Genomic DNA, 57,671 nt, shown 5'->3' with positions numbered 1-57,671 from the left:
ATCAGTTTATCATGTCGCTCAACCGTTCGGCGGAAGATGCGGCCAAAAAGGCGAAACCCATTTTTCTGAATGCGCTGACGTCGATGAGCATTCAGGATGCCGTCGGTATTTTACGGGGGCAGGACAATGCGGCCACGCAATACCTGAAGCGTACCACGTCGGACCAGTTGATGGCGGCTTTTACGCCGGTGATCGACAGCACGTTGAAAAAAAACAACGCCACCCGCTATTACGGGGATCTGGTTCGTACGTATAACAAATTGCCCATCGCAACCACGAAAGTCAATCCGGATCTGACCAATTATGCCGCCACGAAAGCCGTTGACGGTATTTTTACGCTGGTTGCCCAGGAAGAGAAACAAATCCGCGAAAATCCGGCGGCTCGCGTCACCGATTTGTTGAAGAAGGTGTTTGGTCAGCAGTAAACCTAAATTTAGAGGTTTTTTGGTTTTGAATCGTCGGGGTAGGATTGCAAATCCGTCCCACAAATGGTTACCTTTGAAGTCTTAAAACTCCGCTGGGGGCGGGATCGTTGTTTGACGACTCCGCCTGGGTTGGCGGAGTTTTTTACTGTACTGAAAAGCAAACGATGAAAAAATCAGAAATCAATTTTGCGGTTGAATTAGACGACCACAATATCCCCGAAAAAATTTTCTGGAACGCGACCGATAATCCCAATGAAGGACTGAGTGATACCAAGGCGGTGGTGGTGTCGGTATGGGATCATTACAACCAGGGAACGCTGCGGCTGAATCTGTGGACCAAAGACATGGCCGTGACCGACATGAAGCGGTTTTGCGTGGAAGTGCTCGGCAGCCTCGCCGACACCATCGTGACGGCCACGGGCGACCAGTCGATGGCCGACCAGATCGACAACCTCTGCCGGGCCTTGAGCAAAAAAGTAGAGGAAGAATACCGCGAGCAGCAGAAGCAGTCGTAGCAATTTCGAGTTTATGTTTAGGATTTATCATGGGCTAGTGAACACATCAGAATGCGTTAGCCAACGATAAATCCTAAACCATAAGCCATACATTAATGCCTTGGTTATGAGAATTTTAAGTGCCTTTTTAATAGTTGTTTGGCTGACGATCGGTTTGGCCGTTGGGCAGGGGGTGCAGTTTCGGAAGGAGCCATTGACGGCGGTTTTGAGTGCGGCCCGAAAAGCCAAAAAGCCGGTTTTTGTGGAAGTGTATTCGGAAACCTGCCACGTTTGCCAGAGTTTTATTCCCACGTTTGCGAACAAAACCGTAGGGAAATTCTACAACACTCGCTTCGTTAGTACCAAAATCGATATTTCTGACAAGAGTACCATCGCTTTTCTGGATAAAAACCGCCTGTTTGTTCCCTCCCTGCCGCTGTTTTTGTATTTTAATTCGCAGGGAGACCTCATTCACATGGCGATGAGTAACAACTCGACGGATGAGGTGATTCGACACGGAACCACCGCACTCAATCCGGAAATCCGGTCGTCGGCCATGCGGAAACGGTTTGAAGATGGGGAGCGCTCCCCAAATTTCCTGATCGATTACGGGATGTATGCGCGGGTGACGCGTGACACGGTGACGAACATCCGGGTGATGAACGAGTATGCCACCCGGCAAGCCGCCAATACGTATGCGAACCCAACGAACTGGCTCGTGTTGCAGAAGCTGATTCTGGACGTCGACAACCCGCTTTTTCAGTACATGATCGGCCACCTCGATCAATTTATCAAACCCAACGGCGCGGAGCAGGTCAAAACGGTGGCGGAGAATATTCTCATGTCTTCGTTATACAGCAGCCGGGGAAATCAGTATCCGGCCGCTAAAATCATCACCATTCGTAACCAGCTTCAGCAAGTGGGTATCGACGGACGCGTCGCCAGCAACCGCACGCTGCTGCCCGAAATCAACGCGTATTTTCGGGCGGGTCAGGCCACCAAAGCCGCTTCCCGAATGGACGATCACATTGCCCAGAACCAGTTCTCAACGCCGGAATACCTGTATGTGATTCGGTTATTCAACCGGAAAAGCCCGGATGCCAGCGATGCGCCGACGGTAGCCCGTTGGGCCAACAGAGCCATTCCGCAGGCAAAAAGCCCCGCCGAGCAGGCTGATTTGTATTTTGAACTGGCTGAGGTCTATCGCCGGGGTGGGAAAACCGCCGAGGGGTTGAAAGCTGCGCAAAAGTCACTGGAGATGGCGAAAGCCGCCAAAATCGATACGAAGCGGAATACGGAGCAGATTAGCCGATTAAAATAACCGTCAGGAATAAATGACGTTCGAGAACGGCGGTTGTTTCAGCAGATACGCCGAATTTTCGTCACCCAGCTCGATGGCCCGGATCAGGTCTTTCTGGGCCGGACCATACTGGTCGAGCTGCATCCGGGCCAATGCCCGCCAGCGAATGGCGTCGGGTTGCTGCCCCCGGAAATACCAGACCGCTTTGTCAAACTCCTTGAAAGCTTCACCAAACTGATTCAGTTGGTACAGAGCGATACCTTTGTCCAGATACGAATCGGGAATGGTATTGTCCAGGCTGAGGGCAATCGTCAGATCGAAAAGGGCCGAATACGCATTTTCATTCCGCAGGTGGCATTTGCCCCGGTAGGCAAACGCCAGGGACGATTTGGGGTGTTGTTTAACGGCCTGATCGAAGTAGGCAAACGCTTCATCATAGCGGTGGAACTGGACGAGCGTGATGCCCTCGGCAAACCGAAGACGGTCTTTTTCCGCCTGCGTGTCATGGTCGATCACGAAATACCGAACAACCAGGTAGAAAATAAAGAAGAATCCTATCAGCGCAACTTCCATAACCTGAAGCTTTCAGAAAACTACTGTAAACTAGCTGAAAAACCGGGTTTTTGCAACCCGTTTCCTATTTTTCCAATTCCTGCCGAACCGATTTGGGTAGACTGGCAACAATCAGTTCGTAGGAATGATCGATCCATTTTTTCAGATCACTTTCCCGAACCGTTCCGTCGATGATAACGGTATTCCAGTGTACTTTATTCATGTGATAACCGGGCCGAACTGAATCGTATTGCTCGCGCAACTCGACGGCCAGTTCGGGGTTGCATTTCAGATTGACCGACAGCGGGCGGGCATCCAGCGACGTCAAGGCGAACACCTTGCCGCCAACCTTAAAAACCAGCGTATCTTCACCGAAGGGGAATGACTCGTTGGCGCCGGGTTTGCTCAGGCAGTAAGTGCGCAGCGTTTCAATGTTCATCGCATAATGGCTCTGACAATCATCACAATCAGACAGAACAGAAACATGATGATGGAAATCCGGTTGATCCCGTGCATCATGCGAATGTTGGTGTTCGTCGGGCGACTGGGGTCCGGTTTCTGAAAAACCCGGTAGAAATACCGGAAAACGTCACCCAACTTGAAATAATCTCCTATTTTGGACATAATATTTTTAGTGAAGAGTTATGAGTGAGGAATTAAGAATTGATGGTCAAGTGATTTGGTTAACTCTTCACTCTTAATTCTTAATTTATAACTCAGATTCCGGTTCATTCCAGCGGCCATCTTCCTTAATCAATTCAATCAGTTCATCGACGGCGCGTTCGGCGGTGACCGACTTTTTGATCACCTGCTGACCCCGGTACAACGAAATTTTATCTTTCCCGATTCCAACGTAACCATAGTCGGCGTCGGCCATCTCGCCGGGTCCGTTGACGATGCAGCCCATGATGCCGATTTTGATGCCTTTCAGGTGATCGGTGCGTTTACGGATCATTGCCGTGGTTTCCTGCAAATCGAACAACGTTCGTCCGCAGGAAGGGCAGGAGATGTATTCCGTCTTCGACATCCGGGTCCGTGCCGCCTGCAAAATGCCAAATGCCGTCGAATTGTACCGGTTTGCGGTCTCCAGGCGCTCTTCGGGTGAGAGATCGGGGAGTAAATCGGTCGCCAGCCAGGCACCATCGCCCAGGCCATCGACCAGCAAACCGCCGATGTCCGTGGCGGCATAGAGTTGCAAAGAATCGCCCTGACTTTCTGGGAAACTCCTCTGGTTAACGACCGGGCAGGCAATTCCGCGGTTGATCAACTCTACATACAATCGTCGGAGTTCGGCCATCGCGTGGGTATTTTCCGTTCGAACCACCAGCACCACGTGTTGATCTTCACTGAGCGCATTAGCCAGGTCATCCGAAAAGTCACCCAGTTGGGTCACAACAAAATTGAGAAGCGGGTGCAAACCGCCCGGTTTTTGCCGACTGCTCAGGTAGGTACTTGTGTCAAGCAAGGGAAATGTATGAACCTGATCAGTGGCGGAAAGCCAGACCGCATAATCCAGAATTTCTTTCAAGCCGTTGGGTAACATAAACGAAGCGGGCTGCGAACCGGTGTAGAGGTAATCGGCACCCAGGTCGTTCATCCGCCATTTGTCGGGAACGGGCAGGTAAAAGTGGCCGATGGGCCGGAGTTGCTCGTGGTGGGTGACCGGTATTTCGGAATAATCGGCAATCACGCGCGGTACGTTGACCCCACCGAAATTGGCCACTTCGCGGGTTTTCCGCCGGGTATACTGATACGGATGAATGGGATAGTGCCGGATTTCCGGAATCGGGCTGTGGCCCGCCCGTTTTGCATAGCGGTCGATGAGTGCCTGCGCCACCGGGGCTTCCAGTTCGGGATCTTCCGTCAGGGAAACCCGGACGGTATCGCCCAGGCCATCTTCCAGCAGTGTGCCAATGCCGACAGCCGATTTGATCCGGCCATCTTCCGCTTCCCCCGCTTCGGTAACGCCCAGATGCAGCGGATACGGTTTTAAGCCTTCCGCATCCAGCCGCTGAACCAACAGGCGGTAGGCTTCCACCATGACCTGCGGATTGCTGGATTTCATCGATAGGACGATGCTGTGGTAGTTTTCATCGTCGCAAATCCGCAGAAATTCTAAAGCTGATTCCACCATGCCGAGGGGCGTATCGCCGTAGCGACTCAGAATCCGGTCCGACAGCGAACCGTGGTTGGTGCCAATCCGCATGGCCGTGCCGTATTCCTTGCAAATCCGGATCAGGGGCAGGAATTTGGCCCGAATCCGTTCCAGTTCGGCGGCATAGGACGCGTCGGTGTACTCGATGACTTCAAACCGCTTCCGGTCGGCATAATTGCCGGGATTGATCCGGACTTTTTCGACGATGCGGGCGGCCAGTTCAGCGGCATTGGGTGTAAAATGAATATCAGCGACGAGGGGTGTTGTGTAGCCCCGGGCGCGTAGTTCCTTGCGGATGTTTTCGAGATTTTGGGCTTCCTTGACGCTGGGTGCCGTAATCCGGATGTATTCGCAGCCCGCTTCGATCATTTTGATCGACTGCTCGACCGAACCCAGGGTGTTCATGGTGTCGATGGTGGTCATCGACTGAACCCGGATGGGAAAATCAGAGCCCAGTGGGACGTTGCCGATGGGAACCGTGATGGTTTTGCGACGGGAATATCCGGTTAAGGAGTTGCAATAGAGTGCCGGTTTTTCGGCGGGTGGTATTAAAGACGGTGTTGCGAAGTCAAGCATGGCCTAAACAGCGAGTGCGGAAGAGGATACAAAGGTACAAAACCGGCGCGTTTTCCCCGCAAAAGCTAGTAATAGAACCCGCTTTTCTCCGAAATTGTTCATTTCGGAAAGTTAGAAAATTAGATCTATATACATTGATAATCAGTCGGTTATTCTATTCTTCGACCTTGGTGCCTTCGTCTACCCGAATAATAAAGGCCGCACCCCCCTGGCGTTCAATGGCTTCGGCGACGGCTCCGGCATGGCCGGGTGCGTAGGCAAACATACACCCACCGCCACCCGAACCGTTGATTTTGCCACCCAGCGCCCCGGCATTCAAAGCCGCTTCGAGCATCCGGTCGATTTTAGGCGTTGAAATGCGTTGGGCATCCCGCAGATTGGCGTGGTGGCGATTGAGTAAGTTGCCAAGCCGGATGTGATCCAGATCGGCTGATTCCAGCACCTGCCGGGCTTCGCGAAGGAGATCGCGGTTCGAAACCGTGCCTTCCAGCAGCGTATTTTCTCCGCCCGATAAAAAAGGGCGGTAGTCGTCAAGTTCCAGGACATCCGTGGTATGGAGCGAAAATTCCGGGTTGACGGCTTTGATTTTCTGAATAATTTCGTTGACGCCGGTCCGCAGCCGACCCAGAATATCCAGCGTATCTTTGGCTTCCAGCGAGTCGCCCAGCACGAAAGCACCGAGTTTGGGCCGTAACTCCTCAATTTCAATGTGCGGTTCCGACTCCAGGTAAATCACATCGCCGATGGCGGTGGAATAATGATCCATCATGCCGCCCGGTTCGCCAAATTCAAGCACTTCGGCCTCATTGGCCAGATTGCCAATTTCCTGCCGACTCAGCAACCGCGGACGGTCACTCAGGCGCATCAGAAAATGCAGCCAGGAAGCCACCAGGGCCGATGAACTCGACGTACCGGAATTGATCGGGATGTTTCCGTGAACTTCACATTCCACACCCTTTGAAAACCGGTAACCGTGTTTTAACAGAATATTGTAGCTGCTCCGAAAATAATCGCGCGGTTTGGTATACACCAGACTGGCGTCGGATAGCTCGAATTCTTCCCACTCATTAACATCCGGCAGGTTAATCACCACTTTCCGATCCGCCCGGTGCGAACCGGTAATCCGGATTCGCCGGTTGATGGCTGCGGCAATGACGGGTAGCCCCAGGTAATCCAGATGTTCGCCGAACAAACAGATTCTGCCGGGGGTGGAAACGCTTAATTGGCTCATTACCAGGTGTGTTTTTTGCTTCCTGCCAGCGCGTAATACAAGATGTAGCTTAGCAGGGGCAGAATCATGGCGTACGCTAATTTTGGACTAACGGCGTCGGTCAGATAACCGTGCAGCAGGGGCAGTAGCGCACCCCCGGAAATACCCATAATGAGCAAAGCTGAGCCTAATTTGGTGAATTTACCCAGCCGGTCGAGCGACAAAGGCCAGAGGGCCGGCCAGATCGGTGCGATGGCAAAACCCAGGAGCGCGATGCACAAAACGGACGTAAACCCGTCGGTCAGCAAAGCGCCTACGGTCAGAACCAAACCGAGACTCGTGCCAATGATGAGTGATTTCTGCTGCGAAAGGAAACGCGGAATGAGGATGATGCCCAGGATGTAACCGCCGAGCATACCGTTGAGTGTATAGGCCGTAAAGTATTTGGCTTCGTCATTGGTAAAGCCCAGCGCAACGCCGTAGTTGATGATGGTGTCGCCCGAAATGACTTCGACCCCTACGTAGCAAAAGATAGCCAGAACGCCCAGTACAAGGTTGGCATGTTGCCACACGCTATCTGTAGTTAATGGCTTGACTGTTATTGCTTTATCTTCTTCCTGCTCTTCGGATACTTCGGGTAAAGTAGAGAAGCGGATCAGCATGGCGAGCACCACCAAAACGCCCGTCAGAATCAAATACGGCGTAACTACTTTGTTCAGCGATTCTTCGGCCGAAATGACATTGGCACCCGTCAACAGCAAACCGCCAAAGATAAACTGGCTGATAATCCCGGCTAATTTGTTGGCGACACCCATAAAGCTGATCCGTTGTGCCGCACTTTCGCGGGGGCCAAGGATGGTCACGTAAGGATTGGAAGCCGTTTGCAGAACCGTTAAGCCGATTCCGATCAGGAACAAACCGACCAGGAATAGCGGATACGAAACCGCCTTGGCAGCCGGTATGAACGTGATGGTGCCGATGGCCATAATGATCAGACCCAGCGACATCCCGTTTTTGAATCCTGTTTTCTTAAGCAGCCAGGACGACGGAATCGCCATGAGCGTGTAGGAAATGAAAAACGCCGACACCACCAAGTTGGAGCCCACGGTGCTGAGCTGAAATGCCTGTTTGAAAAAGGTAATGAGCACCCCATTGACCCAGGTGACAAATCCGAAAATGAAAAATAACATGCCGACAATGAGCAGTGGCCCAAGGTAGCTATTGGTTGAATTCCGGGTTGCAGTCGGAGTCATTTTTTGAGAAGTTTGGAGAAATTGAGAACGAGCCTGCAATATAACACGCAGTCGTTCAATATATTTTAAATTTTTTTATTAATTAAGAATTTTATTCTGATTATCGGGCCGTTACCGAATTAATAATCATCCGTTAAGGCAAAAATGGGCTTATTCGTCTTCCATTTGCCGCGCGTAAAGTCCGGAATTTCAATCGGTTTGCTGCCTTTGGCGATGGATTCTTCCGAAAGCGGACTGATGGCGCTCCAAACCGCTGCGTCATACACGTCGATTGGGGGCGGCACTTTCCGTTTGACCGACTCGATGAAAGCCCGGATCACGAAAAAGTCGATTCCACCGTGGCCCGCATTTTCGGCGGTTTGGGCGTGACGCTTCCAGATCGGGTGATCATATTGGTCCTGGTAGGCTTTGAAAGGCTCCCACTGGTGCGGTTTGGCGCTTTTTCCTTCAATATAAATGGTTTTGCCATCGTCCATCCAGATGCCCTGGGTGCCCTGCGCCCGAAAACCCAGTGAATAGGGGCGGGGTGAGTTCGTATCGTGCATGATGACGATGTTCTCGCCATTCGCACAGTTGATGACGGTCGTAACAATATCACCCAGCTTGAAATTCACTTTGGCGTTCGGGTGATTGGCTCCGCCTTTGTCCACCACGAATTTGTGCAGACTCCGGGCTTTGGTGGCAGTAGACGTCAGGTAGGTAAACCGGTTGCCGCGATTGATGTCCAGCCAGTGAGCGACTGGCCCTAAACCGTGAGTCGGATACAGATCACCGTTGCGGTCAACGGAGTGTTGGGTCCGCCAGCGGGCTTCAGAATAGCCTTTGGCTCCGAATTCTACCCCTTCTTTGCCCATACCACCGTTAAATTTGACGGTTCGCAAATCGTGCTGGTATCCGCAGTGGGCATACAGCATTTCGCCAAACAGACCCTGACGAATCATGTTCAAAACCGCCATGACATCGCGCCGGTAGCAGACGTTTTCCAGAATCATGCAGGGCATTCCGCTTTTTTCCGACGCTTCAATCAGATCCCAGGATTCTTTCAGGGTAACCGTCGCCGATACCTCGACCCCCGCGTATTTACCGGCTTTCATCGTGGCCACCGACATCGGAACGTGCCATTCCCAGGGGGTAGCAATCACGACGCCGTCGATGTCATCACGTTTGAGCATGTTCAGAAAATCTTCGTCCGATTTGCCAAAAACCGCCGGCTCGGGTCGTCCGGCTTTGCTGATCATGGCCTTGGTGCGGTTGATCGCATCGGGATCAATGTCGCAAATGGCCGTGATGGCCACATCGTTCCGGTAAATGGCCTGATCGACGTGGCTACGGCCCCGGCCACCCACACCGATAAAAGCCAGCCGGACTTTTTGGTCCTGAGCGGGGGCACCGGTCAGAATGTTGGGAAATAAATGGGCGGAGGAAACGGTTGCGGCCGCAGAACGCAAAAAATGACGTCGATTCGTTTTCAATGGAATTGGGTCGTTAAGGAATAGTTTGGGACCAAGCCGTAAAAAAAAGCAAAATATCGGTAGAGCCAAAAAAATGACGGGATTACTTGCGTTTTTATCCAAGGAGATGCCCACAGTTGATTCCGGAAGGCTTAATAATTTCTTAAAATCGCCGGTATATACGTATGAACCAAATCAGAAACCGGGCTGTTATCCCTGCGAAACTGACTGAAATTGCTTCCTGAAGGCGGACAATCCCACCGCTTGACGGCTCAAATGTGTTGCAGACATCCTTTCTGACGACATTTTGGTCGAGAATTAGTATCAATCGAAAAATCCGGGCGACCGGTTCTGACAGAATGGACAAAAAACGGGTAGCGGTGTTCCGCAAAGAACACTTCAACGCGGCTCATCGTCTCCACAATCCGGAATGGTCGGATGAAGAGAACAAACGGGTTTTTGGCAAGTGCAATAATCCTCATTATCACGGCCACAATTATGAGCTGATTGTTCAGGTTATCGGCGAAGTTGACCCCGTCACGGGTTTCGTCATGGACATGAAATTGCTCAGTGATTTGATCAAAGACCGCGTTACGGACCGGTTTGATCACAAAAACCTCAATTTAGACACGGAAGAATTTAAAACCCTCAATCCCTCTGCCGAACATATTGCCATTGTTATTTACGATTCGCTGCGCAGCCAGCTAGATTCATCTCTGGATTTGAAAATCAGACTCTATGAAACCGAACGGAACTTCGTTGAATACCCGGTCTAACGGCCATCATCCTGCTTATGACCTGCTTCATGACATTACGGTCGATGAAATAGGTGATGACCACGTGGCGTCTTCCATCGAAACTCCGTTGCGTGATGATGCCTTTGACTTGAGTGATGAGGCAAAAATGGACCTGATCGAAGGCCATTTTCGGCACATTATGAACATTTTGGGGCTGGATTTAACCGATGACAGCCTGAAAGGAACACCCCGGCGCGTCGCTAAAATGTACGTGAAGGAAATTTTCAGCGGTCTCGACCCGGCGAAAAAACCGCAGGCGGCCCTGTTTGAAAACAAATACCAGTACAATGAAATGCTCGTTGAAAAGGGCATCACCGTTCATTCGCACTGCGAACACCATTTTGTCCCGATCATCGGCCGCGCCCACGTGGCCTATATTTCGAGTGGTAAAGTGATTGGCTTGTCCAAACTGAACCGCATTGTGCAGTATTTCGCCAAACGTCCCCAGGTGCAGGAGCGATTGACGGTGCAGATTGCCAATGAGTTGAAAACCGTGCTGGAGACCGAAGATGTGGCGGTGGTGATCGACGCCCGGCACCTGTGCGTTTCGATGCGCGGGGTTCAGGATGTCAACAGCTCGACGGTTACGGTGCATTACGGCGGCAAATTCAAGTCCGATGAAGCCACCCGGCAGGAATTCCTGCGCCACGTGAGCGAACCAACCGCTGCTTTGTAGTTAAAAGTTATGAGTTAAGAATTAAGAGTTTATGGCACACGTACGCATTTAACTCTTAATTCTTAACTCATAATCCTTACCTAAACTAGCGTCCCTACGCGCTCCAGGAGCGCTTTTGTTTTTTTGATGCCTTCGTATTCGCTCAGGGTTGAGCCTTCGTATTCGATTCCGGCGATGCCTTTGAAACCGCTGTCTTTCACGATTTTCATCATGCGCATGTAGTCGGTGTCCGTACAGTTGCCGCTGGCGTCGAAATCGTGCGTTTTGGCACTGACGCCCTTGGCGAACGGCATCATTTCACCCACGCCCTTGTAGCGGTCGTATTCTTCCACACACTTGCCGCCCCACTCGGAATTGTCGCTGCGTTTGATGCAGAAATTACCGAAATCGGGCAAAATTCCGACGTTTTTCATGTTGACCTGCTTCATGACGCCCGTCAGCCACTGGCCGTTGGACGAGTAACTGCCGTGGTTTTCGACAATCACGTTGATGTTCATGGTTTTGGCAAATTCGCCCAGTTTTCCCAGTCCTTCCACGGCGGCTTTGGCCACTTCTTCTGCCGTTCCTTTGCCAAAGGCATTGACCCGGATGGTTTTACAGCCCAGCGTTTTGGCGCATTCGACCCAGGGCTTGTGTTTTTCAACGGCTTCATTGCGTTTGGCTGCATCGGTTTCGCCCAGGTAGCCCTCGCCGTCGATCATAATCAGGTGATTCCGAACCCCGTTGTCCTTGCAGCGCATCATCAATTCTTTCAGATAGGTCGCATCCTGCGCCTTGTCCTTGAAAAACTGGTTGACGTATTCGACGATATCGATGCCAAATTCATTTTTAGCGAGGGCCGGGAAGTCCAGATTCGTAATTTTTTTCTCGTTGAACAACGCCTTGTGCAGGGACCATTCGGCCAGCGAAATCTCGAAGAACGGTTTTTTGGCAGCGGCTTCGGCCAGAGCGGGAAGAGCAGACGCCGTGGCGGTCAGAACGCTGAGTTGTTTTAAAAAGGAGCGACGCGAAGTCATAGGTTAATCGTTTTAAATGGGTTAATCACGAAACTGGTAAGAAAGTGAGGAAAGATACTAAAAAAGCTTGGTTTATCGGATTCCTGAACGATACCCTTACCACGCCTGACGGGCGGGATGGCCGTATGGTCTTGTGAACGAATCGGTTATATTTGTCACATACTAAACGCCTGTCCACGATGTCAATTCTTACCTATCCAAAAATTGAGGAATATCAGTTGCCTCACAAAAATATTCTGGTCATCAGTTGTATCGACCTGCGATTGACCGACAACCTGCTTCATTTCCTTCACCACGATAATCTGCACAATCGGTATGATCATTTTGCGCTGGCTGGTACGTCGCCCATGAACACCGGCATCGCTTCGATCCCAAAGCGTTGAAAAACTATGATCATTTCAAACCCTGGAAGACAACGCTTGACCACCACCTGGAAATAGCCGTCAAGTTGCACGATATCCAGGATGTGTACATAATAGAACACGAAGATTGTGGGGCATACAAGGAATTTCTGATTGATGGGACTGGGGTGTTCAGTTCCCGGGATGAGGAATTCCAGTGTCACAAAGAGTTTGCCTTGACGCTTGCCAGGGAGATTCATACTAAACCGTTTCCAAAGAAAATGATCAAGGGAAGGAAAATTGTGCTGCAGAATCACCCGCTCAACGTCCATTGTTTTTTTATTGATTTGCGGGGAAATGTCAGGCTGATGGACAGTTTAACCTAAAAAATGATCCCTCGAAGACTGCCAGTACCAAACCAGAACGTCTTGTAAAGGAAAAAGGCCCTCAGCAGCGTGTGCGGGGGCCTTTTTAACCGAGATATGAATACAACCTGAATTAAGTATCTCATTTGAGCACTAAATTCTCACCGAAAATTACAAAAAAGTTGATAACGGCCAACTTTTTTAATCGGATTTTGTAAAATTTTTTTGAAAAAGAACCGCATCAATTCGGCTCGGCTTCCGTGGCAAAGTGTTTTTGGTTGGTCGAAATATTGGCAATCGTCCATTCCACATCACCGGAGAACGCATGAGCCCGAACCGGACAGTCGGCAATGCGGCAATAGTGGCAACATTCCGGCAAACACGGATCGACGTGAATGAAAATTTCCACTTCCGTGTCGATTTCCCGCTTCAGCACCTCTTCAAACTCGTGAACTTCCTGGTGAACCTGCGCCAGCGTCCAGTAATAAGGCAACGTCAAATGGCAGTCGATGTGCAGATCGGCCCCATACCGCTGCACGCGGGTGTTGTGAATATCGATCCAGTTGCTGCGCTTGTGCTGATTCAGAATATCCAGAATGCGTTGCAAAAGGGCCAGGTCGGTTTCGTCCATCAGACCCGCCACCGAGTGCCGGATCAGGCCAAGACCGTTGAAAATGATTACCCCCGACAGAATGAGCGACAACAGGCCGTCGAACCACGTCAACCCGGTGAGCCAGATAAGACCAATGCCCACCACCACGATCAAACTACTCAGGCTATCGACCAGCAGGTGACGACCGTCGGCAATGAGTGTGATTGAACGGGTAACCCGTCCGTTTCGGATCAGCAGCCAGCCCACCAGTGCGTTGGCCACCGTGGTCAGGGCGATTAGCACAACGCCCCAGTCCAGGTTTGTGATAGGTTGTGGGTTCGAAAAGGATTGAATGGCCTGAAAAATGATGAAAAGCCCCGCTGAAAGAATTAATGCCCCTTCAAAACCGGAGGAGAAAAACTCAATTTTACCGTGGCCATACGGGTGATTTCGGTCGCGGGGCTGGCCGGATAGGTAAATGCTATAGAGGGCAAACCCGCTGGCAATCACGTTGATAATGGATTCGAGAGCATCCGTCAAAACCGCCGTGGACGACGTCAGCCACCAGGCCGTGAATTTGAGAATCATCAATGCCACACTCAGTCCCAATGAGATCGACATCCACTTGTATTTGATTCGCTGACTGGGTTGCATGGAGCCATTGGCTGGTTTGTAGCCTGCAAAGGTAGCAAACTGTAAAGGATTTCTCTTTACATTTGCTGGTATGGAGTTTACGGAAAATCCCTGGAAAACGCTTGCATCAACAGTTGTGTATGACAACAACTGGTTGAAAATCAGACACGAAGAGGTGGTTACGCCCGCCAACACCCCCGGCATTTACGGGGTGGTCAGTTTTAAGAATAAAGCCGTGGTCGTCGTACCCATCGATCAGGACGGCTATACTTACCTGGTAGGCCAGTACCGCTATCCACTCGAGGAGTATTCCTGGGAGGTGCCCGAAGGCGGTGCTCCCATTGGCACGGATTTGCTGGAATCGGCCCGGCGCGAACTGAAGGAAGAAACCGGTCTGGAAGCTGAAAAGTGGACGATGATCGGCCGCATTCACACCTCCAATTCGGCCACCGACGAAGAGGGCTTTCTGTACATCGCGGAGGAACTGACTCAGGGAGCGCACGAACCGGAAGAAACGGAACAATTGCAAATCCGGCGGGTTTCCTTAGCGGACGCCGTGGAGATGGTGATGAACAGTGAAATTACCGATGCCCTCAGCGTCTGCGCCCTGCTGAAAGTAGCGCGGTTGAAACAGATCTGATCGCATGATGATTGAAGCTATTTTCTACGGTTTTATTGCGGGTATTCTGCTTTGCCTGACGTTCGGAACCGTATTTTTTTCCCTGATGCAAAATAGTGTCGACAATGGCTACCGGTCGGGCATCAAGATCGCATTTGGCGTGGTGGTTTGCGATGCCATTTTTGTCGTCTGTGCCTTGTTCGGTACGGCTTTTTTGCCCAAAATAGACGGTTTCGAGTTCTATCTAACGCTGTTTGGTGTGATTCTTTTAATGGCGATGGGGGTTGCCAACCTCTTTAAAGGGACCCCCCGGCTGGCTTATCCGAAAACCCGTTTCGGCAATTTTCTCTATTACTTCACAACGGGGTTTGTCCTGAATGCCATCAATCCGATCAATTTTATAACCTGGGTTACGCTGGCAGCTTACCTGACCAATTCGCTGCACTACAGCCACCAGGAACGCTACGGTTTTATGATCGCCAGTCTGGTCAGTATCTTCCTGACCGAATCGGCACTGGCGGTTTTTGCCCACAAACTGAAGCGGTTTTTTACGCCCAAAGTCGTGCTGATCTTCAACCGGGTCACCGGAGTCGTCTTTATTTTTATCTCCCTGCAACTGGCCTGGACCCGGCTATACGATCCGCTGATTGCGATGTTGAAGCAATAACCAAATTTAACCCCGTCCGCGATTCTAACCGCTGTCAGGGTCTTCGACCGCTGATGGGGTTAGAATCGCGGACGGGGTTATGTCCGCGCTGCACTCACTTCGATGCCCTGCGTTTTCAGAAAACCTTCCCAGTCGGAGATCATATTTTTCTTCAAAACCCGCGGAAATTTGTTCTGACCGCCCATTTTCCCCTTGGCTTCCATCCACTTGTAAAAGGTCGTGGCGGGCAAAACGGTTACAAACACATCCTTGAGAGCATGTCGACGTTCTACGGCGTAATCATCGTTCAGTTCTTTCAATTTGGCGTCGATGAGGTTTTTCAACACCGTCTCATCGACCGGGTCGTTGGTGCCAATGTACCAGTGGTGGGCAAAAAGGGTATCGTGGGAAATACCGGCTACCGTAAACTCCCGCACATCGATGTTGAGTTCCTGCGAAGCCAGCTCGACGGCTTTGTTCATGTTATCCACCGACAGGTGTTCACCGCAAAGGCTCAGGAAGTGCTTGGTTCGTCCGGTGATGACGATCTCGCTGTGTTTTTTGGAAACGAACTTGATCGTATCACCGATCAGATACCGCCAGGCTCCCGAACAGGTCGAGATCAACAGGGCGTATTCCTTGCCTTCCTCCACTTCGTCGATCATGAGCGCCTGGGGTTTGTCGATGACCTCGCCGTCGGCATTGAAATTTTCGTCGTTGAAAGGGATAAATTCGAAGAAAATGCCGTTGTCGAGCACCAACTGCATGCCTTCCGCATTGGGGTGCGTCTGGTAGGCAATAAAGCCCTCCGACGCCAGATACGTTTCGATGTAGGTGATCGGACGGGCCAGCAGGTGCTCAAAACCGTGCCGATACGGTTCGAACGACACCCCGCCGTGGCAGAACACCATCAGATTCGGCCAGATGTCGTGAATGGTTTTGACCTTGTAATGGGCAATGATTTTCTCCATCAGCAACTGAATCCAGGCCGGAACGCCCACCACAAAACCGATGTCCCACTGGCTCGCCTGTTCCGTAATTTCGTCCAGTTTCAACGCCCAGTCGCGTTCCTGCGCAATTTCTTTACCCGGTTTATAAAACTGCTGGAACCAGAACGGAATCTGGCTGGCCGTAATCCCGCTCAAATCGCCTTCAAAATGGTTGTCGCGGTAATTCAGCGTTGTGCTGCCGCCCAGCATCAGAAAGCCTTTTTCGTAAAGTTGTGAGGGCAGGTGCTGGTAGCGACCCAGGCTCAGAATCTGCCGGATGCTGGTTTTCTGAATCGCCTTCGACATGGTTTTTGTAACGGGAATGTATTTGGAAGCTGCTTCCGAGGTGCCGGAACTCAGCGCAAAATACTTGACCCGACCCGGCCAGCAGACGTTTTTCTCGCCGTTGATCGACCGTTGCCACCAGTCTTTGTAAATCTTGTTGTAATCGTAAATGGGAACGATCTCCCGAAATTTTTTATAGAATGCCTTTTCGTCTTCAAAAAAGGCGGCATTCTCAATGTCTTCAAACTGAAAAGCCTGTCCAAATTGCGTGTAACGCGCTTTCCCGATCAGCTTGACAAAGGTTTTCTTCTGTAATTTGAGGGCATTCAATTTCTTTCGCCGAACCACGTTGGTCAGCGAAATCCCCCGTTTCAATAAGCTTCCTAATAAGGCCATAGGGCAAAATCGTTAGGATTGTTGTTTACCGGTTTCGATCAGTTCATTCGGTTCAACGGGCGCGGGCGCCGGGATGGCCGGATTCCGTTCGTTGATGTTCCAGGATTTCATGGTTTCAATGATCTTGTAATCCGTCAGGTCCAGCTGGCAGGGAACCACCGACGTGCAGTTTTGCGATAGCGCATATTCGTCGGTATCCTCCCCGGTATCGTCATTGACAAATTTCCCGGACATCCAGAAATAGCTCCGGCCGTAGGGGTCCTGGCGTTGGTCGAACTCTTCCTGCCAGCGCGCATCGGCCTGTCGACAGATCCGGATTTCCTGCAAAGGCTGGTCCGATTTGGCCGGGAAATTGACATTCAGCGTAACGCCTTTGGGAATACCGTGTTCAAGGGCATGTCCGGCAATTTTCAGAATATGGTCGTGCGTATGCGAAAAATCGGGTTCGTGGGCGTAATCACAGAGCGAAAAACCGATCGCGGGAATGCCCTCAATGGCGGCTTCGATGGCCGCCGACATGGTTCCCGAATACAGCACACTGATGGATGTATTGCTGCCGTGGTTGATGCCGCTGACGACCAGATCCGGGCTGCGGTCTTTCAATACAAAATGTTTCGCCAGCTTGACACAATCGGCGGGCGTTCCGGAGCATTCGTAGGCGGGTATTCCCGGATATAGATCGACTTCGTTTAAGCGCAGGGGGGAGGCAATCGTGATCGCATGACCCATGCCCGACTGTGGGCTGTTGGGTGCAACCACCACAACGTCACCCAGTTGTTTCATCAAACCCACCAGCGTTCGAATGCCGTGGGCGGTAATGCCATCATCGTTTGTGACTAGAATAAGCGGTTTTTGTTCCGACATGGTACTTCGTTTTGCGTGTTTACTGGAAGCCAAAGGTAAGGGTTTCGGCTCTTTTCCCGCTGGTCTCCCATCTTTTCCGTTAATTTTGTACGGCTAAACCGTAAACTACATGTCACTCGAGTTCAAAACTGCAACGCTTTCCGACATCGAATCCATCATTGCCCTGCAGGAACAAATCTGGGAGCCGACCTACCGCGCCATTCTCGACCAGGAACAGATTACCTATATGTTTCAGGCCATTTATTCACAGGAGGCCCTCCGGGAGCAAATGACCATCGAAAAACAGGAGTTTATTCTGGCCTTTTCCGATCAGAAGTTGACTGGTTTTGCCGCGTTCTCGCGCAATGAAGCCGACATAGAGCGGTTTAAGTTACACAAAATCTACGTATTGCCGACCGAACAGGGCAAGGGAACCGGACGACTTTTGCTGGAGGAAGTCATCCGCCGGTGCCTTTCGGCGGGCGGAAACCGCCTGTATCTGAACGTAAACCGATATAACAAAGCCCGGCAATTCTACGAACGGCTGGGCTTTGAAGTGGTCCGGGAAGAAAATATTCCGATTGGGCCGTACTGGATGAATGACTTTGTTCTCGAAAAACCGTTAGTGACTCAGGGTTGATTGCTGACTCCGGTAGCCCAGCAGGGGCGAGTACCCCCGGGTTTCTTTCGCGTAATAGCCGGTGCCGTCGTAGGGGCGCAGGGCCGGATCGTTTTTGCAGGCATCCGCGCAGGTTCCCTGGTGTTCGTCTCCACACGCTTCGCAGAGCGTCACGTGGTTGTTGCAGGCCGGGCTGGCGCAGTTGATCATCCGGTCGGTGTGCGTTCCGCAACGGTAGCAGGTTGAAATCACCACCGGGTTCACCTGGTTGACATCCACGGCAACGCGGTTATCGAACACGTAACACTTGCCGTCGAAGTCTTCACCGCCTTCTTCAATGCCGTATTTGATGATGCCACCGTGAAGTTGGTAGACGTTCTCGAATCCCTGATCGAGCAGGTAGGCACTGGCTTTTTCGCACTTGATGCCGCCCGTGCAATACGTAATGATTTTTTTGTTTTTCAGGTGTTTGATTTCGTCCAGGTGCTGCGGCAGTTCCCGCAGATTCTCCATGTCGAACGTAATCGCGCCTTTGAATTTGCCGACGGAATGTTCGTAATTGGACCGCATGTCGATCAGCACCACGTCTTCATCGTCCTTCATCTGCCGGAATTCATTCGGTTCGAGGTGAATGCCGGTTTTGACGCGCGGGTCCACGGGCAGGTCGGAATTGACGATCTCGTCTTTCAGCCGCACATTCAGTTTCTGAAACGCGTGGCTGGCGTAATCATCGACCTTAAATTCCAGGCTTTCAAACCGCGGATCGGATTTCACTATCCGCATGTATTCGTCACAATCGGCGGGCAGTCCCGACACCGTACCGTTCAGTCCCTCGGGTGCAATGATGATTCGGCCCAATAAATTGAGCCGGATGCACAGCCGGTGGTGTTCATCCCGAAACTGCTCCGGGTTTTCAATGGTTGTATAGCAGTAATATAATAAAACGCGATAGGGCTTCATAACACAAACAATTCCTGTCACTGGTTTACACACAAAGATACAAAAAGTATCCCTGACGTCCACGTTTGGGTAACTGATGAACGCTATGCACATCGCGATAACCGGAAATATCGGGGCCGGAAAAACGACACTGGCCCATTTATTGGGCAATCATTATGGCTGGGAAGTCCTGAAAGAAGCCGTCGAAGATAACCCGTATCTGGTGGATTTCTACGAGGATATGGGGCGCTGGTCGTTCAACCTCCAGATCTATTTTCTGAACAGCCGGTTTGAGCAGATGCTGACGATCAATACCGGAAACCGGTCGGTGGTGCAGGACCGGACGATTTACGAAGATGCCTCCATTTTTGCCCGCAACCTGCACGAGAGCGGTTTGATGAGTCCGCGCGATTATCAGACGTACCGCCGGGTGTTTGAGAACATGCTGGAACTGGTTCGTCCGCCGGATCTGATGATTTACCTGCGCGCGGGGATTCCCAAGCTGCGGGAGCAGATCCGCAAGCGGGGCCGGGACTATGAGCGGTCCATCAGCCCGGCGTATCTGGCGAATTTAAACCGGTATTACGAAGCGTTTACGGCCGACTACACCGCCGGAAAATTGCTGGTGATCGATGTAAACGAGCTGGATTATGTGAACCATCCGGATGATTTGCGGGCGATTATTGAGCGGATTGACCGGGTGTTGGGATTAAACTAAAGCCATCAGGCTAGCACCTTCGCTTCCATCAGCCCGTCGTCCAGTGGCTGCATCAGCTCCTTGATTTCGGCCTTGGTCAGCTCCGGGTCAAGCCAGCGCCGTTCTTCTACGCGGCTCAAAATGAGGGGCATGCGCTTTTTGGTATTGTGAATGTATTCCATGAGCGGGTTGGCCTTCGTGGTCACGATCGAGAACGTCGGCCGGTTTTTCCAGACCGAATAAATGCAGCCCAGGGCAAACGGTTTTTGATCCGTCAGGGTGATGTAATACGGAATTTTCTGTTTCCCTTCGTGGCGCCATTCGTAAAAACCGTCGATCAGCAGCAGGCAGCGTTTCGAGCCGATGCTATCCCGAAAAGACGGTTTTTCGAAGATCGAATCTTCCCTGGCATTGAGGGTCATGTTGGCCAGTTCGGCCGCTTGCTCTTCCCGGGCCCAGGCCGGTAATAATCCCCATTGAAAAAGCTGGATTTCCTGCGGATTTTCCTGCGTAATAACGGGCAACAGCGGATGAGTAAAACCGGAAATTTTTCCGACTGGAACGTACGAATCCGGATAATGAGAGATTTTATTCAATTTTGCCAATTCGACCAGTTCAGCCAGGGCATTGACGGAATAACACATGGAAAAATCAGTTGTTGAGCATTCGTAAGATACAACATTTCTCGGTGATAAGGAAGAGAATGCCGGGCCACAGGATGGAATAGTAGGTGGAGAAGATTAAAAACCATGCCGTAAAAGTAGCTAGTGGTCAATCCCGAAAATCAGGATCAATTTTTGTTACACATAGCAATTATCAGACAGCTATATAAAGTATCTAAGAATAAACCTATATTGCACTTTTAGAATCTCTGGGCCTTTTCATGAAAATCTTTATTCTCTCGCTGCTGGCCTTTCTCCTGGTTTCTTCCGCTTCCGTAGCCCAGACGGGGCCGGTACGGTTTAAGCACATTACCACTCATGACGGGCTTTCCCAAAGTAATGTCACCTGTATTATTCAGGATCAGCAGGGCTTTATGTGGTTTGGAACGCAGGATGGACTCAATCTCTACGACGGTTATTCGTTTACGGTTTATCGCAATGATCCACACCAGCACAACAGCCTGAGTGATAATTACATTCGCTCCCTCCATGAAGACCGGCAGGGTCGCCTGTGGGTCGGTACCGACGCCGGGGGGTTATGCCTGTTTGATAAAAAAACCGGGGGCTTTACATCCTACAAACGCATTGAGCGAGATTCTAAAAGTCTGAATAACAACCGGGTAACTGCCATTGCCGAAGACCGGAATGGCCATCTCTGGATCGGAACCGATCGCGGACTTTCCCGGTTTAATCCCGCCGATCAAACCTTTACCCCCTACAGCCACCAGCCCGGTATTCCCACCAGTTTGAGCAATGATCTGGTTCAGGACGTGGTGATCGACCGCGCGGGCCGGATCTGGGTATCGACCTTTGGCGGAGGCCTCAACCGGCTGGATACCGCGACGCACAGATTCCAGCACTATGAGAACCGCCCCGCCGATCCGTCGTCGCTGAGCCACAACAAACTTCGGCAACTGTTTGAGGATTCGAAGGGGCAACTCTGGATTGCTACGGAAGGGGGCGGGCTCAACCGGCTCAATCCCGATCAGGAAACCTTCACGCGGTATCAGCACAACCCGGCCGATCCGGGCACCATTAGTCACAATGACCTGAATTCGCTCGGAGAAGATCGCTACGGGAATTTATGGATCGGAACCGAAAACGGTGGAATCAGTGTGCTCAATAAAAACCGTACCACGTTTACCCGGTATCTGTACGACGAAAACCAGGAAGACGGCATCAACGATGCGTCGGTGTATGCCATTTGCCGGGATCGAAGCGGTAACATGTGGATTGGTACGTATAACCAGGGAATCAATTTTCTGGATCACCAACCGGCTAAATTTGTGCTCTACAGGCGGGATAAAAACAATCCGAATACGCTGAACAACACCAACATCATGTCGATGCTGGTGGACCCGCAGGGCAATTTGTGGATGGGAACGGATGGAGGAGGCTTGAACGTCCTGATGAAAGCCACGCAAAAATACCAGTATTACAAACACCATCCGACCGATCCGGGCAGTGTAGGCAGTAACTTTATCATGAGTGTCTATCAGGATTCCGACAACGACATTTGGGTGGGGAATTACAAGGGAGGGCTCAGTTTGTTTAATCAATCGACCGGCACGTTCACCAACTTCAGGCAAACCAACAATGCCAGAGGGCTTAGCCACGAAACGGTTTGCACCCTCGTTGAAGGTAAAAAGGGAGAAATATGGCTGGGAACGCTGGGGGCCGGCATCAGCCGGTATGACAAAAAAACCGGGCAGTTCACGCACTTTCGGCCTGACCCTTCCCGCCCCGGCAGCATCAGCGAGGGCTACATCAGTTCACTCTGCTACGACCACACCGGCACCTTGTGGGTAGGAACGGAAGGCGGTGGTTTAAACCGGTTCAATCCCGAAACCGGCACCTTTACGGTATACCGGCACAACCGGCAGGTGGCCGGCACGATCAGCCATAATTTGATCAATAGTCTGTATGAAGACCCCACCGGCAAGCTCTGGGTGGGCACCAACGGCGGTCTGAACCGTTTCGACCCGCGAAAACAGACTTTTGTGGCTTTCCGAAAGAAAAACGGGCTGACCAACGAAGTGATTCGGGCCATTACCAGCGATCGGCGCGGAAACATCTGGATCAGCACCAACAAAGGACTCGCCCGCTTCGATCAGAAAAACCAGACGTTTCGCAATTATGACGCCGGCGATGGCCTGCAGCGGGGCTTTTTCAACCGCATGTCGGTTTTCAAAACCAAGCAGGGTGAGCTGTACTTCGGGGGCATCGGGGGGATGAACGTGTTTTCACCCGACAGTCTGCGGGATAATCCCGACGTTCCGCCGGTTTACATCACAAGCCTGCACGTTTTCGACCAGCCCGTCTGGCTTCGGTCGAACAAAATCAGCCTTTCTGCCGAACAGTCGACGCTCACCTTCGAATTTGCCGCTTTAAATTACTCCCTGCCCGAAAAAAACCAGTATGCCTATAAACTGGAAGGGTTCGATCAGAACTGGAACTACAAAAATCACAAACGGGTGGTTACCTATACCAACCTTGACCCCGGTTTTTACACCTTTCGGGTCAAGGCTTCCAACAATGACGGCGTCTGGAATGAACGGGGAACCGCCTTCCGGGTTATCATCAAACCGCCGTTCTGGCAAACCTGGTGGTTCGGATCGCTGATGGCCCTGGCATTTCTGGCCAGCCCTAACCTGATTATCCGCTGGCGAACCCGGGCGCTGAAAGCCCAAAAAGAGAAACTGGAGGAAATCGTGACCGAGCGGACCGCCCAGGTGCTTTACCAAAAAGAAGAACTTCAATCCCAGTCGGAACATTTGCAGGCCCTGGTTGAAGAAATTCACGAGCAGCAGATTCAGGAAAAAAAGGCCCGGGAAGAAGCTGAGCAAGCCAACCAGGCCAAGAGCGTTTTTCTGGCCACAATGAGCCATGAAATCCGGACGCCGATGAACGGTGTGCTGGGCATGACGTATTTGTTGCAGGAAACGGAACTGTCGGAAGAACAGCACGAATACGTCGACACCATTCACCAGTGCGGAACGAACCTGTTGGGTGTGATCAATGACATTCTTGACTTTTCCAAGATCGAATCCGGGAGTCTGGAACTGGAAGAGGGCGACATCGACCTGCTTCACTGTCTGGAGGATGTGCTGGATCTGTTTGCCGGAAAAGCCGCCGAAAACGGGCTGGATCTGGTCTACCAGTTTGAACACACGGTTCCGCTCCATGTGATTGGCGATGGGTTGCGGCTGCGTCAGATTCTGATCAATCTGGTCGGGAATGCGGTTAAATTCACCCACAAAGGCGAGGTGTTTGTGCGGGCCGATGTTCGTCAGCGCATCAACGACAATGAGCTGGAACTGGCCTTTCAGGTGCGGGATACGGGCATCGGCATTCCTGAAGACAAACGTCAGCGGCTTTTCAAGGCGTTCTCCCAGGTCGATTCATCCATGACCCGGCGCTATGGCGGAACGGGTCTGGGGCTGGCCATCAGCGAGCGGCTGGTCAGATTGATGGGTGGTGAAATCGAGGTCGAAAGCGAGGAAGGCCGGGGCACTACTTTTACCTTTACCGTTCGTTGCCGGGTTAGCCAACAGGCCAAGCGGCATTATATTTTGTTCAATACCGCCGAAAATGAGGGCAAACGGGTGCTGGTGGTCGACGATAACCAGACTAACCTGACCATTCTGAAATCGCAGCTTGAGCAGTGGAAACTGGTACCGGTTACGGCATTGTCGGGCGCCCAGGCGCTGGCACTTCTGTCGGCCAATCCCTTGTTTCAACTGGTCGTTACCGACATGCAGATGCCGGGAATGAATGGGGTGGAACTGGCCCGGAACATCCGGTCGCAGTTTCCCCGGCTCCCGATCATTCTGCTGAGTTCGGTGGGTGAAGAGACCCGGAAATCGCACCCGGACCTTTTTTCGGCGATTCTGACCAAACCCATCCGCCAGCAGCAGCTTTTCGATCTGGTTCAACGGCAACTGAAACAGCCCGACGAAAGCCAGACGGCGGTATTCCGGCCCGTGCAGCACAGTTTATCCGAGGAGTTTGCCCGGCAAAACCCCCTCGATATTCTGGTTGCGGAGGATTACCTGGCGAATCAGAAGCTCATTCTGAATATTCTGAACAAACTGGGGTATCAACCAGACCTGGCCCAAAACGGAAGAGAAGTCCTGGCCATGTTGCAGGATAAACCGTATGATGCCATTTTGATGGATGTTCAGATGCCGGAAATGAACGGTCTGGAAGCCACCCGGCGCATTCGCCATCAGGCCGGCCCGCAGCCGATCATTATAGCGATGACGGCCAATGCCATGAAAGAAGATGAGCAGGAGTGTCTGGAAGCCGGCATGGACGATTACATTTCCAAGCCGCTGTTGCTCGACGTGCTGAAAACCGCTCTGGAAAAAGCGTCGGTTCGGCGGCAGCAGCAGGTGTAGGGTGTTTTAATTTAGAGGAATAATGGGAGCAAGAGTTTTATTTGAAGCCGTATTATATTTATTGATACATATCTTTATTTTGCTATATATCTGCAAGAAGTAGGAAACCACTTCATATCTTCCTAAGAAGTCTTTATTGAGTCAATGCCAACTATTAGATGATACCCATGCTTAACAGTTGTTCAAGTGCCAGCGGCACGTANCTAAGAAGTCTTTATTGAGTCAATGCCAACTATTAGATGATACCCATGCTTAACAGTTGTTCAAGTGCCAGCGGCACGTAATGTTAATAGCAAATCGGTATATTAAGAACTCCAGGCGTGCCGGAGGTACGCGATATAAGCTTAGTTGCGTACCTCCGGCACGCCTGGAGTTCTTAATATACCGATTTGCTATTAACATCGGACCCCTGCGGGGTCAATAATCTCACAATTTGCGTTGAGTTTATACATTTGAAGCTTCAATTCAATAAAGCAAACTATTAAGGAATCATGTTAATTAAAAAAGCGAATACTGCTTAGTAAAAGTTTCGGATGGAGGATCTGCTGGCTCGATTGTTTTTAATTGGTAAGATTTCTTTATTTCGCCAATCATCCGATTCTCACTAATTAGTTCGTAAACAGTTCCTTTGCAACTTTCGCCTACATGTAGGTTAAGTAATTGACTCATAGCACTGGTTGGAACAGAACCACTTATCAGTCCTCCCGACCACAGTTCTATCTCGAACCTGCCATTTCCTTTGATACTCTCAGTTACAATTGTACCGTAAAAAGGCTTTTCCTCTGGTTCTGCTTGTGCCATTCCTTCTAAAGTATTCTGAAGTTGGTAAAGGCGCTCTTTATTGCCTTCCCAAAATAATTGCTTGTCGTTAGGTGCAAACCAATTAATTTCTGCTTCTAAATCGGCATTTAAAAGGCTTTTTAGGAATCGATTCATATTTTTTACTCCACCTTTTCCGTAATGGGAGACCCGGTCGGTTATTTCATCCGAGCGTTCAATTTGCAACAAGTCAAAAGTTTTGTAAAGGCAATCTTCCGTGAGACTATGCCCGTACATGTCAGGATGTGATTCTATGGTGAAAAACAGACGTGTTGATCCAGACGATAATTGACTTAGTTTGATATTTAATTGCTGTCGTGTTTCTTTAATTGCTTTTTTGTTGTTATATCCATATCGGATGAACCGACCAGCTTGAACCAACATCTCTTCAAAGTATTCGGTAAGTTCACTAAAAATAGTAACAGGTAGACTTCCAAAGTGGGCTTTTTGCCCAATAAGTCGTAATTCAATGATCTCCTGTCCTCTTCGCTCTTTTTCTTGGATAAGCAAAGTTGTTATTTCCTCAACCCGATCTTTAGTTGATTTTACCAACGCCTTGTGAAAAAAGCTATCTGGCTGTTGCTTTAATCGAACTGTATGGTCAGACAGCATACTCCTGGCGTCCTCAAGAAGATCTTCTAGCCTGGAAATGTTATACATCCGTAAGAATTAATTTAAAAAAGCCTTTTACTGAGAATGATAGGTGACCAGAGCTAAACCATTTGGTATATTTTACCTCATCAATTTCACTTCCCTTTTCGCCTAAATAGACGTCAACATTGTACTGTAGTTTTATCCAATCACGACTTGAAACAATTCTATTAAACAGTACCTGCAGATTCTCAGGAAGTGTATTGACGTCGTTAGAATCTACCCAAACGATCAAGTCAATATCTTGAGGTTCAGGGTGTTTAGTTGTGAAAGATCCATCTAGCCATATTTCAATAGGTATTTGTAATTTCCGAAGCTCCCTCAAATATAGGTTCAAATTTCTGATTAAGTCTCTCCTCCTAGCAGTATCTACAATTGTATCCTGAAAAGGTTTGAGAAAGAACTCGTCCAACTGCCAGACTCCTATCGTTTTATGCCCTTTCTCTAAAAGGGGGGGATAATCAAGTTTTACCATTATACTTCAAAAGTAAGGTATGAACAGACTTACAAAGTACGGTTTTCTAATCACTAACAAAAATTTAATCTACTGTAAGCAATTGATAGGAAGCTATATAACAGTTTGAAATATGCAGTTGCTCTATACGCAAGCAACCGCCTTTTGGGGCGGTTGCTTGGTCAATCTCAACGAAAATAATCTAATATGTGTCCACGGAGGGATTCGAACCCTCACACCATGATGGCACCACCCCCTCAAGATGGCGTGTCTACCAATTCCACCACATGGACAGGAAAACCGTATTTTTTGTGGATGCAAAAGTAGGCACTTGCACTCAAAAAACCAAGACGTCCTTACTTATTACTAAAAAATGATGCGGCCATCAGTAAGTGCAGCGAGTTCCATGCCTTTATGACCCAGAACGTATAGGGGGGCGTAGTCGGCGCGTAAAAGCAAAGGCTGGCATCCCCATTCAGTTCGGTGGTTCCACTACCGGGCTGGTTCGTTCATCATAGGTTAGCACTGAACCTGGCTCTTCTCCCGATAGAAGAGCCAGTGTTTTTTAGTCCTCCCGCAACAGCACCACCAGTTCATCGATGGCGGCCCGGATGTTGTTGCGGACGTCCAGAATGGACGCTTCCATCATGTAACAGGGCGCGGTGATGATCTTGTTTTCCCGATCGACCGAAATTTCCCGTACGGTTTTCATCTCGGCGTGGTGGCCCAGTGAATTGATTCCGGCGGCAATTCCGCTGATTTCGTACGGACTTTCTTCCAGGTCCGAACCCACCGTAAGCGTAGCCGAAATTCCGCTGCCTTCCAGGGCTTTGGCCAGTGTGGTGGGACTCATGCACAGGGCGACAATCGGTTTCTTGAGCGAAACCAGGTCGAGGATGAATTGCTTGACTGGTTCCAGAATCGCTCCCTGCGGGCCTTCGAATGCCCATTTGGTGATATTTTTTGCCGTGCCAAAACCGCCTGGCATCACCAGCCCATCCAGTTCGTCGGCGGTCAGGGTGGCCAGGTTGCGAATGTTGCCCCGCGCAATCCGGGCCGATTCGACCAGCACGTTGCGGGTTTCCGGCATTTCCTCGCCCGTCAGGTGGTTAATCGCGTGGTATTGGTCAACATTGGGGGCGATGCAAACCGGCTCGGCACCCACTTCCGCCAGGGCCAGCAGGGTCAGGACGGCTTCGTGAATTTCGGTGCCGTCGTAGACGCCGTTTCCGTGTAACAAGACTCCGATTTTCATAATTCAGGGGATCAATGAGGTGGTTTTTTGGGGAAAATTAAGCCAAAAAGTTGTAACTTCAACGATTCATTTCAACCTTCGCCGGACGAAACGAAATTCGGCTAGTAGTAAACAAAAAGAAAATAACAGAGAGCATATGGCAATGGAATTAGTAGGTAAACTGGTGAAAGTTTTACCTGAACAATCGGGTCAGGGGAAAAATGGAACCTGGACGAAGCAACAATTTGTACTCGAAACCATCGACCAGTTTCCCAAACAAGTCTGCCTGATGGCCTGGGGCGAAAAAGCCGCCGAACTGGCACAATATGCGCCGGGCGACACGATGAAATGCGCCATCAGCATCGAATCCCGCGAGTACAACGACCGCTGGTATACCGATGTACGGGCCTGGCGGATCGAGGCAGCCGAAGGCGGTGGAGGAGGATACGAACCACAATCCGCACCAGCCGCTGCCCCCCGTCGCTCGGAACCCCGCGCAGCCGCAGCAGACCGCCCTCTGACGACGTTTGAAGAAGAAGACAACGGACTTCCGTTCTAATGCTACACTGACCATCCGGGTGATTTTTGGTTCTGCCGAAAATCACCCGAATCAGAGTTTGGAAAACAGCTTTTCCATCCCTTCATCGATCTGTTTCTGAAGCTTCTCCGGCTTCTTCGGGATAACCCCTTCCACAATCCCCCGCCAAACCATCTCATTCCGCTTCGCGTCGATCAGGTGTGCGTCGATCGTTCCCTGCCGGTATTTGCCCACGGGGACTTCCTGACTCCGCCAGCTATAGCGCCGTTGTCCGATGTAATAGGGCGGATCGGTGCGAAAATTCGTTTCACGGGTCTGCGTCTTCTCATCGACGGCAATGCCGATGTTCATCATCAGATCCGGCTGCGTGTCCACCCGACGTAGCCCTTTGTTCACCAACTGTTTTTCAATGGCGGCTTTCAACGCATCGACCTGTGATCGGTAAAAACCGCTCTGGGGAATATCGCCCGTCGATTCGATGTCCGAAAAGGCAAACGTACGGTAATTGGACAACGCAAAGTTGGGAGCCGGTTCGGTTTTAACGACGCGAATCGAGCTACAGGCAGCGCCTGCCATCATAAGAAAGAAAAGGCAGACTGGTGTGAGGGCTTTCATGGATTTGATGGTTCATTCATTTGCTTTTAAAACGAATGGCCGGTGAAAAAGTTGGCAGGAGCGTGAATGGCTAATGGAATACAATAAAAATCCCGCCCCTGAGAAGGATGCGGGTTCGTGAAGAAAGCGTGTCTTCGCTGTATTTTTGGTGATCCGGCTGGGATTCGAACCCAGGACCCATACATTAAAAGTGTATTGCTCTACCAGCTGAGCTACCAGATCGTTAGCAATTGTCAGTGATCAGACATGAGGAACTCGATGCGACTGAAGAATTAACACTGAAAACTGTAGACTTCTTATTTTTTGGTGATCCGGCTGGGATTCGAACCCAGGACCCATACATTAAAAGTGTATTGCTCTACCAGCTGAGCTACCAGATCGGAAAAAGGAGCAGATGAAAAGAAATGATATGAACCGTAACCTTTCTACTTTTACCTTTTGTAATTTTGGGTCGCTTCCCAAAATTGCGATGCAAAAGTACCTTTTCTGACGTGAAAATGCAAGGTCACTCTTTAAAATTGCTCTATTTTTTTTCATTTGTGCTGTTCCTGCGGGTCGGAAATGCGGCCGCAGCATCGACGTCCGTGACCCTCTACCAGGCTGATTCTCTGTTTGCTGCGGGGCTCTACCCGGCTGCCGTAGAGGCCTACGAATCCCACTTGCGAAAAGGCTACAAACCGACCGATCCGATGTTGTTGAAGCTGGCCTACGTGTGGGAAAAGCAGGGTGATGTGGCCAAAATGCTCTATTATCTGCAAGTGTATTTCGACCGCCGACCCGATGAAGCCATCCTGAAAAAGATGCACGAGGTGGCGATTCAGAACAACCTCCGGGGTTACGAAACCGACGACCTGAACTATTTTTACCTGTTCTACAAACAGTACGGACTCTACATCACGCTGGGGCTGGTGTTGCTGGGGACCTACGCCTTTGGTATTTTCTGGCTGAAATACCGCAACCACGAACCGGCCCGCCGACGGCATAAACTCATCGTCCTGGCCTACCTCACGGGCTTGCTGCTGCTGGTCAACCTGCCCGAACGCTACCAGTCCGGTATCATCAACCGCGACCGCGTCCTGCTCCGGCGCGATCCATCCTCCGCAGCCCCCGTGGCCGATGTCATCAACCGGGGCCACAAAGTCAACATCCTCGGCAGCCAGGACATCTGGCTCCACGTCTTCTGGAACGACGGCCTGTATTATGTCCGGAAGGATAACGTGTGGTTGATTTGAAATCAGTGAAGAATTAGGAGTGAAGAATTAAGAGTTGGCTGACGCACATTATTTTCAGCTTGCGTCAGCCAACTCTTAATTCTTCACTCCTAATTCTTCACTAATTTGCTTTCTTCAACGGCGAGTCTTTCTCCTTTGCCAGGGTGTTATAGACCAGTCGATCCATGAGTCCGGGGATCCATTTGTTGAGGAAAACCGTCAGCTTCCCCTGAAAGGTCAGGATCAGGTCGCGTTTCCGGCGCTTGACGGCCTTTACGATGTGATCGGCGCATTCTTCCGCACTCATCATTTTACTCTCGTCACGCATCGTTTCTCCCGCTACCTTGCCTTCGTTGTTCAGGGAGGACACGCGGATGTTGGAAGCCGTAAAACCCGGACACGCCACCAGTACGTGAACGCCGGTGTCGAGCAGTTCGGTGCGGAGGGCTTCCAGAAAACCGTTCATGGCAAATTTGGAGGCCGAATAACCGCTGCGCACCGGCAGCCCCCGGTAGCCGGCAATTGATGAAATCCCGACAATGGAGCCTTTCGTTTTCAGAATGTGGGGCAGGGCGTAGCGGGTGGCATACACTGTTCCCATGAAATTGATGTCCATCACTTTCCGGATCACGTCCGGGTCCACGTCCTGCAACATGGAGCGCATGCTGATGCCGGCATTGTTGATCAGAATATCGAGTCGGCCATACGTTTGGATCGTCGCATCGATCAACTTCCGGACGTCGGCTTCCTGGCTCACGTCGGCCTGAACCGCCAGCGTATCGATGCCGCTCCGGCGCAGTTCGTCACGGACGGTTTCGAGCGATTCGGGCGAACGGGCGCAAATGACGATGGAAGCCTGCTCGCGGCCAAACGCAAAAGCGAGTGCTTTGCCAATTCCCGACGAAGCACCCGTAATCAAAACAACTTTATCTTTCATGAAACTGGGGAAATTCCGGATGAGAACCGAAAGGAGGGCGGATAAATAATTATCAGTTTTAGGTAGAAACTTCTCATTTTAATAAGTTATCTAGGTATTGCCCGCCTGAGGTTGCAGAGAATTAGAGCAAAGTTAGTATTATTGCGGAGCAATCTGGACCATTTACTATTTACGATTTATGAAAAGAACATTTGCGTATCTGATGACCGCCTTTGTGGCAGCAGCCCTGACGGTGACATCCTGCTCACCCATTAAAGACGCTCCCGACCAGAAAGATACAGTCGAATTTGTAGCCACCCTGAACGGTGCGCAGGAGGTACCCGGCAATGCTTCGGCAGCAACCGGCACAATGACAGGAACTTACAACAAAGCCGCCAAGGAACTGAGCTACACCATCAATTACACCGGCATAACACCGACGGCAGGCCATATCCACCTGGCACCCGGTGGCCCGGGAACCAATGGTGGCGTCATCATTCCATTTGCCTCCCTGACGAGTCCGATTAGTGGAAAAAGCACGCTGAACCAGGTGCAGGAAAACGCCTTGATGGAAGGTCGGCTGTATGCTAACTTACATACTGCTTTGTTTCCCGCCGGAGAAATTCGCGGGAATATAATGCGGAAGGAGTTCTAAAAATTGACTTCGTTAAGCATAAAAAAAAGCGCTCCTTTCCGGGAGCGCTTTTTTTATGCTTAACGAAGGAGTGTCACTGTGCCTTTGTACGACCGGTTGGTGTACTGAATCAGGTAAAAATACTGCCCCGGTGGATAATCTTCCCCATCCCAGCGGAAAAGCCGGTTGGTGGATGAAAAAACCGCTTTGCCCCACCGATTCACGATGTCGACCCGGCGAAACTGGTCGGAGCAATTGTCCAGTGGCAAGTTGGGTACGCTGAACACATCGTTTTTGCCATCCTCGTTGGGCGTAATGACATTCGTAATGGTGATGTTATAATCGACCGGAACGTCCTTCACCACGAAGGTGACGCGGGTCGTATCGTAGCGGTTCGGGCAACTGCTGTCCTGCGAAATAAAATCCAGTTCAAACGTAGCCTGCTCTTTTCCCTGAAGAACCGAGCAATCGGGTTGCCAGACAAAAGGTGAGGTCAGCGGCCCCGGGCCGGTTTTGTTTTCAAACTGCATGCCCATGCTTTTCCAGTCGAAATTTCGCCCCACCGCCGTAAGTTTCAGCACGTCGGGATCGGGGTCTTCGGCAATGGCATCGAAGCGCACCGCAGCCGGAACCGAGTCGCCGTGCGTAATGGTCAGCTCAATTACCGGATCGGTCAGCGTGGTTCGGACCGTGGGCGGTCGGCCGGTTGCGGGCGTGGCTTTTAGCCGGACGGTCACCGTGTCACGCAGATTTCGGTTGCAGCGGGTGTCGGTCACGATGAAATCAACGACATATTCCGTGTTCTTGACCTGATCACACTGCGGATTCCAGTTAAATTGGGAACTCACCGAGCCTTGTCCCGAAACTGCCGAGAAGCTCATGCCCACCTGAGCAAGCGTAAACCCGCGTCCGACGGCTGTTAACGTAATCATATCCTGGTCGGCATCGGTTCCCAACACGTTGAACTGAAGGTTTTTGCCCGCCTGTACGCTCGTCTGGTTGCCGGGCAGGGTCGTTTCCGCATCCGGTCGGCGGTTGAGTTCCGGTTCCAGCAGCAGGGTGACGAAAAGCGTGTCTTTCAACCCCTGCGGACAGCCTTCGTCGGTCGCCAGCAAGGCCAGTTGCAGCGGTTTTCCATCGGCCAGGCATTTGTCAAAACAGATCCGGGTCCGAACCGAATCGCCGGAAGTACGGATGGTTACTTCATTCGGTGAAAACGTAATGCCCTGCGCCGGGCCGTTCAACACCGAGAGCCTGACCTTCTGGTTGGCATCCAGATCGGTAACGTACACATCCACGCAATTGGCATCCTGGGTGCTTAATTTCAATACCGTTCCTTCTTTGTAAAAGGCCGACTGTCCGGTTTGACGCATCGCCACGGCGGGCGGGTTATTTTTTTGACAGTCAATGACTTTTAACTGAAAATCCCGACGGACGAGGCCGATGCGCTGGTAAACGCCCGACGCATTTTTCCGGTACTCTTCCACCTGAACGCAAAAAACAAACAGACCCACCTGCCCGGCAGTCACGGTGAGCTGACCGGTTCGGGCATTGACCCGCAACGGCAGCGGCCCCGGAATGGCCCGATCCTGGTTGAGTCCGCTGCTCCACCGGACTTCCGGATAGGACGAACTGGGCAAGGCCACCTGCGGGCGGGGATTGGCCGCCGTGCTGAAACCGTTGTAGGGCGTCACGAGCCGGTAAGCCAGGCTGTCGCCATCCGCGTCGGTAGCACCGAAATCGAACGCAAACGGCTGGTTGATGCAGATGTAATCGCCCTGCACGGGCCGGAAGGCGGGGGATGAGTTGAAAACGTCCGTGCTGCCGGTTCGCTGCGCCGGGAACTCCAGGTAAAACGTGGAACCGGCCTGACCGGGATTCTGGATGTTGCTGATGGAATTGTTGCGGCAACAGCGTTCCCAGACCATATAATAGCCGCGCGGATCGTTGAACGCATTGAGATTGAACACCACATTTCCGCCATATTTCAGCAACCTGGTGCGAAGCGACGGCAGTGCACACTCCGGTTTGGTGTAGTCGACGGGCTGCGAGCCGATTTGCGGCAGTTCGACCGAACCAATGAAGGCATTGTCGCCTTTGCGGTAAATAAAAATGACCACGGTGGGATCTTCGGCCTGCGGATTGCCGTTCAGATCGTCAAAATACAGGTTGAGGTTGATTTGGTGGGTAAACGGGTTTTGATTGGTCAATCTTTTCAACTCCAGTTCACCCCCCACGATGTGCGTCGCCAAAGCCGGAAAAACCAGGCCCATCCAGCCCACTACCAACCAACACCACCAGGCTGTAATCCGATAAAACTGTTTCATTCAAATACGGATAGGGTTGTCGAAACCAAAATACGGTGCTTAATTTACAGAATTTATTACAGTTTATTATGTCAGGAAAGACCCAAAAGATGTCGCAACGGTTGCAAGCGATTCGTATTGATGACGTTGCGGCAGAAGGAAAATGTTTGATTCGAACGGATGAGGGAGTCATCTTTGTGGAAGGTCGTTCGGGCGGTCCGGTGGCGGCACCGGGCGACATAGTCGATATTCGGATTGTCAACCGGAAAAAGCAATACCGGGAAGCGGTCGTTGAAAAAATCCATTCCTTTGGTCCGAGTCGTTCGGAGCCGTTTTGCCAACATTTTGGTACCTGTGGCGGGTGTAAATGGCAGCACATCCGGTACGACGAACAACTCCGTTTCAAAGGCCAGCAAGTGTACGATCACCTGACCCGGATCGGCAAGGTGCAACTACCGACGGTTCGACCAACCCTGCCCTCCGTGCAGACCACCTACTACCGCAACAAACTGGAATTCACCTGCGCCGATGGTCGGTGGATCACCGACGAGGAGATTCGCTCCGGAATGTCGGTGGACAAACGGGCGGTCGGTTTTCACATTCCGAAACGGTTTGATAAAATTCTGCCCATCCAGCACTGTTACCTGCAACCTGATCCGTCGAATGCCATCCGGCTGGCGGTGGGGGCGTATGCGTTCGAGCACGGTTTTACGATGTATAACCTGAACACGCACGTCGGTTTTCTGCGGACAGTTATCATTCGGACGGCATCGACGGGGCAGGTGATGGTGGTGGTACAGGTCGCTGAAGACCGGCCGGAGGAGTTGGCCGGACTAATGGACATGCTGAAAACGACCTTTCCCCAGATTGCGTCGCTGAATTATATTCTGAACACCAAACTGAATGATTCGTACCAGGATCAAATCGTGGTTCCATACTGGGGAAAACCGTACATCGAGGAGCAAATGGAAGATGGCAGCGGCCAACCGTTAACCTTCCGGGTTGGACCCAAATCCTTTTACCAGACCAATGCTTCCCAGGCCTTTGAACTCTACAAAATCACGCGTGACTGGGCGGGGCTGACGGGGTCGGAGCGGGTGTATGACCTCTACACCGGAACCGGAACCATTGGTCTTTTTGTGGCCCGAAAAGCGAAGCAAGTGATTGGTATTGAATACATTGAAGCAGCGGTTCAGGATGCGCGGGTGAATGCGTCCATCAACGGAATTCACAACGCGGAGTTTCTGGCGGGCGACATGGGGACCTTGTTAACGCCGTCTCTTTTCAACAAATACGGCAAACCGGATGTGGTCATCACCGATCCGCCCCGCGCCGGTATGGACGAAGCCGTGACGCGAAATCTGTTGCTGGCTGCTCCCCAACGCATTGTCTACGTGAGTTGTAACACCGCCACCCAGGCCCGCGATCTGGCCATTCTGGATGAATTGTACGAAGTGAAAGACGTTCAGCCCGTCGACATGTTCCCGCATACCCACCACGTCGAGAATGTGGTGAAGCTGGAGAAGAGGAGTTAAAAGTTAAGAGTTAAAAATTAAAAGTAAGCTGACGCGTGCTAACCACCGAACCGCTAACTCTTAACTTTTAATTCTTAACTTTTAACTTAAAAGGGTGTTTCCTGTTGATTGGGGTCGATGTGGCCGAAGTTGGTGAAGTTGCCGCCCGGCGTGTTCAACGTATTGGCTTTGCTTTTGACAATACCGCCCTGGTTTTCGAAGGTCTGCGCGCCGGACGTTTTGGCGTCGAAACCGGCCGACGGACCACTGAATGGGGGAGGAGTCTGCGGCATGAAGAACGCATCCAGATCGGCGAATTTGGTGTATTTGCCCACGAAGCGCAATTGAACGGTATCCAGCGAACCCGACCGGTTTTTGGCAATGATGACCTCCCCGATTCCGGAGACGGAATTCCCGGCTTCGTCGGCGCTAATGCCGTAGTATTCAGGCCGGTAGAGGAAGATCACCATATCGGCATCCTGCTCGATGGAACCGGATTCCCGAAGGTCGGAGAGTTGCGGTTTTTTGTCGCCACCCCGGGTTTCAACGGCCCGGCTTAACTGCGACAGGGCGATGACCGGAACATTCAGCTCTTTCGCAAGGTTTTTCATGGCCCGCGAAATCGAGGCAATTTCCTGTTCACGGTTACCACCCATTTTGCCCGATGTGTCGCCCTGCATCAACTGCAAATAGTCAATTACGACCAGTTGAATATCGTGCTGGGCTTTCAACCGGCGGCATTTGGCCCGTAATTCCAGAATGGAAAGCGCTGGCGTATCGTCGATGAAGATTGGCGCTTCGGTCAGGCGCTGGATTTTATGGTGAAGCTGCGCCCATTCGTGCGGAGCCAGATTTCCTTTCTTGATTTTTTCACTATCGATTTCCGCTTCCGCCGAAATAAGCCGGTTGACCAACTGAACCGACGACATTTCAAGCGAGAAAATCGCCACCGCCTGCCCGAAATCGACGGCAGCATTGCGGAGGGCGCTAACTACAAATGCAGTTTTTCCCATCCCTGGCCTGGCCGCCAGAATGATCAATTCTGACCGCTGCCAGCCGGAGGTCAGCCGGTCGAGGGCACTGAATCCCGACGGAACGCCCGTCAGGCCGTCTTTCATGTTCTTTTTCTGCTCCAGTTCCTCCAGCGCCTGCCGCATGATGGTGCTCATGTCGGCGTAGTTCTTGCGGATGTTGGATTCGGAAATCTTGAACATCGACTGCTCGATGCGGTCGAGGAGGTTGAAAACGTCGGTGGTGTCCTCGTAGGCGTCGCGCTGGATTTCGTTGGCAACCGTAATGAGGGCGCGTTTGATGGAAGCTTCCGCAATGACGCGGGCGTGGTACTCGATGTTGGCGGCCGAGGTAACGCGGGTCGTGAGTTCCGTCACGTAGCCACCGCCCCCAACAACCTCAATTTCACCGGTTTTACGCAGTTGCTGCGTCACCGTCAGCATGTCGACCGGTTCGGCATTTCCGAACAGGGTGACAATGGCGTTATAAATCCGATTATTGGCTTCCTTGTAAAAACTTTCCGGCTTCAGAATGTCGATGACGGCCGAAAGGGCATCTTTTTCAATCATCAACGCACCCAGCACCGCTTCTTCCAGATCGATGGCCTGCGGGGGCAGTTTGCCCAGCCCCGTTGGGGTCAACATATGGTTTACACCGTCGGAAAGGCTACGCCGATTGCCCATGTAAGGGGTCTTCCGAAAGTTAGAATTGGTAGGGCGATCGTTCTCCATTGCATTGCAAGTATAGCCAATCGGTGTTAGAATGAAAAGCCGACAGGCCGGTTGTCACGGGGTCCGGGAACAGTTGGCAAGGCACTAAGTTGTTGTCTCTAAAGTACATATTCCCCGGCTGGTGGGGTGAAAAAAAAGTGAAAATGTTTTTTGTTTTTAGCTTACGGTTTAATTCAATTTTATAGCCTTGCTGACCCATAGAATTCGGGGTTGAGGCTGGAAAAGGCAACTGATTAATCGTGAAGGATTTGCACAAATTTGGCAGGATTTGGAGATAATAATTGATAACTTTTGTTGTTTACTACGTATGATCCTCTAAATTTAGAAGGAAAATAAGGAATCGGTCACACTGAAAATATGAACGGAGATTTGGTAGAAAAAGTAATCACCCTTGACAATGTATCGCTCATCGACTTTTTGGGAGTTGAAAACAACAACATCAAAGAGGTAGCAGCCGCCTTTCCGATGAGCAAAATTATTTCCCGCGGGAACGAAATCCGTATTAAAGGGACGACCCCGGAGATTACGCGCATTACCGACATTCTGGACTCGCTGATCGAGCATTACCAGAAATACGGCAAACTGACCCATGAGAACGTTCGCAGCTTTCTCAAAAACAACGAACGCGAGCCGGTTGCGCTGCCCCAAACCGACGACAACGTGCTGGTGTATGGCACCAAAGGCGTGATTGTTCGGGCCAAAACCGCCAACCAGCAGCGGTTGGTGGATGTGTCTGAGAAATACGATCTGGTGTTTGCAGTAGGCCCGGCCGGAACCGGGAAAACCTATACCGCCGTGGCCATCGCCGTGCGCGCCCTGAAAAACAAGGAAGTTCGGAAAATCATCATCACGCGTCCGGCCGTGGAAGCGGGCGAGAACCTGGGCTTTTTGCCCGGCGATCTGAAAGAAAAAATCGATCCGTATCTCCGCCCGATCTACGACGCGCTGGACGATATGATTCCCGCCGAAAAACTGAAACTCTACATCGAAAGCCGCACCATTGAAATCGCTCCGCTGGCGTATATGCGGGGACGAACGCTCAACCACGCCTTCATCCTGCTGGACGAAGCGCAAAACACGACGCCGATGCAGATGAAGATGTTTCTGACGCGGATGGGGCCAAGTTCCAAAGCGATCATTACCGGCGACCGTTCCCAGATCGACTTACCCAAAAACCAGCGCTCCGGGCTGATTGAAGCCGTTGAATTACTGAAAGATATCAAAGGAATCGGCTTTGTAGAACTGGATGGCAGCGATGTGGTGCGTCACCGCTTGGTTAAAGAAATCATCACCGCGTATGAACGGGCTGAAAAATAGGCAACTTTTAGCTACGCTGGGATTCCTACTCAGCATCGGTCTAACGGAGTTACGGGCGCAAACGCCCGTGACTCCGCAACGCTGTGGCATCGATGTACGTGAAGAAACTTTACAACGGCGTGATGCGCAGCGGCTGACCAAACGCCTGAAGCTTAACGAAAAGATTGAAGACCTCATTCGGCAGCGAACTGAAGAGCCTGCAAAAGCCCGGGTGGGAGAGGTTGTTTACCGGATTCCGGTGGTGGTGCATGTGGTCCATACCAATTCGTCCGGTTTTGTGGGCGGAGCCAACAACTCCAATATTTCCGACGAGCAGATTGCTTCCCAGATCCGGGTCCTGAACGAAGATTACCGCCGGATGGCCGACACCCGGGGCTTCAACACCAACCCGATTGGGGCTGACACCGGCATTGAGTTTTTTCTGGCCCGCACCGACCCCGATGGGCTTCAAACCTCCGGTATTACCCGGCATTATACCCAAAAAACGAGCTTTAACATCTACGACGGTTCCAGTGGTGATGACGTTCAGTTGTCGCAGATTGCCTATTGGCCCAGTGATCAATACCTGAATATCTGGGTAACGACCCTGCGAAACGATTACCTGGGGTACGCCCAGTTTCCGGAAGCGGAAGGCATCGACGGTCTCTCATCCCTGGAAAATGAACTGACGGATGGCGTGATTATCGATTACCGGTATTTTGGCAGCGACATCGGGGCGGTTACCAGCCCAACCTACCGGTATGGCCGGACCACCACGCACGAAGTGGGGCACTGGCTGGGACTGATTCATACCTGGGGGGATGCGGTGTGCGGAACGGATTACTGCAACGACACCCCTCCGACTGAAAGTGCCAACCAGACGACGGCCTGCGCCGAGCGGTTTTCTACCTGCAACGGCACCCGCACCCGCAACCAGATCGAAAACTACCTTGATTATACGCCCGATGCCTGCATGAATCTGTTCACCCAGGACCAGCGAACCCGGATGCGGGCGGTGATCGAAGCCAGCCCCCGGCGGCAGCGGGTGGTCCGGTCGGCAGACCCGCTACCCCAAACCGAATCGCTGACGGTGAATGTTTTTCCAAATCCCGCGCAGAAGCAATCGACGCTGGAGGTATTGTTCACCGGTTTTCAATCGTTCCAGATCGACATCACCGATTTGTCGGGGCGGATTGTCCGCACCCAGAATTATACCGATTATCCGAGTTCTTCGATCAGCCTGCCATTGGATACGCTGGCCCGGGGTGTTTATTTTGTAAAAGTACATACCGATAAAGAAACGGCGTCCAAAAGGTTGCTGATTCGTTAATCAGGGTTTACGGTTTTCGGTGTGGTTCCCCGCCGGAACTGACGCCTGTCTCTTCGGTATTCCATATTCGGTATTTATGATTCGATATTTTAAGAATGCGTCAGCCCCGGCGGGGAACAGCACCGAAAACTGGAAATCGTAAACCGACTAACTTTCCTGCCGTATGATTGAAGTGATTCAGGTTATCCGTCCGGCTGAAATGCAGCAAGTTTTTGCCATTCGAGAGGCTGTGTTTGTCAAAGAACAGCACGTTCGGGCGGAAGATGAGTATGATGAATTTGAAACGAGCAGCCGCCATTTTCTGGCTTTCTGCGACGGTACACCCTGCGGAGCCGCCCGCTGGCGTACGACGTCTAACGGTGTAAAGCTGGAGCGGTTTGCCGTTCTGGCGCCTTTTCGGGGCAAGGGCGTCGGTCAGGCATTGGTTCGGACGGTGCTCGACGATGTGTTGAGTCAGCAGCCGGAACCCATCGAGTCGATTTATCTGAATGCCCAGCTAACGGCCATGCCGCTGTACGCCAAGTTTGGGTTCAAAGCCGTCGGTCCGATGTTTGAAGAATGCGGTATTCAGCATTACAAAATGGTGCTGCCCGCTTCGTCCTTTCCGGCCTGATGCTGCGCTGGAACGCCTTCCCGTTCGTTCGCTACCTCGTGGCACTGATGAGCGGAATAACCGCCTGTCTGTTTTTTCCGGATTCGCTCCGGCTCGTCACCGGCTTGCTGCTGCTCGGCTTCCTGAGTTTGGGAATCCTTGCTTTCGTGAAAGACAGACCCCGTGCCGTCCTCAAAGGCATGGCCGGTTGGCTGACCCTGAGCGCCATCGGCTGGCTGGTGACTTCGTTTCATGCCCCGATGAACGACCCTGCGAATCTGGTTCACCTTCGCCGACCCATTCGGGCGTATGAAGCCGTGGTGGGCTCACAGGCCGAAAACCGCACCAAAACCTTTCGCCTGGAACTGGACGTACGGAAGGTGTTGACCGACCGCACCTGGCAACCGGCAACCGGACGTCTCATCGTCTACATCGATAAAACCGTGGCTCAAAAACCGCGCTACGGCGATGTCTGGCTGGTTCGGGGGGAACCCCGGACGATTGACCCACCCCTGAATCCCGGCGAGTTTAATTACAAACGGCACCTGGCCCACCGGGGGATTTACCACCAGCAGTATTTACGACCGAATGATCGAGCTGTTCTGGGCTATCGTCCTTCAAATCAATTGACTGCACAAGCATATAAAATTAATGCATGGGCCGACAGCGTGTTTACCAGTCATCTGGGAAGCGGGCAGGAATTTGCCATTGTAAAGGCGATGATTCTGGGCGTTCGCGACGGCATTGACCCCGAGTTGCAGCAAGCTTATTCGGCGGCCGGAGCCGTGCATATCCTGTCCGTTTCGGGGCTGCACGTGGGCGTTTTGTTTGCTGCGGTCAGCTTTGTGCTGGGTTTTGTGAAGCGCCGAAAGGGTGGGAAATACGTCTTTGCGGTGGTCATGCTGGGCTTGCTCTGGTTTTACGCCTTGATGACCGGTTTTTCCGCCCCGGTTTTGCGGTCGGCGTATATGTTTACCTTGCTGCTCATCGGCCAAACATTGGGCCGCGCCAACAACCCTCTGAATACGCTGGCGGCTTCCGCTTTTCTGATTTTACTGCTTGATCCTTACGCCCTAACGACAGCCGGTTTTCAGTTGTCATACCTGGCCGTTGGCGGATTGACGCTCTGGTACGAAAGCCTGTATCAAAGCCTGACATTCCGACACTGGCTAACCGACAAGCTGTGGAAAGTGACGGCCATGTCGCTGGTGGCGCAAGTGGTCACTTTTCCCCTGGGCGTGTATTATTTCCACCAGTTTCCCACCTACTTCTGGCTAGCCAATCCGCTGGTGATTCCGGTTTCGTCCCTGGTTTTGATTCTGGCGATGGGTTTGCTGGTTCTGGGCTGGATTCCATATCTGGGTTTGCTGGTCGGGAAAGCACTGTTTGGGGCAATGTGGCTCCTGAACCAGTGCATCATCCAGACGGAGCGGTTGCCGCACTCCATCCTGAAACCGCTCATGGCCAGCGGGTTTGAACTGGGGCTTTTGTATGCCATCATCTTCTTCGGGGCGGCATTGCTGCTGTTCCGAGAAAAACGATTCGGCTGGTGGCTGGCAATCAGTGCGGTTTTGCTGACCGGGTCGGTTGGGATGACCACCCTGAATCGAAAAAAACAGCGGTTGCTGCTGGTTCATTTTGTGCCGCACCAGTCGGCGATCAGTTTTGTGGAGGGCAACAGGGCGGTTTTGCTGAGCCGGGATTCGCTGTCGGATAAAAGCCGGGAAGTGACGTTTTACATCCGGAATACCTGGGACAGTCTGGGCGTCGATCGAATCACGTATGCGCAACCGGGTCAAACGAACCCCGGATTGCCGCTGTTTCAGAACCGGGCCATCACGCTGGTAAACTGGCAGGGGAAAAGCGTTCTGATCATCAACCGGCTGCCTGCCCGGAATGGCTGGCGATTGCCGGCCGTGATCGATTATGTCATCATCAGCCGGAATGCGTTGCAATCCTGGAGCCAGCTGAAAGGTCGGGTGGCCGCCCGGCATTTGATTTTCGACGATTCAAACAAAACCCCGTTGACGGACCGGTTGCTGGCCGAGGCCCGAAAACTGGGCATTCCGTGTCATTCGGTTCGTCAGCAGGGCGCGTACCTGGCAACTTTTTGAGGATTATTTCAACACTTTCCGGATAAAATACTGGTTGCCCAGCCGGATGGTGACCAGATACAATCCTTTGGGCAGCGACTGCACCTGAAGCGTCTCGTTGTGGTTTTTTTCGGTTTTGTTCCCACTCTGGCTGAGCCATTGTTTTCCGCTGAGGTCGGCCACCTCGATGTCGATGATGCCGGTTTCGGCGGTTTGAAACCCGACGGTCAACTGATTGATCACGGGATTTGGGAACACACGGACTGCGGTAGCTTGGTTCCCGAGGATGACGGACAGGATTTTCGAATACGCCACCGTTCCATCCGCATCGACCTGTTTCAGACGGTAATAATAGGTTTCGGACAAGGCGCCAAAATCGGTGTGCCGGTAGACTTTTCGGCCATTTTGCGTTCCAAACGGGTCGATGACCTCGCCACTGACGGGTGAAAAATCGAGAGCGTTCAGGGATCGTTCAACGATAAAAAACCGGTGATTCAATTCGTTGGACGTCTGCCACTCCAGCCGAACCCCGGTTTCCAATGGCTGGGCGCGGAAGTAGGCGTAGGTGACGGGCATGGCGTTGGCACAACCCGTGCAGTTGGTCGTCACCGTAGCCGAACCCAGGTTGGAGGGCGTAAAAGTGCCGGGGAGACAGACCAGCACATCCGGGGAAGTGGTCAGGGGATTGTTCAGAAAAGTCTGCCCGTTCTGGGGCTGAGCAATCGACAGGCAGCCTTTGGTGGTCTGGGCGGTGGTCCGGTTGGTGCCGTTATTCTGAAAATACTGGGTGTGAATCTGGCCCATGTTGGCCAGACAAATGCTGCCATTGCCGTTGACCCGCGTCAGGTTCGTTACATTGACCGTGCCACCATCGACCACCAGGCTGCTGTTGATGTCCAGCGAGGTCATGTTCAGCACCCCGCCGTTTTCAACGATCACCCGGACATTGTTAAAACTGGTATTCGAGGGGTTGGAAAGGGTACCCTGCACCCGGATGTCCCCCGAATTGGAGTTGAGATTGGACAGGCTTCCGGCAGTATAGAGTAAGGTGCCGCCGTTCAGGTTGGAATTGGTGAGTGAACCGCCACTCATGCAGACAACGGCTCCGCTGGGAATGGTCAGGTTCGAAATAGCAGTGGTGATGCAATAGGTGCCGCTGGCCAGTGTTTGATTGCCGGTGGTTAAGGCCACACAACCCGAACAGGAAGGGGCTGGGGGCGCACATTGGGTAAAGCCGGATTTTGGTAAAAATGTAACCACTAAAACGAAAAAGTAAATGATTTTTTTCACGGGAAAGTCTTGATTGATAGATCAATCCCAAAAATAAAACAGCTTGTATAGACAAGCAAATAATAGTGACTTTTTCTTAAGTAATTCCTGCACAAGGTGCATTGAGGAACGAGCAACGCCGTCCCATCACTGTGCCGTCCAGCCGCCGTCGATGGGCAGAGCCGCCCCGGTTATGGTGGCCGCACTTTCTGACGCCAGAAACAGGCAAAGCGCGGCAATGGTTTCGGCGGGGATGAACTGTTTGAGAGCCTGTTTCGCCAGCAATACCTTTTCGATTACGTCCTTTTCCGATAGCTGGTGGGTTCGGGCCTGATCGGCAATCTGTTGGTCCACCAGGGCGGTTTTGACGTAGCCGGGGCAGATGGCGTTGGCGGTAATGCCGCAGGGGGCACCTTCGAGGGCGATGGTTTTGGTGAAGCCAACCAACCCGTGTTTAGCAGCTACGTAGGCACTTTTGAATTCGGACGCCACCAGACCGTGGGCCGAAGCGATGTTGATGATGCGGCCGAATTGCTGCTGTTTCATGAACGGCCACACGGCTTTGGTCAGGTGGAAGGCGGAAGTCAGGTTCACGCCGAGAATGGCATCCCAACGGTCTTCCGGAAACGCATCGATCGGCGAGACGTACTGAATCCCGGCGTTGTTGACCAGCACGTCGATGCCTCCAAATTTTTCCCCGGCCCGGCTGACCATCGCCCGCAGGGCGGCCGGGTCCAGCATGTTGGCCGGATCAAATACCGCGTCGATGTTGAATTCTGCCGCCATCGTTTCGGCCAGTTGGGGGCCGTTGGCTTCCAAGCCGTTTAAAATCAGGTTATAGCCCTGCTGGGCAAAAGCCGTGGCGATGGAATGCCCGATGCCACTGGTGCTGCCGGTAATCAGAACGGTTCTTTTTTGCATCATTTCAGGATGAATTAGCACCCAAAGCTACAACAGGGCGGGAATAGTTTGGTCACCGCAAGGTGGTTTTCCGGGCGGAATGTGTGCTTCGGCCCGGAAAACCGCTTACTTTTGTGAAACCATTTGTTTCCCAATTCATCACCAACCCGATGTAGTATGGCCTCTTTCGATATAGTCAGTAAAGTTGATTTGCAAACGTTAGACAACGCTATCAATGTCGCAATCAAGGAGATAGCGAACCGGTATGACTTGCGAAACAGCAAAACCAGCGTGGAACTCAATAAGAAGGATTTCACGGTGAAGATCGATACCGACAACGACATGAGCCTGAAATCGGTGGAGGATATTCTGCTGACCCGGGTGATCAAACAAGGGGTCGACGGGCGGAGTCTGGATTTTACCGCTGAGCCCCACCAGTCGGGAAACCGCCTGCGGCACGAGCTCAAAGTCCGGCAGGGACTCGACAAAGACCAGCAGCGCAAAATCCTGAAATTGATCAAGGAAAGCTTTCCGAAACTGACCGCCCAGGCCATGGATGATCAGGTGCGGGTGACCAGTAAAAAAATCGACGATCTGCAAGCTGTCATCGGCATGTTGCGCCGGGCAGAGCTGGAAATATCTTTGCAATTTGTGAACATGAAAAGCTAAACTTTTTTGCTGTACACTGCGTTCGTCAGGTATGGAAAAACTGGAAAAAATCCGTAAAGCCTATACCGACTATGTGCTTGAAAACGGAACCCCACCACCGAGCGTTTTTCAATTTGCGAAGAAGCTGAAAATTTCAGAAGCGGACTTCTATGAGGAGTACACTTCGTTCGAGTCGATTGAAGCGGATGTCTGGCTGGCCTTCTTCAAACAGGCCCAGCAAACTGTCGAGTCCGATCCAATTTACCAGACGTATTCGGTCCGTGAAAAGCTCCTCGCGTTCTATTATACCTGGGTGGAGGTGTTGAAAGCGCAGCGCAGTTTTGTGGTGTTTAGTTACAACCAACTGCGCCCGTCCACCACCAATCTGTCGCCCATGGCGAAAGCCCGGATGGGAAAACCGTCGGCCCGCGTCCTGCAACTCTTCAAGGACGCCTACTACGATTACGTCCGGGATTTACTGGCCGAAGGGCGCGAAAGCAAGGAGGTCGAACCCCGGCCGTTTCTGTCCGATCGCTACGCCGACGGGCTGTGGACCCAAACCCTGTTTATCCTGCATTTCTGGGTCAACGACGTCAGCAAGAATTTTGAGAAAACCGATACCGCCATCGAAAAATCGGTCAACACCGCCTTCGATTTGATCGGCCGCTCCCCGCTGGATTCGTTGTTCGACCTGGCGAAGTTCATTTATCAAAATAAATGATGGAGTATGAATGATGAACGATGAATGAATCTGACAAACCATTCATCATCGTTCATCATTCATACTCCATCATTTCCAGCCATGAAAACGCAAAACCATATCCCGACCACCAAAGTTGCCCGGGCCAGCCAGTTTGTAAAAGCGGGTGTAAAAGTCGGCGGGAATTATTTGAAGCATTACGGGAAAAAGTTGCTCGATCCCAGCCTGACGAAGGAGGAACTGCATCAGGACAATGCGACGGACATTTACAACGCCCTGAGTGAACTGAAAGGCAGTGCGCTGAAAATGGCGCAGATGCTGAGCATGGACCGCAACATCCTGCCACGGGCGTACGTCGACCAGTTTGCCATGTCGCAGTATTCGGCTCCGCCCTTGTCGGGACCGCTGGTGGTCAAGATGTTCCGAACGTATTTCGGGAAATCGCCCCAGCAAATTTATGACCGGTTCGAGATGGAAGCGGTCAATGCGGCATCCATCGGGCAGGTGCATCTGGCCTGGAAAGATGATCGGAAACTGGCGGTGAAGGTGCAGTATCCGGGCGTAGCCGACAGCGTTAGTTCTGATCTGCGGATTGCCAAACCGCTGGCGATCCGGCTGCTGAACCTGAACGAGAAGGACATCAACCGATACATGGGGGAGGTAGAGTCCAAATTGCTGGAAGAGACCGACTACGAACTCGAACTGAAACGCTCGATGTACATTTCGGAGCAGTGTGCGTCGATTCCGAACCTCGTTTTCCCGAAATATTACCCCGATCTGTCGAGCAAACGCATTTTAACGATGGACTGGCTGGACGGTTTTCACATGAAGGATTTTCTGAAAACGAATCCGTCGCAGGAAATCCGGGACCGCATCGGGCAGGCATTGTGGGATTTTTACAACTTCCAGATTCACGACCTCAAGCAGGTTCACGCCGATCCGCACCCCGGTAACTTCCTGATGCGCGCCGACGGCACGATGGGTGTCATCGACTTCGGCTGTGTGAAAGTCATTTCCGAGTTTTTTTACGACAATTACTTCCGGTTGATCAACTTCGACATGCTCGACGATGAGGAAGCCACCCTGGAAACCTTCCGCAACCTGGAGTTTATCGTTCCCGAAGATTCGCCGAAAGAGCAGGCCTTTTTTGTCGATCTGTTTAAGAAAATGATCGTCTTGCTCGGAAAACCGTTTGAGAAACAGACCTTCGATTTTGGGGATAATTCCTATTTCGATACCGTGTATGCGTTTGCCGAAGAACTGGCCCAGGTAGAAGAACTGAAAAACTCGAAAGTGGCCCGTGGCTCGCAACACGGTTTGTACATCAACCGGACGTATTTTGGTCTGTATTCGATGCTCAACGAATTGAAGGCCAGGGTTATTACCCATAAACCAGATTGGTTGGTTTCCAAAAAACTGCGACTGGAAATGGAAAACGCGGCTTGACAAGCGGGTAAATAGTTTTAAGTTTATGGTTGGATAGGAACACTGATTGAACGGATTAAGCGGATTGAACGGATAAAATCTGTTTAATCCGTTCAATCAGTGTTCCCGGCAAATCGATCTACTATAAACCAAGTTTGATGAGCAAGCCCCGGTTTGACGATATTTTCATGGAACTGGCCGTCAATCTTTCGAAGCGGTCGCACTGCATCAAGGCGCAGGTGGGCGCGGTGTTGACGAAAGAAACCCGGATTATTTCCATTGGCTACAACGGCCCACCGTCGGGAACGCACAATTGCGACGAAGAATTTCCGGAGGTCGGCTGTCCGCGCGACTCGAAAGGAAGCTGTTCACTGGCACTTCATGCCGAGCAAAACGCGATTTTGTACGCGGCCAAAAACGGTGCGGTGATCGAAGGCGCAACCATCTACGTTACGTTGTCGCCCTGCATCGCCTGTGCGCGGATTATCTTCAGTATGAAAATTGCCAAGGTGGTTTTTCTGCACTCCTACGCGCAATACAAAGGCATTCCGACCGACGAGGGTGTCGAGTTTTTGCGTAAATTCGGCGTAGAAACCGTCCAATACCAGCCTACAGCGGGGTTTGAAACTGTGCTTGCGCAGGGCGACCCGCATCTGTAGGCGGTCTGATCGATGAATATATTAGCACATGCGTACCTTTCCGGCGATGATGAGGGGCTGTTGATCGGCAATTTTATTGCGGATTTCATCAAGGGAAATCCCGGTCATCCCCGGCATGGGTTATCGACGGCGGTGCAGCGCGGCATCTGGCTCCACCGCCAGATCGATCAGTTTACGGATCAACACCCTCTGGTGGAGGAAATGCGGATTCTGGTTCGGCCCCGCTGCCATAAATACGCAGGAGCGGCCATCGATGTGTTTCTCGATCATTTTCTGGCGGTTCACTTCACCGCTATTTCCGGCCGCTCGTTAACCGAATTTGTGCCGGCTTTTTACCAGTTTCTGAAAAACCACCGGACTCAGTTGCCCGATGCCGCCTGGCGCATGGCCGGTTACATGATGCAGCACGATTGGCTGACCAATTATCAGTTTCTGGAAGGCATCGACCGGAGCCTGAAAGGAATGGCCCGGCGCACGGCTTTTCCGTCGAATCTGGATACCGCCATTGAAGATTTGAATGATAATTACGATAGTTTTGAGGAACACTTCCACCGGTTTTTTCCTGAATTGCAGCAACATGTGCGTGATTTTCAGCTGATGAACCCGCCGGTTTTGTGAGTGTTTCCTTTCTTGTTTTATTACGTATATATTACACCGTTATGACCCCGGCTATTGACCAGATTCTGAAAGACGTTCGGAAGAAGAACTTTGCTCCCCTGTATTTGCTGCACGGTGACGAAACGTATTTTGTGGATCTGATTGCGGATGAAATCGAAAAAGTAGCGGTTCCCGAGCACGAAAAGGGCTTGAATCAATTTACGGTTTTTGGCAAGGACACCCAGGTAGGGGCGGTGATCAACCTGGCCCGGCGGTATCCGTTCATGGCCGACCGGCAGTTGGTGCTGGTGAAAGAAGCCCAGCAACTGGGCGGTTTGAACGAAAAAGCCAGCCAGTCGTTGCTGGAAGACTACGCCAAATCACCGCTGGCTTCCACGATTCTGGTTTTGTGCCATACCGGCCCCTACGACGAACGCAAGGCCCTCGCCAAAGCCATCGGCCAGAAAGGCGTTCTGCTGAATTCCAAAAAACTCTACGACAACAAAGTGCCGGACTGGATTGGGGACTATTGCCGCCAGCAGAATGTAAAAATCAGCCTGAAAGCCATCCAGATGCTGTTCGACTACATTGGCAACGACCTGAAACGGCTGGCCAGTGAGATCGACAAAATCATGATCAACCTGAAAGTCGGTGAAGAAATCAGCGCCGACACTGTGGAGCGGCTCGTCGGCATCAGCAAGGAATACAACGTGTTTGAACTGCAAAAAGCCCTCACGTTGCGGGATGTGCTGAAAGCCAACCGGATTGCCGATTATTTCGGCCGGAATCCGAAAGACAATCCATTGCCGCCGATGCTGATCATTCTGTACCAGTTTTTTACGAAAGTATTGATGGTACAGGCCTCCCGCGACCAATCCGAAAAAAACTTGTCAACCCTGTTGGGCGTTCACACCTTTTTTGTGAAGGATTACTTGCAAACGGCCCGGGCCTACCCGCTGTGGAAAGTGGCCGGGATCATTCATTCCATTCGCCAGGCCGATGCGTTATCGAAAGGCATCGACGCGCCATCCCTGAACGAAGGCGCCATCCTGAAGCAACTGGTATACGAGATTCTGCACTGACTACGTTAAACGCAAAAAACCGCCCCTTCAGGCGGTTTTGCTTTTCGTAGCGGGGACGAGAGTTGAACTCGTGACCTCAGGGTTATGAATCCTGTGCTCTAACCAACTGAGCTACCCCGCCAGATTTTTCGTGCCACAAAAGTAAGAAAAAAAACATCTCCTCCAACAAACCTTTTTAAGTCTCGTGTTAAAATTCTGCTAACTTTGCCACATTACCTATTAAAAATCACTGATATGGAAAACTATAAATTTATTGCGGAATACGAGCTGCGGGCATCTCCAAAGGTCCTTTTTCCCTATATCAGCACGGCTTCGGGCCTCTCTCAGTGGTTTGCATCGAAAGTAAATGTCCGGCCGGATCATCAGTTCGATTTTTACTGGGACAACGAGAGTCATCCCGCCAAACAGGTTTCCATGCGTCAAAATAAAAGCGTTCGGTTCGAGTTTTTGAATGGCAACGATACGGCAACCGGCGAACATACCTACATCGACTTCCGGGTGGATGTCAGTGAACTGACCCAGTCGACGTTTCTACGCATCACCGACTACTCTTCCAACACCGACCCCGACGAACTTAAATCCCTTTGGAACAGTTTAATCGATAAGTTAAAAGAAATCGTGGGAAGCTGATTGCCAATGAAAAAAATTGACAAGCTCATACTGAAGTCATTTTGGGGGCCGTTCGTATTGACGCTTTGTGTAGTCGTGTTTATCTTTCTGATGCGTCTGATGATGTTTTACATCGACCAGTTTGTATCGAAGGATGTTGAATTGCAGGTTTTTGCCAAAATCCTCTTCTATTTCAGCCTCATCACCATTCCCATTGCCCTGCCGCTGGCGGTGCTGCTGTCGTCTTTGATGACCTACGGGAACCTCGGTGAATTCTTTGAACTGACGGCCTTGAAAAGCGCCGGTATTTCCCTGACCCGGGCTATGCGCCCCCTGCTGATCGTTGCCACCGGCATTGCCATTTTCTCTTTCTGGTTCAACAACAAAGTCGCGCCCTGGGCCAATCTCAAAGGCTACAGTCTGTTGTGGGACATCAAATCGTCGAAGGCTACGCTGAGCATCAAAGAAGGGATTTTTTACAACGATCTGCCGGGTTACAGCATTAAAGCCGACAAGAAGGACGGCGAAACCCTGCGCGGCATGGTGATTTACAAACACCAGGAAAACGGCATGGAAACCGGAAACCGCGAAATTATTCTGGCGGATTCGGGGCGCATGTTTACCACGCCCGACAAGCAATACCTGATTTTTGAGCTGTATAACGGCAACGATTACACCGAATATACCGATAATACGAGCAGCGTTTCCTACGCCAGCAACGGTTCGCCCAATCAACTGGCCAAGTTTCTGCGGAACGGGTTTCAGCATTACAAACTGCGGATCAGCCTGGATTCGTACGGGTTGAAACGGACGGACGAACAACAGTTCGAGTACCACGAGTACATGAAAAATCTGACCGAACTGGCCACGCTGACCGATTCTTTGAAGAAGGAACTGAAAGCCAGTTTGGCCGGTACGGCGACGACTTCCCGGCAATACTACAGTTACCAGTTCAAGCAGCCGCAACCCGTCATTGTTACCAACCCCAACACGCCGGTGCCGCCCGTGGTGAAGGCCGGCAAGTGGATCGATTCGCTGCTGGCGCGGCCCGTGGAGGCCCGAATTCAGGGCGAAACCAACGAAATGGCCTTGTCGCAGGCCCGCAACATGCTTTCCTATGCCGAATCGAACCAGACGTACCTAAAAGAGAAAGGCAAAACCGTCAATCGGTATGAACTGGAGAGCCACCACAAGTTTACCCAGGCCATTTCGTGTTTCATCATGTTTCTGATCGGAGCACCCCTGGGGGCGATTATCAAAAAAGGCGGGTTTGGTATTCCGGTGCTGGTGTCGATTATCTTCTTCATTCTGTTGTATGTGCTGACCCTGACGGGCGATAAATACGCCAAAGACGGACTGATCTGGGTACCGGCCGGGGCCTGGATGGCGAATGCGATTTTGCTGCCGGTCGGGCTTTACCTCATGAAACAGGCCCGAAACGATTCCCGGCTGTTTGATAAGGATGTCTACGTCATCGCCTTTGAGCGGCTGAAAAAGCGGTATCTCAACTGGCGCACGAGCCGCCGGGAAACCCGGGTGGCCTGAAATATTCTGCACCGGTTTTTCAGCAGATAAGAAATAAAATCGTACTTTTGCGTTTCATTCATTTTTTCATTACTATTAGCTATCTGACGATGTATTTAAATACCGAGAAAAAGCAAGAAATCTTTGCTGCTCAGGGGTTCAACAGAACTGCGGAAGACTCTGGGTCGGCTGAATCTCAGATTGCACTGTTCACATTCCGGATTAACCACCTGACAGAGCATCTGAAAAAGCACAAACACGATTATGGCACCCGGCTTGGCCTGCTGAAACTGGTAGGAAAGCGCCGTCGGTTGCTGGATTATCTGATTAAAAAAGATATTAGTCGTTACCGGGCCATCATTGTCGAATTAGGTCTCCGGAAGTAATTCCTTCTTTGCATCAGGGAACCCGTCAAACCGGTTCCCTGATTTCATGTTTCACGTTTCGTATTTACGCTGTTTTTTAGATTTTTTTACGTTCGGATGGTCCGACGAAGCGGTCTGCGAGTAAGTTTAGTATAGTTGCGGTCTTTCAGTAGAAACAATCGGTTTATAAAGCGGCAGTCGTGTATTATTCTCTAAAGTATGTCACAAATCATCACGCAATCCATTAACCTTCCAGACGGACGTACCATCACCATCGAAACGGGCAAGCTCGCCCGTCAGGCCGATGGTGCCGTAGTCGTTCGGTTGGGCGATACCATGTTGCTGGCAACAGTGGTATCGAATAAAGAAGGAAAAGAAGGCGCAGATTTCCTGCCCCTTTCCGTTGATTATCAGGAAAAATTCGCGGCTTCCGGTCGCATTCCGGGTAGCTTTCAGCGCCGGGAAGGCCGGTTGGGCGATCACGAAGTATTGATCAGCCGCCTGGTCGACCGCGCCCTGCGCCCCATTTTTCCTGAAGATTACCACGCCGATACGCAGGTCATGATCACGCTGATCTCGGCGGATGCCGAAGTATTGCCGGATGCGCTGGCGGCTTTGGCGGCATCGTCCGCTCTGGCGGTTTCGGACATTCCCTTCAACGGGCCGATTTCCGAAGTGCGGGTGGCCAAAATCGACGGTGCGTACCAGATTAACCCCAAAACCTCCGATCTGGAACGGGCAACGCTCGATCTGATCGTAGCCGCTACGGCGAAAGACGTTTGTATGGTCGAAGGCCAGATGAACGAGTGTTCGGAAGAAGAAGTGGTTGAGGCCATCAAAGCCGCTCACGAAGTCATCAAGTTGCAGTGTGCCGCTCAGAAAGAACTGGAAGCCGCCGTTGGCAAACAGGAGAAGCGGGTCTACAGCCACGAAACACACGACGAAGAACTCCGTCAGTTGGTTCACCAGCAGTGTTACGACAAGGTTTACGCGGTGGCCCTGCAGGCGAATAAAAATAAGAAAGTTCGCAGCGAATCGTTCAAAGCGGTTTTCGACGAATTCAAAAATATCCTTTTCCCGGACGGCGACGTCGATGGCTTTAAATTGTCACTGGCGAAAACCTATTTTCACGATGTGCAGTGGGAAGCCTCCCGCCGGTTGGTGCTCGACGAGCGCTATCGTCTGGACGGTCGGAAGCTGGACGAAATCCGTCAGATTACGACCGAAGTCGATTACCTGCCTTCGGCCCACGGTTCAGCGGTGTTTACCCGCGGTGAAACCCAATCGCTGACCACGGTGACGCTCGGTACGAAAATGGACGAGCAGATTGTCGATCAGGCGATGCTGCAAGGCTATTCCAAATTCCTGCTGCACTACAACTTCCCGGGCTTCTCGACGGGTGAAGTGAAACCGAACCGGGGCGCAGGTCGCCGGGAAATCGGTCACGGAAACCTGGCGCACCGCGCGTTGAAGAAAGTATTGCCGCCGGAAGCCGACAATCCGTATACGATCCGGATCGTTTCCGACATTCTGGAATCCAACGGTTCGTCATCGATGGCCACGGTGTGTGCCGGAACGCTGGCGCTGATGGATGCCGGGGTGAAAATCAAAGCACCGGTGGCCGGGATTGCGATGGGATTGATCACGGACAATGCCGGTAAATACGCTGTTCTGTCCGACATCCTGGGCGACGAAGATCACCTGGGTGATATGGACTTCAAGGTTACGGGTACCGAAGCCGGTATTACCGCTTGCCAGATGGATATTAAAGTCGACGGTTTGTCGTATGAAGTGCTGACCGAGGCTCTGCATCAGGCCAAAGCCGGTCGTCTGCACATTCTGGGCGAAATGAACAAGTCTTTGACGGCTCCCCGACCAGAACTGAAACCCCACGCTCCCCGCGCGATTACCATCAAGATCGACCGCGAGTTTATTGGCGCCGTAATCGGGCCAGGCGGTAAAGTGGTACAGGAAATTCAGAAAGAATCCGGTACGACGATTGTCATCGAAGAAAAAGACAATGCCGGTTATGTCAACATCTTCTCGACCAACCAGGTCGGCATGGACAAAGCGGTTTCCCGGATTCGGGGCATCGTTACCGTTCCTGAAGTGGGCGAAATTTACGATGGAAAAGTAAAAACCATCATGCCATTCGGCGCGTTCGTTGAGTTCCTGCCGGGTAAAGATGGGTTATTGCACATTTCCGAGATCAAGTGGGATCGTCTGGAAACCATGGATGGCGTACTCGAAGTGGGTGAAGAGGTACGGGTGAAGTTGATTGAAGTCGACAAAAAAACCGGAAAATACCGTCTCTCGCGGAAAATACTACTGCCCAGGCCCGTGAACAAAAATCCAGCCTGATTTGTTACATTTCAGTGTACAGAATCAGTTTATGATTTCGTTACCAATTGGACTTGCGTAGGCGGTCAGCCGATGAAGTAGTATTAAAACCGGACTGCCGGAAGGCAGTATTCCGTACATGAGACAGCTAAAGATTTCAAAACAGATTACCAACCGCGAGAGCCAATCGCTTGATAAGTATTTGCAGGAGATTGGTAAAGTGGATTTATTAACGCCCGACGAAGAGGTTCAGTTGGCCCAGAAAATCCGGGAAGGCGACCAGTTGTCGCTGGAACGGCTGACCAAAGCCAACCTCCGGTTCGTTGTATCCGTAGCAAAACAGTATCAAAACCAGGGTTTGTCATTGGGTGACCTGATCAACGAGGGAAACCTCGGTCTGATCAAAGCCGCCCAGCGTTTTGACGAAACCCGGGGGTTCAAATTTATCTCGTACGCCGTTTGGTGGATTCGCCAGTCGATTCTGCAGGCACTGGCCGAACAGTCGCGGATTGTTCGGTTGCCGCTGAACCGGGTGGGTTCCCTGAATAAGATTTCCAAGACGTTCTCCGACCTGGAGCAGAAATTCGAACGCGAACCGTCACCCGAAGAACTGGCCGCCGTGCTGGAGATTTCGGCAGCTGAAGTGGTCGATACGCTGAAAATTTCCGGTCGGCACGTGTCCATGGATGCGCCGTTTGTGCAGGGCGAAGAAAACAGTTTGCTCGACGTGCTCGAAAACGATGGCGAAGACAAACCGGATTCGGGCCTGATCAATGATTCGTTGCGGAAAGAAGTACAACGCGCCCTCTCGACGCTGACCCAACGGGAAGCCGATGTCATCACGCTCTACTTCGGTCTGAATGGTGAACACGCCATGACGCTCGAAGAAATCGGGGAGAAATTTAACCTGACCCGGGAGCGCGTTCGGCAGATCAAGGAAAAAGCCATCCGCCGTCTGCGGCATACGTCGCGCTCGAAAGCGTTGAAAACGTATTTAGGGTAGACGAATTGTAAGAATACGCCGAGATTGTAAGGAAAAAGCCGGGAATGCAGAGATACTTTGCGGACTCGGCTTTTTTTTGCGATCTCGTTTTTATCAACCCCCGATTGTTGTGGCTATTCATCAGCACATACTGAATCTCGTTGAATTGTGTGTCCGCAAGGGCATCCGGCAGGCCATCATTTCGCCCGGTTCGCGCAGCGCACCCATCACCCTGGCCCTGGCGCGTCATCCGGAAATGACCACCCGCGCCGTGGCCGACGAACGTTCCGCCGGTTTTATTGCCCTGGGTATGGCGCAGCAACTTCGCCAGCCGGTGATTCTGGTCTGTACGTCCGGCAGTGCGGTGTATAACCTGGCCCCCGCCGTGGCCGAAGCCTACTTTCAGGAAATCCCGCTGTTGATCCTGACCGCCGACCGGCCCAAAGAATGGACGCACCAGCAGGACGGGCAAACGATTTACCAGACCGACATTTTTGGGAAACACGTCAAACAATCTTTTGAGTTGCCCGCCGATTTTGCTCACCCCGATGCCCGCTGGTTTGCCGAACGGGTGACGAATGAAGCCGTCGATCTGGCGCAGGTAGAACCACGCGGTCCGGTGCACATCAACCTTCCGTTGCGCGAACCGCTCTATCCGGTTGGGGACGAAACGTTTCAGTACCCCGCCGTTCGAGTGATCGAACAACTGAGGGCGGTTTCGGCTTTGCCGTCGGAAACCTGGCACCGGTTGCAGCAGGAGTGGGAAACCGCCGAGCGGAAACTGATTGCCATCGGACAGGGGCCGCACGATCCCGCCCTGCTGGCGATTCTGAAAAAGATCAGCGAAGAATGGCGGATTCCGGTGGTGGGTGATGTGATTGCGAATCTGCCGCGCAATGGAGAGTTTGTTACGCAGCAGGATATTTTTCTGAGTTCTGCAAACGAAGAATTGAAAAACGACCTCGTTCCGGATTTGCTGATTACCTGCGGTCAGTCGTTTATTTCGAAACAGCTCAAACTATTCCTGCGAAATCACCAACCCAGAGCACACTGGCAGATTCAGCCGCACCAGCGCCTGGCCGATCCGTTTCAGTCCCTGACGCGGCTGATCCCGTATGAACCGACGGCTTTTTTTGAAAAACTGTTTTCGGATATTGATTACCAGCGGTTTGTGAGCAATGACGACGAAGATTCCGACGACAGTTTTCAGGAACAATGGCAAATCCTGGACCGGAAAGCAACCCGCCTGCTGAGTCATTTTCTGAACGACGAGACGGTTTTTCACGAATGGGCGGTTATTCAACGGATTCTGGATGCGTTGCCGGTCGACAGCCAGCTTCACGTGGCCAACAGCATGCCGGTTCGATACGTCAATTTCTGCGGACTACCTGAAAACCAGCGGGTGGAGGTATTTGCCAATCGCGGAACCAGCGGCATCGACGGCTGTTTGAGTTCGGCGGTAGGGGCAGCTTTAACAACGGACCAAATCGTGACGGCCTTGATTGGCGATGTCGCCTTTTTCTACGACCGGAATGGCCTGTGGAACAACCTGATTCCGGCCAATTTGCGCGTCATTGTGCTCAACAACCACGGGGGTAACATTTTTCGGATCATCGACGGGCCGTCCAAACAACCGGAACTCAGTGCCTATTTTGAAACGAGCCAGCCACTCTCGGCGGAAAATACGGCGAAAGA

General features: G+C 51.7%; 54 protein-coding genes and 4 tRNA genes (2 of these 58 running past the window's edge). 32 read left to right on the top strand and 26 right to left on the bottom strand.

The window, feature by feature from the left end:
- From FH871_RS13160 to FH871_RS13150, 3 genes are all read left to right on the top strand, one after another.
- Window positions 1-425, top strand: partial view of a DUF4197 domain-containing protein gene (locus FH871_RS13160; RefSeq protein ID WP_138991876.1) — the 3' portion only. 328 nt of this gene lie to the left of the window's left edge; only the last 425 of its 753 coding nucleotides appear in the window; its start codon lies off the left edge, out of view; it ends in the stop codon at window positions 423-425.
- Window positions 426-589: 164 nt separating this feature from the next.
- A complete protein-coding gene (gldC, locus tag FH871_RS13155) occupies window positions 590-940 on the top strand; it encodes a gliding motility protein GldC (protein ID WP_138991875.1) in 351 nt (116 codons plus the stop codon).
- A 106-nt stretch (window positions 941-1,046) separates the two neighbouring features.
- The gene (locus tag FH871_RS13150) at window positions 1,047-2,240 is read left to right on the top strand and encodes a DUF255 domain-containing protein (protein WP_138991874.1); all 1,194 of its coding nucleotides are present in this window, start codon (window positions 1,047-1,049) and stop codon (window positions 2,238-2,240) included.
- A gap of 3 nt (window positions 2,241-2,243) precedes the next feature.
- On the opposite strand, the gene FH871_RS13145 is transcribed toward FH871_RS13150, so the two are convergent.
- From FH871_RS13145 to FH871_RS13115, 7 genes are all read right to left on the bottom strand, one after another.
- Window positions 2,244-2,792, bottom strand: coding sequence for a M48 family metallopeptidase (locus FH871_RS13145; protein ID WP_138991873.1), 549 nt, complete (start codon window positions 2,790-2,792; stop codon window positions 2,244-2,246).
- Between the two features lie 64 nt (window positions 2,793-2,856).
- Complete coding sequence (locus FH871_RS13140) at window positions 2,857-3,210, bottom strand: MmcQ/YjbR family DNA-binding protein (RefSeq protein WP_138991872.1); 354 nt, start codon at window positions 3,208-3,210, stop codon at window positions 2,857-2,859.
- Window positions 3,207-3,395 carry a DUF6728 family protein gene (locus FH871_RS13135; RefSeq protein WP_114406564.1) on the bottom strand — a complete coding sequence of 63 codons (189 nt, stop codon included), beginning with the start codon at window positions 3,393-3,395 and terminating at the stop codon, window positions 3,207-3,209. The genes FH871_RS13140 and FH871_RS13135 overlap by 4 nt, the downstream gene beginning before the upstream one ends.
- Before the next feature lie 85 nt (window positions 3,396-3,480).
- Window positions 3,481-5,502, bottom strand: coding sequence for a (E)-4-hydroxy-3-methylbut-2-enyl-diphosphate synthase (gene ispG / locus FH871_RS13130; RefSeq protein ID WP_138991871.1), 2,022 nt, complete (start codon window positions 5,500-5,502; stop codon window positions 3,481-3,483).
- A 154-nt stretch (window positions 5,503-5,656) separates the two neighbouring features.
- Window positions 5,657-6,733, bottom strand: coding sequence for a mevalonate kinase (locus tag FH871_RS13125; protein WP_138991870.1), 1,077 nt, complete (start codon window positions 6,731-6,733; stop codon window positions 5,657-5,659).
- Window positions 6,733-7,965, bottom strand: a complete 1,233-nt coding sequence (locus tag FH871_RS13120; RefSeq protein ID WP_138991869.1) for a sugar MFS transporter — start codon at window positions 7,963-7,965, stop codon at window positions 6,733-6,735. The genes FH871_RS13125 and FH871_RS13120 overlap by 1 nt, the downstream gene beginning before the upstream one ends.
- Before the next feature lie 119 nt (window positions 7,966-8,084).
- A complete protein-coding gene (locus FH871_RS13115) occupies window positions 8,085-9,437 on the bottom strand; it encodes a Gfo/Idh/MocA family protein (RefSeq protein WP_138991868.1) in 1,353 nt (450 codons plus the stop codon).
- Window positions 9,438-9,775: 338 nt separating this feature from the next.
- On the opposite strand from FH871_RS13115, the gene FH871_RS13110 reads away from it, so the two are divergent.
- The gene (locus tag FH871_RS13110; protein WP_138991867.1) at window positions 9,776-10,192 is read left to right on the top strand and encodes a 6-carboxytetrahydropterin synthase; all 417 of its coding nucleotides are present in this window, start codon (window positions 9,776-9,778) and stop codon (window positions 10,190-10,192) included.
- Window positions 10,155-10,889: a GTP cyclohydrolase I FolE gene (folE, locus tag FH871_RS13105; protein WP_138991866.1), complete on the top strand. Its 735-nt coding sequence runs from the start codon at window positions 10,155-10,157 to the stop codon at window positions 10,887-10,889. Before FH871_RS13110 ends, folE begins: the two co-directional genes overlap by 38 nt.
- 80 nt (window positions 10,890-10,969) lie before the next feature.
- Here the strand turns inward: folE and FH871_RS13100 are convergent, their stop codons facing one another.
- Window positions 10,970-11,905, bottom strand: coding sequence for a sugar phosphate isomerase/epimerase (locus FH871_RS13100; protein WP_138991865.1), 936 nt, complete (start codon window positions 11,903-11,905; stop codon window positions 10,970-10,972).
- Between the two features lie 179 nt (window positions 11,906-12,084).
- Here FH871_RS13100 and FH871_RS13095 point away from each other — a divergent pair, with 179 nt between their 5' ends.
- Together FH871_RS13095 and FH871_RS13090 are read left to right on the top strand one after the other, a co-directional pair.
- Complete coding sequence (locus tag FH871_RS13095) at window positions 12,085-12,288, top strand: hypothetical protein (protein WP_138991864.1); 204 nt, start codon at window positions 12,085-12,087, stop codon at window positions 12,286-12,288.
- Window positions 12,285-12,632, top strand: a complete 348-nt coding sequence (locus FH871_RS13090) for a hypothetical protein (protein ID WP_138991863.1) — start codon at window positions 12,285-12,287, stop codon at window positions 12,630-12,632. Before FH871_RS13095 ends, FH871_RS13090 begins: the two co-directional genes overlap by 4 nt.
- A gap of 220 nt (window positions 12,633-12,852) precedes the next feature.
- Here the strand turns inward: FH871_RS13090 and FH871_RS13085 are convergent, their stop codons facing one another.
- Window positions 12,853-13,857: a cation diffusion facilitator family transporter gene (locus tag FH871_RS13085; RefSeq protein ID WP_138991862.1), complete on the bottom strand. Its 1,005-nt coding sequence runs from the start codon at window positions 13,855-13,857 to the stop codon at window positions 12,853-12,855.
- A gap of 70 nt (window positions 13,858-13,927) precedes the next feature.
- Here FH871_RS13085 and FH871_RS13080 point away from each other — a divergent pair, with 70 nt between their 5' ends.
- Together FH871_RS13080 and FH871_RS13075 are read left to right on the top strand one after the other, a co-directional pair.
- The gene (locus FH871_RS13080; RefSeq protein ID WP_138991861.1) at window positions 13,928-14,476 is read left to right on the top strand and encodes an NUDIX hydrolase; all 549 of its coding nucleotides are present in this window, start codon (window positions 13,928-13,930) and stop codon (window positions 14,474-14,476) included.
- Window positions 14,477-14,483: 7 nt separating this feature from the next.
- Window positions 14,484-15,122, top strand: coding sequence for a LysE family translocator (locus FH871_RS13075; protein WP_138992013.1), 639 nt, complete (start codon window positions 14,484-14,486; stop codon window positions 15,120-15,122).
- 77 nt (window positions 15,123-15,199) lie between these two features.
- Here FH871_RS13075 and FH871_RS13070 read toward each other — a convergent pair whose 3' ends face one another.
- Both FH871_RS13070 and surE read right to left on the bottom strand, forming a co-directional pair.
- Entirely contained in the window at window positions 15,200-16,771 is a 1,572-nt protein-coding gene (locus FH871_RS13070) for a GH3 auxin-responsive promoter family protein (RefSeq protein WP_138991860.1), read from the bottom strand.
- A 12-nt stretch (window positions 16,772-16,783) separates the two neighbouring features.
- Entirely contained in the window at window positions 16,784-17,635 is an 852-nt protein-coding gene (surE, locus tag FH871_RS13065; protein WP_138991859.1) for a 5'/3'-nucleotidase SurE, read from the bottom strand.
- Between the two features lie 109 nt (window positions 17,636-17,744).
- Here surE and FH871_RS13060 point away from each other — a divergent pair, with 109 nt between their 5' ends.
- Complete coding sequence (locus FH871_RS13060) at window positions 17,745-18,254, top strand: GNAT family N-acetyltransferase (protein ID WP_138991858.1); 510 nt, start codon at window positions 17,745-17,747, stop codon at window positions 18,252-18,254.
- Here FH871_RS13060 and FH871_RS13055 read toward each other — a convergent pair.
- Window positions 18,237-19,193, bottom strand: coding sequence for a rhodanese-related sulfurtransferase (locus FH871_RS13055; protein ID WP_138991857.1), 957 nt, complete (start codon window positions 19,191-19,193; stop codon window positions 18,237-18,239). The genes FH871_RS13060 and FH871_RS13055 overlap by 18 nt on opposite strands.
- 85 nt (window positions 19,194-19,278) lie before the next feature.
- Between FH871_RS13055 and FH871_RS13050 the strand changes: the two genes are divergently transcribed.
- Complete coding sequence (locus tag FH871_RS13050; protein ID WP_138991856.1) at window positions 19,279-19,890, top strand: deoxynucleoside kinase; 612 nt, start codon at window positions 19,279-19,281, stop codon at window positions 19,888-19,890.
- A 5-nt stretch (window positions 19,891-19,895) separates the two neighbouring features.
- Here FH871_RS13050 and FH871_RS13045 read toward each other — a convergent pair whose 3' ends face one another.
- Window positions 19,896-20,513 carry an SOS response-associated peptidase gene (locus FH871_RS13045; RefSeq protein WP_138991855.1) on the bottom strand — a complete coding sequence of 206 codons (618 nt, stop codon included), beginning with the start codon at window positions 20,511-20,513 and terminating at the stop codon, window positions 19,896-19,898.
- A gap of 239 nt (window positions 20,514-20,752) precedes the next feature.
- On the opposite strand from FH871_RS13045, the gene FH871_RS13040 reads away from it, so the two are divergent.
- The gene (locus FH871_RS13040) at window positions 20,753-24,931 is read left to right on the top strand and encodes a hybrid sensor histidine kinase/response regulator (RefSeq protein WP_138991854.1); all 4,179 of its coding nucleotides are present in this window, start codon (window positions 20,753-20,755) and stop codon (window positions 24,929-24,931) included.
- Between the two features lie 498 nt (window positions 24,932-25,429).
- Here FH871_RS13040 and FH871_RS13035 read toward each other — a convergent pair whose 3' ends face one another.
- The 4 genes from FH871_RS13035 to elbB form a co-directional block, all read right to left on the bottom strand.
- Window positions 25,430-26,410 (bottom strand): hypothetical protein, encoded by a 981-nt coding sequence (locus FH871_RS13035; protein ID WP_138991853.1) that lies wholly within the window; start codon window positions 26,408-26,410, stop codon window positions 25,430-25,432.
- Window positions 26,403-26,876, bottom strand: a complete 474-nt coding sequence (locus tag FH871_RS13030; RefSeq protein ID WP_138991852.1) for a hypothetical protein — start codon at window positions 26,874-26,876, stop codon at window positions 26,403-26,405. Before FH871_RS13030 ends, FH871_RS13035 begins: the two co-directional genes overlap by 8 nt.
- Window positions 26,877-27,065: 189 nt before the next feature.
- Window positions 27,066-27,148, bottom strand: a tRNA-Leu gene (locus FH871_RS13025).
- A 272-nt stretch (window positions 27,149-27,420) separates the two neighbouring features.
- Window positions 27,421-28,110 (bottom strand): isoprenoid biosynthesis glyoxalase ElbB, encoded by a 690-nt coding sequence (elbB, locus tag FH871_RS13020; protein ID WP_138991851.1) that lies wholly within the window; start codon window positions 28,108-28,110, stop codon window positions 27,421-27,423.
- 136 nt (window positions 28,111-28,246) lie between these two features.
- Between elbB and FH871_RS13015 the strand changes: the two genes are divergently transcribed.
- Window positions 28,247-28,648 (top strand): DUF3127 domain-containing protein, encoded by a 402-nt coding sequence (locus FH871_RS13015; RefSeq protein ID WP_138991850.1) that lies wholly within the window; start codon window positions 28,247-28,249, stop codon window positions 28,646-28,648.
- A 51-nt stretch (window positions 28,649-28,699) separates the two neighbouring features.
- Here the strand turns inward: FH871_RS13015 and FH871_RS13010 are convergent, their stop codons facing one another.
- From FH871_RS13010 to FH871_RS13000, 3 genes are all read right to left on the bottom strand, one after another.
- The gene (locus FH871_RS13010) at window positions 28,700-29,206 is read right to left on the bottom strand and encodes a DUF4136 domain-containing protein (RefSeq protein WP_171062836.1); all 507 of its coding nucleotides are present in this window, start codon (window positions 29,204-29,206) and stop codon (window positions 28,700-28,702) included.
- 182 nt (window positions 29,207-29,388) lie between these two features.
- A tRNA-Lys gene (locus FH871_RS13005) sits at window positions 29,389-29,464 on the bottom strand.
- A gap of 82 nt (window positions 29,465-29,546) precedes the next feature.
- Window positions 29,547-29,622 (bottom strand) — tRNA-Lys (locus tag FH871_RS13000).
- 117 nt (window positions 29,623-29,739) lie between these two features.
- Between FH871_RS13000 and FH871_RS12995 the strand changes: the two genes are divergently transcribed.
- On the top strand, window positions 29,740-30,474 hold the full coding sequence (locus tag FH871_RS12995) for an SH3 domain-containing protein (RefSeq protein WP_138991848.1): 735 nt from the start codon (window positions 29,740-29,742) through the stop codon (window positions 30,472-30,474).
- 100 nt (window positions 30,475-30,574) lie between these two features.
- On the opposite strand, the gene FH871_RS12990 is transcribed toward FH871_RS12995, so the two are convergent.
- The gene (locus FH871_RS12990) at window positions 30,575-31,390 is read right to left on the bottom strand and encodes an SDR family oxidoreductase (protein WP_138991847.1); all 816 of its coding nucleotides are present in this window, start codon (window positions 31,388-31,390) and stop codon (window positions 30,575-30,577) included.
- A 178-nt stretch (window positions 31,391-31,568) separates the two neighbouring features.
- Here FH871_RS12990 and FH871_RS12985 point away from each other — a divergent pair, with 178 nt between their 5' ends.
- Window positions 31,569-32,024 (top strand): CHRD domain-containing protein, encoded by a 456-nt coding sequence (locus FH871_RS12985; protein WP_138991846.1) that lies wholly within the window; start codon window positions 31,569-31,571, stop codon window positions 32,022-32,024.
- Window positions 32,025-32,083: 59 nt separating this feature from the next.
- On the opposite strand, the gene FH871_RS12980 is transcribed toward FH871_RS12985, so the two are convergent.
- Entirely contained in the window at window positions 32,084-34,330 is a 2,247-nt protein-coding gene (locus tag FH871_RS12980; protein ID WP_138991845.1) for a gliding motility-associated C-terminal domain-containing protein, read from the bottom strand.
- 68 nt (window positions 34,331-34,398) lie between these two features.
- Here FH871_RS12980 and rlmD point away from each other — a divergent pair, with 68 nt between their 5' ends.
- Entirely contained in the window at window positions 34,399-35,844 is a 1,446-nt protein-coding gene (rlmD, locus tag FH871_RS12975; RefSeq protein ID WP_138991844.1) for a 23S rRNA (uracil(1939)-C(5))-methyltransferase RlmD, read from the top strand.
- A gap of 86 nt (window positions 35,845-35,930) precedes the next feature.
- On the opposite strand, the gene dnaB is transcribed toward rlmD, so the two are convergent.
- Complete coding sequence (gene dnaB, locus FH871_RS12970; RefSeq protein ID WP_138991843.1) at window positions 35,931-37,565, bottom strand: replicative DNA helicase; 1,635 nt, start codon at window positions 37,563-37,565, stop codon at window positions 35,931-35,933.
- A gap of 369 nt (window positions 37,566-37,934) precedes the next feature.
- On the opposite strand from dnaB, the gene FH871_RS12965 reads away from it, so the two are divergent.
- The 4 genes from FH871_RS12965 (at window position 37,935) to FH871_RS12950 (ending at window position 42,897) form a co-directional block, all read left to right on the top strand.
- Window positions 37,935-38,882: a PhoH family protein gene (locus FH871_RS12965; protein WP_138992012.1), complete on the top strand. Its 948-nt coding sequence runs from the start codon at window positions 37,935-37,937 to the stop codon at window positions 38,880-38,882.
- Window positions 38,863-40,191, top strand: a complete 1,329-nt coding sequence (locus FH871_RS12960; RefSeq protein WP_171062835.1) for a M43 family zinc metalloprotease — start codon at window positions 38,863-38,865, stop codon at window positions 40,189-40,191. Before FH871_RS12965 ends, FH871_RS12960 begins: the two co-directional genes overlap by 20 nt.
- 163 nt (window positions 40,192-40,354) lie before the next feature.
- Window positions 40,355-40,804 (top strand): GNAT family N-acetyltransferase, encoded by a 450-nt coding sequence (locus tag FH871_RS12955; protein WP_138991841.1) that lies wholly within the window; start codon window positions 40,355-40,357, stop codon window positions 40,802-40,804.
- Complete coding sequence (locus tag FH871_RS12950; protein WP_229317266.1) at window positions 40,750-42,897, top strand: ComEC/Rec2 family competence protein; 2,148 nt, start codon at window positions 40,750-40,752, stop codon at window positions 42,895-42,897. The genes FH871_RS12955 and FH871_RS12950 overlap by 55 nt, the downstream gene beginning before the upstream one ends.
- A gap of 3 nt (window positions 42,898-42,900) precedes the next feature.
- Here the strand turns inward: FH871_RS12950 and FH871_RS12945 are convergent, their stop codons facing one another.
- Both FH871_RS12945 and FH871_RS12940 read right to left on the bottom strand, forming a co-directional pair.
- Window positions 42,901-44,166 (bottom strand): T9SS type A sorting domain-containing protein, encoded by a 1,266-nt coding sequence (locus FH871_RS12945; RefSeq protein WP_138991840.1) that lies wholly within the window; start codon window positions 44,164-44,166, stop codon window positions 42,901-42,903.
- 126 nt (window positions 44,167-44,292) lie between these two features.
- On the bottom strand, window positions 44,293-45,069 hold the full coding sequence (locus FH871_RS12940) for a 3-hydroxybutyrate dehydrogenase (protein WP_138991839.1): 777 nt from the start codon (window positions 45,067-45,069) through the stop codon (window positions 44,293-44,295).
- Window positions 45,070-45,222: 153 nt separating this feature from the next.
- On the opposite strand from FH871_RS12940, the gene FH871_RS12935 reads away from it, so the two are divergent.
- From FH871_RS12935 to holA, 6 genes are all read left to right on the top strand, one after another.
- Window positions 45,223-45,714, top strand: a complete 492-nt coding sequence (locus FH871_RS12935; RefSeq protein ID WP_138991838.1) for a YajQ family cyclic di-GMP-binding protein — start codon at window positions 45,223-45,225, stop codon at window positions 45,712-45,714.
- Window positions 45,715-45,745: 31 nt separating this feature from the next.
- Entirely contained in the window at window positions 45,746-46,414 is a 669-nt protein-coding gene (locus FH871_RS12930; protein WP_138991837.1) for a TetR family transcriptional regulator C-terminal domain-containing protein, read from the top strand.
- Window positions 46,415-46,495: 81 nt separating this feature from the next.
- The gene (locus tag FH871_RS12925) at window positions 46,496-47,839 is read left to right on the top strand and encodes an AarF/ABC1/UbiB kinase family protein (protein ID WP_138991836.1); all 1,344 of its coding nucleotides are present in this window, start codon (window positions 46,496-46,498) and stop codon (window positions 47,837-47,839) included.
- A gap of 137 nt (window positions 47,840-47,976) precedes the next feature.
- Complete coding sequence (locus FH871_RS12920) at window positions 47,977-48,477, top strand: dCMP deaminase family protein (protein WP_114406598.1); 501 nt, start codon at window positions 47,977-47,979, stop codon at window positions 48,475-48,477.
- A gap of 12 nt (window positions 48,478-48,489) precedes the next feature.
- Complete coding sequence (locus tag FH871_RS12915) at window positions 48,490-49,095, top strand: ACP phosphodiesterase (RefSeq protein ID WP_138991835.1); 606 nt, start codon at window positions 48,490-48,492, stop codon at window positions 49,093-49,095.
- A gap of 41 nt (window positions 49,096-49,136) precedes the next feature.
- Entirely contained in the window at window positions 49,137-50,156 is a 1,020-nt protein-coding gene (gene holA / locus FH871_RS12910; protein ID WP_138991834.1) for a DNA polymerase III subunit delta, read from the top strand.
- A gap of 47 nt (window positions 50,157-50,203) precedes the next feature.
- On the opposite strand, the gene FH871_RS12905 is transcribed toward holA, so the two are convergent.
- A tRNA-Met gene (locus FH871_RS12905) sits at window positions 50,204-50,277 on the bottom strand.
- 113 nt (window positions 50,278-50,390) lie between these two features.
- On the opposite strand from FH871_RS12905, the gene FH871_RS12900 reads away from it, so the two are divergent.
- From FH871_RS12900 to menD, 6 genes are all read left to right on the top strand, one after another.
- A complete protein-coding gene (locus tag FH871_RS12900; protein ID WP_138991833.1) occupies window positions 50,391-50,786 on the top strand; it encodes an START-like domain-containing protein in 396 nt (131 codons plus the stop codon).
- A 6-nt stretch (window positions 50,787-50,792) separates the two neighbouring features.
- Window positions 50,793-52,310, top strand: a complete 1,518-nt coding sequence (locus tag FH871_RS12895) for an LptF/LptG family permease (protein WP_138991832.1) — start codon at window positions 50,793-50,795, stop codon at window positions 52,308-52,310.
- A gap of 89 nt (window positions 52,311-52,399) precedes the next feature.
- Window positions 52,400-52,675: a 30S ribosomal protein S15 gene (rpsO, locus tag FH871_RS12890; RefSeq protein WP_114406728.1), complete on the top strand. Its 276-nt coding sequence runs from the start codon at window positions 52,400-52,402 to the stop codon at window positions 52,673-52,675.
- A 198-nt stretch (window positions 52,676-52,873) separates the two neighbouring features.
- Window positions 52,874-55,015, top strand: a complete 2,142-nt coding sequence (pnp, locus tag FH871_RS12885; RefSeq protein WP_114406603.1) for a polyribonucleotide nucleotidyltransferase — start codon at window positions 52,874-52,876, stop codon at window positions 55,013-55,015.
- A gap of 118 nt (window positions 55,016-55,133) precedes the next feature.
- Entirely contained in the window at window positions 55,134-55,997 is an 864-nt protein-coding gene (locus FH871_RS12880; protein ID WP_038118528.1) for an RNA polymerase sigma factor RpoD/SigA, read from the top strand.
- Between the two features lie 109 nt (window positions 55,998-56,106).
- On the top strand, window positions 56,107-57,671 hold the 5' portion of the coding sequence (gene menD / locus FH871_RS12875; protein ID WP_138991831.1) for a 2-succinyl-5-enolpyruvyl-6-hydroxy-3-cyclohexene-1-carboxylic-acid synthase. It continues 178 nt past the right edge of the window; the window shows 1,565 of its 1,743 coding nt (coding positions 1-1,565); its start codon is at window positions 56,107-56,109; its stop codon lies beyond the right edge, outside the window.

The organism is Larkinella sp. C7 (assembly GCF_006149005.1).
In the GTDB taxonomy this organism is placed as follows: domain Bacteria; phylum Bacteroidota; class Bacteroidia; order Cytophagales; family Spirosomataceae; genus Larkinella.
This window is presented reverse-complemented; position numbering and strand designations above follow the sequence as displayed.

Coding starts and splice junctions, on each gene's coding strand:
- gldC (WP_138991875.1), top strand. CDS start 590: ATGAAAAAATCAGAAATCAATTTTGCGGTTGAATTAGACGACCACAAT.
- FH871_RS13150 (WP_138991874.1), top strand. CDS start 1,047: ATGAGAATTTTAAGTGCCTTTTTAATAGTTGTTTGGCTGACGATCGGT.
- FH871_RS13145 (WP_138991873.1), bottom strand. CDS start 2,792: ATGGAAGTTGCGCTGATAGGATTCTTCTTTATTTTCTACCTGGTTGTT.
- FH871_RS13140 (WP_138991872.1), bottom strand. CDS start 3,210: ATGAACATTGAAACGCTGCGCACTTACTGCCTGAGCAAACCCGGCGCC.
- FH871_RS13135 (WP_114406564.1), bottom strand. CDS start 3,395: ATGTCCAAAATAGGAGATTATTTCAAGTTGGGTGACGTTTTCCGGTAT.
- ispG (WP_138991871.1), bottom strand. CDS start 5,502: ATGCTTGACTTCGCAACACCGTCTTTAATACCACCCGCCGAAAAACCG.
- FH871_RS13125 (WP_138991870.1), bottom strand. CDS start 6,733: ATGAGCCAATTAAGCGTTTCCACCCCCGGCAGAATCTGTTTGTTCGGC.
- FH871_RS13120 (WP_138991869.1), bottom strand. CDS start 7,965: ATGACTCCGACTGCAACCCGGAATTCAACCAATAGCTACCTTGGGCCA.
- FH871_RS13110 (WP_138991867.1), top strand. CDS start 9,776: ATGGACAAAAAACGGGTAGCGGTGTTCCGCAAAGAACACTTCAACGCG.
- folE (WP_138991866.1), top strand. CDS start 10,155: ATGAAACCGAACGGAACTTCGTTGAATACCCGGTCTAACGGCCATCAT.
- FH871_RS13100 (WP_138991865.1), bottom strand. CDS start 11,905: ATGACTTCGCGTCGCTCCTTTTTAAAACAACTCAGCGTTCTGACCGCC.
- FH871_RS13095 (WP_138991864.1), top strand. CDS start 12,085: ATGTCAATTCTTACCTATCCAAAAATTGAGGAATATCAGTTGCCTCAC.
- FH871_RS13085 (WP_138991862.1), bottom strand. CDS start 13,857: ATGCAACCCAGTCAGCGAATCAAATACAAGTGGATGTCGATCTCATTG.
- FH871_RS13080 (WP_138991861.1), top strand. CDS start 13,928: ATGGAGTTTACGGAAAATCCCTGGAAAACGCTTGCATCAACAGTTGTG.
- FH871_RS13075 (WP_138992013.1), top strand. CDS start 14,484: ATGATTGAAGCTATTTTCTACGGTTTTATTGCGGGTATTCTGCTTTGC.
- FH871_RS13070 (WP_138991860.1), bottom strand. CDS start 16,771: ATGGCCTTATTAGGAAGCTTATTGAAACGGGGGATTTCGCTGACCAAC.
- surE (WP_138991859.1), bottom strand. CDS start 17,635: ATGTCGGAACAAAAACCGCTTATTCTAGTCACAAACGATGATGGCATT.
- FH871_RS13060 (WP_138991858.1), top strand. CDS start 17,745: ATGTCACTCGAGTTCAAAACTGCAACGCTTTCCGACATCGAATCCATC.
- FH871_RS13055 (WP_138991857.1), bottom strand. CDS start 19,193: ATGAAGCCCTATCGCGTTTTATTATATTACTGCTATACAACCATTGAA.
- FH871_RS13050 (WP_138991856.1), top strand. CDS start 19,279: ATGCACATCGCGATAACCGGAAATATCGGGGCCGGAAAAACGACACTG.
- FH871_RS13045 (WP_138991855.1), bottom strand. CDS start 20,513: ATGTGTTATTCCGTCAATGCCCTGGCTGAACTGGTCGAATTGGCAAAA.
- FH871_RS13040 (WP_138991854.1), top strand. CDS start 20,753: ATGAAAATCTTTATTCTCTCGCTGCTGGCCTTTCTCCTGGTTTCTTCC.
- FH871_RS13035 (WP_138991853.1), bottom strand. CDS start 26,410: ATGTATAACATTTCCAGGCTAGAAGATCTTCTTGAGGACGCCAGGAGT.
- FH871_RS13030 (WP_138991852.1), bottom strand. CDS start 26,876: ATGGTAAAACTTGATTATCCCCCCCTTTTAGAGAAAGGGCATAAAACG.
- elbB (WP_138991851.1), bottom strand. CDS start 28,110: ATGAAAATCGGAGTCTTGTTACACGGAAACGGCGTCTACGACGGCACC.
- FH871_RS13015 (WP_138991850.1), top strand. CDS start 28,247: ATGGCAATGGAATTAGTAGGTAAACTGGTGAAAGTTTTACCTGAACAA.
- FH871_RS13010 (WP_171062836.1), bottom strand. CDS start 29,206: ATGATGGCAGGCGCTGCCTGTAGCTCGATTCGCGTCGTTAAAACCGAA.
- FH871_RS12995 (WP_138991848.1), top strand. CDS start 29,740: ATGCAAGGTCACTCTTTAAAATTGCTCTATTTTTTTTCATTTGTGCTG.
- FH871_RS12990 (WP_138991847.1), bottom strand. CDS start 31,390: ATGAAAGATAAAGTTGTTTTGATTACGGGTGCTTCGTCGGGAATTGGC.
- FH871_RS12985 (WP_138991846.1), top strand. CDS start 31,569: ATGAAAAGAACATTTGCGTATCTGATGACCGCCTTTGTGGCAGCAGCC.
- FH871_RS12980 (WP_138991845.1), bottom strand. CDS start 34,330: ATGAAACAGTTTTATCGGATTACAGCCTGGTGGTGTTGGTTGGTAGTG.
- rlmD (WP_138991844.1), top strand. CDS start 34,399: ATGTCAGGAAAGACCCAAAAGATGTCGCAACGGTTGCAAGCGATTCGT.
- dnaB (WP_138991843.1), bottom strand. CDS start 37,565: ATGGAGAACGATCGCCCTACCAATTCTAACTTTCGGAAGACCCCTTAC.
- FH871_RS12960 (WP_171062835.1), top strand. CDS start 38,863: ATGAACGGGCTGAAAAATAGGCAACTTTTAGCTACGCTGGGATTCCTA.
- FH871_RS12955 (WP_138991841.1), top strand. CDS start 40,355: ATGATTGAAGTGATTCAGGTTATCCGTCCGGCTGAAATGCAGCAAGTT.
- FH871_RS12950 (WP_229317266.1), top strand. CDS start 40,750: ATGCGGTATTCAGCATTACAAAATGGTGCTGCCCGCTTCGTCCTTTCC.
- FH871_RS12940 (WP_138991839.1), bottom strand. CDS start 45,069: ATGATGCAAAAAAGAACCGTTCTGATTACCGGCAGCACCAGTGGCATC.
- FH871_RS12935 (WP_138991838.1), top strand. CDS start 45,223: ATGGCCTCTTTCGATATAGTCAGTAAAGTTGATTTGCAAACGTTAGAC.
- FH871_RS12930 (WP_138991837.1), top strand. CDS start 45,746: ATGGAAAAACTGGAAAAAATCCGTAAAGCCTATACCGACTATGTGCTT.
- FH871_RS12925 (WP_138991836.1), top strand. CDS start 46,496: ATGAAAACGCAAAACCATATCCCGACCACCAAAGTTGCCCGGGCCAGC.
- FH871_RS12920 (WP_114406598.1), top strand. CDS start 47,977: ATGAGCAAGCCCCGGTTTGACGATATTTTCATGGAACTGGCCGTCAAT.
- FH871_RS12915 (WP_138991835.1), top strand. CDS start 48,490: ATGAATATATTAGCACATGCGTACCTTTCCGGCGATGATGAGGGGCTG.
- holA (WP_138991834.1), top strand. CDS start 49,137: ATGACCCCGGCTATTGACCAGATTCTGAAAGACGTTCGGAAGAAGAAC.
- FH871_RS12900 (WP_138991833.1), top strand. CDS start 50,391: ATGGAAAACTATAAATTTATTGCGGAATACGAGCTGCGGGCATCTCCA.
- FH871_RS12895 (WP_138991832.1), top strand. CDS start 50,793: ATGAAAAAAATTGACAAGCTCATACTGAAGTCATTTTGGGGGCCGTTC.
- rpsO (WP_114406728.1), top strand. CDS start 52,400: ATGTATTTAAATACCGAGAAAAAGCAAGAAATCTTTGCTGCTCAGGGG.
- pnp (WP_114406603.1), top strand. CDS start 52,874: ATGTCACAAATCATCACGCAATCCATTAACCTTCCAGACGGACGTACC.
- FH871_RS12880 (WP_038118528.1), top strand. CDS start 55,134: ATGAGACAGCTAAAGATTTCAAAACAGATTACCAACCGCGAGAGCCAA.